The sequence below is a fragment of the Bacteroides sp. An51A genome, assembly GCF_002161565.1.
In the GTDB taxonomy this organism is placed as follows: domain Bacteria; phylum Bacteroidota; class Bacteroidia; order Bacteroidales; family Bacteroidaceae; genus Phocaeicola; species Phocaeicola intestinalis.
Genome location: NZ_NFIC01000001.1, coordinates 630,172 through 687,842, shown reverse-complemented (window position 1 = coordinate 687,842; position 57,671 = coordinate 630,172). Strand labels below are relative to the sequence as shown.

40 protein-coding genes and 3 pseudogenes (1 of these 43 running past the window's edge) are annotated in these 57,671 nt (G+C 46.5%); 22 read left to right on the top strand and 21 right to left on the bottom strand.

Features of this window, described 5'->3' with window-relative positions; all coding sequences use genetic code 11:
* Positions 1-559: the 3' end of an Nramp family divalent metal transporter gene (locus B5G04_RS02675; RefSeq protein WP_087249410.1), read on the top strand. The gene continues 695 nt to the left of window position 1, outside the view; the window shows 559 of its 1,254 coding nt (coding positions 696-1,254); its start codon lies off the left edge, out of view; the stop codon is at positions 557-559.
* An 83-nt stretch (positions 560-642) separates the two neighbouring features.
* Here the strand turns inward: B5G04_RS02675 and B5G04_RS02670 are convergent, their stop codons facing one another.
* Complete coding sequence (locus B5G04_RS02670; protein ID WP_158098051.1) at positions 643-852, bottom strand: hypothetical protein; 210 nt, start codon at positions 850-852, stop codon at positions 643-645.
* 82 nt (positions 853-934) lie between these two features.
* Positions 935-2,284, bottom strand: a complete 1,350-nt coding sequence (locus B5G04_RS02665; protein WP_013617412.1) for an MATE family efflux transporter — start codon at positions 2,282-2,284, stop codon at positions 935-937.
* A 100-nt stretch (positions 2,285-2,384) separates the two neighbouring features.
* On the opposite strand from B5G04_RS02665, the gene B5G04_RS02660 reads away from it, so the two are divergent.
* The 5 genes from B5G04_RS02660 (at position 2,385) to B5G04_RS02640 (ending at position 7,867) form a co-directional block, all read left to right on the top strand.
* A complete protein-coding gene (locus B5G04_RS02660) occupies positions 2,385-3,044 on the top strand; it encodes an HAD family phosphatase (RefSeq protein WP_022039833.1) in 660 nt (219 codons plus the stop codon).
* Between the two features lie 338 nt (positions 3,045-3,382).
* Positions 3,383-4,204, top strand: coding sequence for a 3-methyl-2-oxobutanoate hydroxymethyltransferase (gene panB / locus B5G04_RS02655; protein WP_013617409.1), 822 nt, complete (start codon positions 3,383-3,385; stop codon positions 4,202-4,204).
* A gap of 78 nt (positions 4,205-4,282) precedes the next feature.
* On the top strand, positions 4,283-5,407 hold the full coding sequence (locus B5G04_RS02650; RefSeq protein ID WP_087208731.1) for an MFS transporter: 1,125 nt from the start codon (positions 4,283-4,285) through the stop codon (positions 5,405-5,407).
* Positions 5,408-5,420: 13 nt separating this feature from the next.
* Positions 5,421-7,109: an energy-dependent translational throttle protein EttA gene (ettA, locus tag B5G04_RS02645; RefSeq protein ID WP_087395646.1), complete on the top strand. Its 1,689-nt coding sequence runs from the start codon at positions 5,421-5,423 to the stop codon at positions 7,107-7,109.
* Between the two features lie 236 nt (positions 7,110-7,345).
* Positions 7,346-7,867 carry a histidine phosphatase family protein gene (locus B5G04_RS02640; RefSeq protein ID WP_013617406.1) on the top strand — a complete coding sequence of 174 codons (522 nt, stop codon included), beginning with the start codon at positions 7,346-7,348 and terminating at the stop codon, positions 7,865-7,867.
* Positions 7,868-8,085: 218 nt separating this feature from the next.
* Here B5G04_RS02640 and pyrH read toward each other — a convergent pair whose 3' ends face one another.
* From pyrH to B5G04_RS02620, 4 genes and pseudogenes are all read right to left on the bottom strand, one after another.
* On the bottom strand, positions 8,086-8,796 hold the full coding sequence (gene pyrH, locus B5G04_RS02635) for a UMP kinase (RefSeq protein ID WP_013617405.1): 711 nt from the start codon (positions 8,794-8,796) through the stop codon (positions 8,086-8,088).
* 127 nt (positions 8,797-8,923) lie between these two features.
* Positions 8,924-9,571 carry a hypothetical protein gene (locus tag B5G04_RS02630; RefSeq protein WP_087208737.1) on the bottom strand — a complete coding sequence of 216 codons (648 nt, stop codon included), beginning with the start codon at positions 9,569-9,571 and terminating at the stop codon, positions 8,924-8,926.
* A gap of 259 nt (positions 9,572-9,830) precedes the next feature.
* Positions 9,831-11,462 (bottom strand): RagB/SusD family nutrient uptake outer membrane protein, encoded by a 1,632-nt coding sequence (locus B5G04_RS02625; protein WP_087395643.1) that lies wholly within the window; start codon positions 11,460-11,462, stop codon positions 9,831-9,833.
* Between the two features lie 33 nt (positions 11,463-11,495).
* Positions 11,496-14,489, bottom strand: a pseudogene (locus tag B5G04_RS02620) (SusC/RagA family TonB-linked outer membrane protein); the annotation flags it as partial.
* A 204-nt stretch (positions 14,490-14,693) separates the two neighbouring features.
* On the opposite strand from B5G04_RS02620, the gene B5G04_RS02615 reads away from it, so the two are divergent.
* From B5G04_RS02615 to B5G04_RS02605, 3 genes are read left to right on the top strand one after another with little or no spacing between them, the layout of a single operon-like run.
* Positions 14,694-14,912, top strand: a complete 219-nt coding sequence (locus tag B5G04_RS02615; protein ID WP_022039204.1) for a DUF3791 domain-containing protein — start codon at positions 14,694-14,696, stop codon at positions 14,910-14,912.
* Positions 14,909-15,382 (top strand): DUF3990 domain-containing protein, encoded by a 474-nt coding sequence (locus B5G04_RS02610; protein WP_087395640.1) that lies wholly within the window; start codon positions 14,909-14,911, stop codon positions 15,380-15,382. Before B5G04_RS02615 ends, B5G04_RS02610 begins: the two co-directional genes overlap by 4 nt.
* Positions 15,379-15,624 carry a hypothetical protein gene (locus B5G04_RS02605; RefSeq protein ID WP_239414013.1) on the top strand — a complete coding sequence of 82 codons (246 nt, stop codon included), beginning with the start codon at positions 15,379-15,381 and terminating at the stop codon, positions 15,622-15,624. The genes B5G04_RS02610 and B5G04_RS02605 overlap by 4 nt, the downstream gene beginning before the upstream one ends.
* Before the next feature lie 407 nt (positions 15,625-16,031).
* Here B5G04_RS02605 and B5G04_RS02600 read toward each other — a convergent pair whose 3' ends face one another.
* Together B5G04_RS02600 and B5G04_RS02595 are read right to left on the bottom strand one after the other, a co-directional pair.
* On the bottom strand, positions 16,032-17,531 hold the full coding sequence (locus B5G04_RS02600; protein ID WP_087395637.1) for a RagB/SusD family nutrient uptake outer membrane protein: 1,500 nt from the start codon (positions 17,529-17,531) through the stop codon (positions 16,032-16,034).
* Between the two features lie 23 nt (positions 17,532-17,554).
* Positions 17,555-20,845 carry a TonB-dependent receptor gene (locus tag B5G04_RS02595; protein WP_239414012.1) on the bottom strand — a complete coding sequence of 1,097 codons (3,291 nt, stop codon included), beginning with the start codon at positions 20,843-20,845 and terminating at the stop codon, positions 17,555-17,557.
* A 283-nt stretch (positions 20,846-21,128) separates the two neighbouring features.
* Between B5G04_RS02595 and B5G04_RS02590 the strand changes: the two genes are divergently transcribed.
* From B5G04_RS02590 to cdaA, 6 genes are all read left to right on the top strand, one after another.
* Positions 21,129-22,286: a site-specific integrase gene (locus tag B5G04_RS02590; protein WP_022039855.1), complete on the top strand. Its 1,158-nt coding sequence runs from the start codon at positions 21,129-21,131 to the stop codon at positions 22,284-22,286.
* Between the two features lie 680 nt (positions 22,287-22,966).
* Complete coding sequence (locus B5G04_RS02580) at positions 22,967-25,972, top strand: TonB-dependent receptor (protein ID WP_343211136.1); 3,006 nt, start codon at positions 22,967-22,969, stop codon at positions 25,970-25,972.
* A 24-nt stretch (positions 25,973-25,996) separates the two neighbouring features.
* Positions 25,997-27,622: a RagB/SusD family nutrient uptake outer membrane protein gene (locus B5G04_RS02575; protein ID WP_087395626.1), complete on the top strand. Its 1,626-nt coding sequence runs from the start codon at positions 25,997-25,999 to the stop codon at positions 27,620-27,622.
* Between the two features lie 23 nt (positions 27,623-27,645).
* Entirely contained in the window at positions 27,646-28,404 is a 759-nt protein-coding gene (locus tag B5G04_RS02570) for a hypothetical protein (RefSeq protein ID WP_087395623.1), read from the top strand.
* A gap of 862 nt (positions 28,405-29,266) precedes the next feature.
* On the top strand, positions 29,267-30,133 hold the full coding sequence (gene folP, locus B5G04_RS02565; protein WP_087250573.1) for a dihydropteroate synthase: 867 nt from the start codon (positions 29,267-29,269) through the stop codon (positions 30,131-30,133).
* 12 nt (positions 30,134-30,145) lie between these two features.
* Positions 30,146-30,925, top strand: coding sequence for a diadenylate cyclase CdaA (cdaA, locus tag B5G04_RS02560; protein WP_022040031.1), 780 nt, complete (start codon positions 30,146-30,148; stop codon positions 30,923-30,925).
* 129 nt (positions 30,926-31,054) lie between these two features.
* Here cdaA and B5G04_RS02555 read toward each other — a convergent pair whose 3' ends face one another.
* From B5G04_RS02555 to B5G04_RS02545, 3 genes are all read right to left on the bottom strand, one after another.
* Complete coding sequence (locus tag B5G04_RS02555; RefSeq protein WP_087210787.1) at positions 31,055-31,813, bottom strand: glycerophosphodiester phosphodiesterase family protein; 759 nt, start codon at positions 31,811-31,813, stop codon at positions 31,055-31,057.
* 119 nt (positions 31,814-31,932) lie between these two features.
* The gene (locus tag B5G04_RS02550; protein WP_087395620.1) at positions 31,933-35,130 is read right to left on the bottom strand and encodes a carboxypeptidase regulatory-like domain-containing protein; all 3,198 of its coding nucleotides are present in this window, start codon (positions 35,128-35,130) and stop codon (positions 31,933-31,935) included.
* Positions 35,131-35,457: 327 nt separating this feature from the next.
* Positions 35,458-36,759, bottom strand: a complete 1,302-nt coding sequence (locus B5G04_RS02545) for an O-acetylhomoserine aminocarboxypropyltransferase/cysteine synthase family protein (RefSeq protein WP_087395616.1) — start codon at positions 36,757-36,759, stop codon at positions 35,458-35,460.
* 194 nt (positions 36,760-36,953) lie between these two features.
* Between B5G04_RS02545 and B5G04_RS02540 the strand changes: the two genes are divergently transcribed.
* The gene (locus B5G04_RS02540) at positions 36,954-37,415 is read left to right on the top strand and encodes an Lrp/AsnC family transcriptional regulator (RefSeq protein WP_022040231.1); all 462 of its coding nucleotides are present in this window, start codon (positions 36,954-36,956) and stop codon (positions 37,413-37,415) included.
* 476 nt (positions 37,416-37,891) lie between these two features.
* Positions 37,892-39,127 (top strand): anaerobic sulfatase-maturation protein, encoded by a 1,236-nt coding sequence (locus tag B5G04_RS02535; RefSeq protein WP_087395614.1) that lies wholly within the window; start codon positions 37,892-37,894, stop codon positions 39,125-39,127.
* 251 nt (positions 39,128-39,378) lie between these two features.
* On the opposite strand, the gene B5G04_RS02530 is transcribed toward B5G04_RS02535, so the two are convergent.
* Both B5G04_RS02530 and B5G04_RS02525 read right to left on the bottom strand, forming a co-directional pair.
* On the bottom strand, positions 39,379-41,814 hold the full coding sequence (locus tag B5G04_RS02530) for an alpha/beta fold hydrolase (RefSeq protein WP_087395611.1): 2,436 nt from the start codon (positions 41,812-41,814) through the stop codon (positions 39,379-39,381).
* Positions 41,815-41,935: 121 nt separating this feature from the next.
* Positions 41,936-42,571: pseudogene (locus tag B5G04_RS02525) on the bottom strand (helix-turn-helix domain-containing protein); the annotation flags it as partial.
* Between the two features lie 30 nt (positions 42,572-42,601).
* Between B5G04_RS02525 and B5G04_RS02520 the strand changes: the two are divergent.
* Positions 42,602-43,465, top strand: a pseudogene (locus B5G04_RS02520) (alpha/beta hydrolase); the annotation flags it as partial.
* Position 43,466: 1 nt separating this feature from the next.
* Positions 43,467-44,006 (top strand): cyclophilin-like fold protein, encoded by a 540-nt coding sequence (locus tag B5G04_RS02515; protein ID WP_239414010.1) that lies wholly within the window; start codon positions 43,467-43,469, stop codon positions 44,004-44,006.
* A 337-nt stretch (positions 44,007-44,343) separates the two neighbouring features.
* On the opposite strand, the gene lgt is transcribed toward B5G04_RS02515, so the two are convergent.
* The 8 genes from lgt to tsaB form a co-directional block, all read right to left on the bottom strand.
* On the bottom strand, positions 44,344-45,165 hold the full coding sequence (lgt, locus tag B5G04_RS02510; protein WP_087395604.1) for a prolipoprotein diacylglyceryl transferase: 822 nt from the start codon (positions 45,163-45,165) through the stop codon (positions 44,344-44,346).
* Between the two features lie 21 nt (positions 45,166-45,186).
* Entirely contained in the window at positions 45,187-46,527 is a 1,341-nt protein-coding gene (gene rseP, locus B5G04_RS02505; protein ID WP_087395601.1) for an RIP metalloprotease RseP, read from the bottom strand.
* A gap of 109 nt (positions 46,528-46,636) precedes the next feature.
* Positions 46,637-47,797, bottom strand: coding sequence for a 1-deoxy-D-xylulose-5-phosphate reductoisomerase (locus tag B5G04_RS02500; protein ID WP_087395598.1), 1,161 nt, complete (start codon positions 47,795-47,797; stop codon positions 46,637-46,639).
* A 36-nt stretch (positions 47,798-47,833) separates the two neighbouring features.
* Positions 47,834-48,685 (bottom strand): M23 family metallopeptidase, encoded by an 852-nt coding sequence (locus tag B5G04_RS02495; RefSeq protein WP_087395596.1) that lies wholly within the window; start codon positions 48,683-48,685, stop codon positions 47,834-47,836.
* 35 nt (positions 48,686-48,720) lie between these two features.
* A complete protein-coding gene (gene rimM / locus B5G04_RS02490; RefSeq protein ID WP_087210765.1) occupies positions 48,721-49,236 on the bottom strand; it encodes a ribosome maturation factor RimM in 516 nt (171 codons plus the stop codon).
* Positions 49,237-49,241: 5 nt separating this feature from the next.
* Complete coding sequence (murA, locus tag B5G04_RS02485; RefSeq protein WP_087250543.1) at positions 49,242-50,549, bottom strand: UDP-N-acetylglucosamine 1-carboxyvinyltransferase; 1,308 nt, start codon at positions 50,547-50,549, stop codon at positions 49,242-49,244.
* Between the two features lie 15 nt (positions 50,550-50,564).
* A complete protein-coding gene (locus B5G04_RS02480) occupies positions 50,565-51,185 on the bottom strand; it encodes a DUF4290 domain-containing protein (protein WP_022040219.1) in 621 nt (206 codons plus the stop codon).
* Positions 51,186-51,264: 79 nt separating this feature from the next.
* A complete protein-coding gene (tsaB, locus tag B5G04_RS02475) occupies positions 51,265-51,954 on the bottom strand; it encodes a tRNA (adenosine(37)-N6)-threonylcarbamoyltransferase complex dimerization subunit type 1 TsaB (RefSeq protein ID WP_087395593.1) in 690 nt (229 codons plus the stop codon).
* 429 nt (positions 51,955-52,383) lie between these two features.
* Between tsaB and B5G04_RS02470 the strand changes: the two genes are divergently transcribed.
* The 3 genes from B5G04_RS02470 to B5G04_RS02460 are packed head-to-tail and all read left to right on the top strand — an operon-like array spanning position 52,384 to position 57,598.
* Positions 52,384-52,923, top strand: coding sequence for an NUDIX domain-containing protein (locus B5G04_RS02470; RefSeq protein ID WP_022040217.1), 540 nt, complete (start codon positions 52,384-52,386; stop codon positions 52,921-52,923).
* Positions 52,913-55,927 (top strand): tetratricopeptide repeat protein, encoded by a 3,015-nt coding sequence (locus B5G04_RS02465; protein ID WP_087395591.1) that lies wholly within the window; start codon positions 52,913-52,915, stop codon positions 55,925-55,927. The genes B5G04_RS02470 and B5G04_RS02465 overlap by 11 nt, the downstream gene beginning before the upstream one ends.
* Before the next feature lie 12 nt (positions 55,928-55,939).
* Positions 55,940-57,598, top strand: a complete 1,659-nt coding sequence (locus B5G04_RS02460) for a TonB-dependent receptor (RefSeq protein WP_087395588.1) — start codon at positions 55,940-55,942, stop codon at positions 57,596-57,598.
* The last annotated feature ends 73 nt before the right edge of the window (positions 57,599-57,671 follow it).

Below are 57,671 nucleotides of genomic sequence, written 5' to 3'. Positions count from 1 at the left end.
CTCCATCCGGCGGTTGCTGAAGTACGAGTTCTACGACACGCTCTTCTCGATGGGCGTGGGCTGGGCTATCAACAGTGCGATGATTCTGCTGGCGGCATCCACCTTTTTTGCCCAGGGCGTGCAGGTGGAAGAGTTGCAGCAGGCAAAATCGTTGCTCGACCCTTTGCTGGGCAATCAGGCGGGTACGATTTTCGCTTTGGCATTGCTGATGGCGGGGCTTTCATCAACGGTAACAAGCGGGATGGCGGCAGGCTCTATCTTTGCCGGGATGTTCGGCGAGCCGTATCACATTAAGGATATCCATTCGCGCTTGGGTGTGCTCCTCTCATTAGGTGTGGCGTTGCTGGTCATCTTTTTCATCAATGACCCGTTTCAGGGACTGATTATTTCGCAGATGGTGCTGAGCGTGCAGCTTCCGTTCACCGTCTTCCTGCAGGTGGGGCTTACCTCATCGCGGCGTGTGATGGGCGAGTACGCCAATTCGCGCTGGAGCACCTTCGTGCTCTACACCATCGCCGCGGTGGTTTCGGTGCTTAATCTGATGTTGTTGTTCAGTTGACAGGCGGATTTCACCACAGTGTTTTTTGAAACGCAGATTATTTTAATTTACGATTTGACAATTTACTATCTACTATTTGAGCATTAAATCGTACCTCGTAAATCGAAAAATAGTAAATCAAAATAAGAAGCTGTTTTGAATTTCTCCAAAAAGTTTTTCTTGGCTTGATGTATCCGTTTTCGTGTGTGCTTTGGGCGATTTTTTGGTCCTTTCCGCTCCTGTTCTTCGTCAGATAGCCCGCTATCTTCCTCATCACAGAAGCAAAAATGCCTCAAAAACTCATCCCAAATCATCGCACGATAAATTCAAAACAGCTTCTAATCCGCGTTAATCTGCGTTTCCCAAAATCGTTGGGAGCACTTCGGATGCCTCGGTTCAGTTGCCTACGCTCATTTTCGTGCGGTAATGGTGTCCGAGCATCAGTACTGCCACGATGAAGGCAAGAAAGTCGGACACGGGCATGCTGAGCCATACGCCGTCCAATCCGTAGGCAAGAGGCAGCAGGGCAAGTCCCGGAAGAAGGAACAGCAGCTGGCGCGAGAGGGAGAGGAAGATGGAGATTTTGGCTTTCCCGATAGACTGGAAGAACTGGGTGATGACAATCTGCGCACCCACCACGGCAAAGGCGGCTACTCCGAAGCGTACCGCTACGGTGGCTTGGCGGGTCAGCTCGTCATTGGTGGTGAACATTCCTACGAACACACGCGGAAACAGTTCGCCGATGGCAAAGCCGCAGGTGGTGATGATAACGGCGGCGGTCATTCCCAGCCTTAGTGTCTGCCGCACGCGCTGGTAATGTCCTGCCCCGTAATTGTATCCGGTGATGGGCTGCATCCCCATCGTGATACCCATTACAATCATCACAAAGAGCATCTGGATGCGGTTCAGGATGCCGAATGCGCCGATGGAGAGGTCGCCTCCGTATTTCAGCAGGCTGCTGTTGATGAAGATGGTGATGCAGCAGGCGCACACGTTCATTACGAAGGGCGACATGCCGATGCTGAACACGTTGAGGATGATTTTCTTCTTCAGCCGCAGGCGCCGTTTCTGGAACCGGATGTAGCTGGACCGGCTGCAGAAGTGGTGAAGCACCCATATCATGCCGACGAACTGCGAGAGGATGGTCGCCAGTGCGGCACCCCGCATCCCCCATTCGAGCCAGAAGATGAAGAGCGGCGCGAAGACGACGTTACACCCTACGGTGAGCATCGACGAGAGCATCGCTTTCCGCGGATAGCCCGTGGCGCGCATGATGTTGTTCAGTCCGATCATCACGTACGATACGGGCGTGCCTATCAGGATGACTTGCATAAACTGGCGTGCGTAGCCGATGGTGGCTTCGGTGGCACCGAAGAAGTATAGGATGGGGTCGAGGAAGATGAGCGAGATGCTTCCGAACACGACGGCATTGACCACGCACAGGATGGTGACATTGCCCAGGATGTCTTCGGCTCCCTGCACGTCTTTTTGCCCCAGACGGATGGATGAGAGCGTGGCGCCTCCCACGCCTACCAGTGTGCTGAAGGCTATCAGCAGGTTCATCAGCGGAAAGTTGATGGCAAGGGCGGTGATGGCAAGGGCACCCACGCCGTGGCCGATGAAAATACTGTCGATGATGTTGTACAATGAGGTCAGTGTCATGCCGATGATGGCGGGGATGGAGTATTGCCACAGCAGTTTCCCTATAGGTGCTTCTCCCAGCACGTGCGGATTGTTTGCGTTCATTTTGTGTATTCTTTCGTTAAAATTGCGGTGCAAAGTTAGGAAGATGGACGAATATTTCGGAAATTTGTGCTGTTAAATCAAACTAAATGTAAAACTGGATATGGATAAAACCAAATGTATAGCCGCTCTTTTCGATTTCGACGGGGTGGTGATGGACACCGAGCCGCAATATACCGTCTTCTGGGATGCGGTGGGGAAGAAGTATCATCCGGAGTACGAGGCTTTCGGCAAGATAATCAAGGGGCAGACCTTGAGCCAGATTTTCAGCCGTTATTTTGCCGGGATGGAGAAAGAGCAGGCGGAAATTACGGAGGATTTGAACCGCTATGAGGCAGAGATGAAGTATGAATACGTGCCGGGAGTGACCGGTTTCATGCGTGAGCTGCGTGAGCAGGGAGTGAAGACGGCGATTGTGACCAGCTCGAACGGACAGAAGATGCGGAGCGTGTATGCCGTGCATCCGGAACTGAAGGAACTGGTCGGGCGAATCCTGACGGCGGAGATGTTCACCCGCTCGAAACCAGCCCCCGACTGCTTCCTGCTGGGGGCGCAGGTGCTGGGGACGGTACCGGAGAACTGTGTGGTGTTCGAAGACTCGTTTCATGGGCTGGAAGCGGGAAATGCCGCCGGAATGGCGGTGGTAGGGCTGAGCACGACGAATCCCGCCGAGGCAATCCGTGATAAATGCCGGGTGGTAATCCCCGATTTCACCTCGTTCAGCTACGAAAAGATGAAAAGCTTGCTTAACTCGTTGAAATGATTTACTTTTGCCCGGATTTTTATTTAAGTGAGTGTACGGACTTAAATGATATTTATCAGAAACACAGATTTTCGCAGATTAACGCAGATAAAATAAAATGATAATCCGTGAAAATCTGCGTTTTATAGTAAAACAAAATTGGTTTGCGAAAAAATCTTGATGTATTGTCATCCTGAACGAACGTGAAGGATCTCGTGTACATCCACGTGGGCGCATCCGAGATGCTTCACTTCGTTCAGCATGACAAATGATTTTTCGCAATTTATTTCTGATTGACTATAAAACGGGCAGATTGTATAAACTGATTAGGATTAATTACTTAAGAAAGGAGAAAGATTATGGCTGGATATTTAGTTAGTGACACTCGGAAGGTGACCACCCACCGCTTGATGGAAATGAAAGAAAGAGGTGAGAAAATTTCAATGCTGACTTCGTACGACTATACCACGGCACGCATCGTGGACGAAGCCGGGGTGGATGCGATATTGGTTGGCGACTCGGCATCGAACGTAATGGCAGGCAATGTGACGACGTTGCCCATTACGGTCGACCAGATGATTTACCATGCCCGTTCGGTCGTCCGGGGCGTGAAGCGTGCGCTGGTGGTGGTGGATATGCCGTTCGGTTCGTATCAGGCAGACCCGTTCGACGGGGTGCGCAACGCCATGCGGATGATGAAGGAGACGGGTGCCGATGCGCTGAAGCTGGAAGGCGGAGAAGAAGTGATAGAGGCTATCCGCAAGATAATCGGGGCGGGTGTCCCGGTGATGGGTCATCTGGGCCTGATGCCGCAATCCATCAACAAGTATGGTACGTATGGTGTGCGTGCCAAGGGCGATGCCGAAGCCGATAAGCTGTTGCGCGACGCGAAATTGCTGGAAGAAGCCGGCTGCTTCGGGCTGGTATTGGAAAAGATTCCGGCTGCATTGGCACAGCAGGTGACCGAATCCTTGCATATCCCCGTCATCGGCATAGGTGCCGGAGGAGCTACAGACGGTCAGGTGCTGGTGGTGGCTGATATGTTGGGCATGACCAAAGGCTTCAGCCCGAAGTTCCTGCGCCGGTATGCCGACCTGAATGCGGTGATGACCGATGCCATCGGACAATATGTGACGGATGTGAAGTCGGGCGGTTTCCCGAACGAGTCGGAACAATATTAAACAATGGACAATTGACAATTGCCCTGCGGCGATGTGAAAGAATTGTCAATTATCATTTGTCAATTATAATAAAGGTATATGCTGTGGAATAAAAACTTTACTTTGCTTGCAGCGGCAAATGTGTTTTTTCATGCCGCCGTGTACATGCAGTTTCCTGTCCTGCACCGGTGGATGACGGATGTCTGGGGATATACAGGAGTGGAAGCAGCGTGCATGGCGGTAGTGTTCGGCTTGTCCCTGTTCATTCCGGGAGTGTTCAACAGTTATCTGGTCGATACATTCAGTCGGAAACAGGTATGCATACGGAGCATGATTGTGTTAGGCCTGGCGACGCTGGCTTATCCGTGGACCTCGGCAACATGGCAGATTGTCGCTTTGCGCGTCTTGCAGGGGAGCGCGTTCGGAATCGCTTTGATGGCTACCGGAAGCACATTGGCGATAGATGTGGCTCCCAGCCATCAGCGGGACGGAGCGAACCGGGCTTTTACATGGTCGGGCATTGCGGGCATGTTGGCGGGCGTTGTGATTGGCTTGGCGGGGATGCAGCATGTGGCTTTCACGCAGCTGGTAAGTGCTTCGGCGTGCTTGCTGGCGGTGGCTATGGTGCTAATCGGGTATGTGAAAATCAGTTTCCGCGCCCCTTTGGATTTGCCCCTGTGCTCGTCCGACCGTTTCTTGCTTTTCCGTGCGGTCCCTCCGGGCATCAATATGATGGCGGTTCCGTTGGTGATAGGCATGCTTTTTGTTTCGGTTTCCGATTTTTCCTTTTATCTTTGCACAGGGCTTGGCTTCCTGCTCTATCTGTTGGTGAGGGAGAGCGTAAGGCGGCAGGTCGACGGGCGGATTCAAGTCGGGGCGGGGCAATTGCTGATGATTGCCGGACTGATGGCATTGCATCATCCTGAGGGCGTTTATCCCCTCTATATAGGCGGATGCCTGATAGGCTTAGGCACGGGATTCTCCATCGGCCAGTTCCTCCAGATGATGATTTTGCTCCCCTTGCATTGCGAGCGCGGGACGGGTTATCACACATACCGCTTGTCGTGGGAATTGGCGTGGGCGTGCGGCATCTTCTTGGGCGTGTATCTGCAAAGCCAGGGCAAAGGCTTGTTTGGGGCGGAAATACTGATAGCCGTGGCAGGGCTTTTGCTGTATCAGGCATTCACGTACCGTTATTTCAAGAGACATTATCAGAAACATTAAAACTATAAAGAATATGGCAGACGATAAAAAAATTATCTTTTCGATGGTCGGAGTGAGCAAGTCATTCCAGAACAACAAACAGGTATTGAAAGACATCTACCTATCCTTTTTCTATGGAGCGAAAATCGGCATCATCGGTTTGAACGGAGCCGGTAAGTCTACGTTGCTGAAGATTATCGCCGGACTGGACAAGAATTATCAGGGCGAAGTGGTGTTCTCGCCGGGCTACTCGGTAGGCTATCTGGCGCAAGAACCTTATTTGGACGATACGAAAACGGTGAAGGAAGTCGTGATGGAAGGCGTGCAGGCAACCGTAGACGCGCTTGCCGAATACGAGGAAATCAACCAGAAGTTCGGCTTGCCCGAGCATTACGAGGACCCCGAGAAAATGAATGCCCTCTTTGCCCGTCAGGCGGAACTGCAGGACATCATCGACTCTACCGACGCGTGGAACCTCGACTCCAAGCTGGAGCGCGCGATGGACGCCTTGCGCTGCCCGCCCGAAGACCAGCCGGTGAAGAACCTTTCGGGAGGCGAACGCCGTCGGGTGGCGCTGTGCCGTCTGCTGCTCCAGAAGCCTGACATCCTCTTGCTGGACGAACCTACCAACCACCTGGATGCCGAAAGCATCGACTGGCTGGAACAACACCTCCAGCAATACGAAGGAACGGTGATTGCCGTGACGCACGACCGCTATTTCCTCGACCACGTGGCAGGCTGGATTCTGGAGCTGGACCGTGGCGAAGGTATCCCCTGGAAAGGAAACTATTCCAGCTGGCTGGAGCAGAAGACCAAGCGCATGGAGATGGAAGAGAAAGTGGCAAGCAAGCGCCGCAAGACCCTGGAACGCGAGTTGGAATGGGTGCGCATGGCGCCCAAGGCACGTCAGGCGAAAGGCAAGGCACGTCTCAACTCGTACGACAAGTTATTGAACGAAGACGTGAAGGAAAAAGAAGAAAAGCTCGAAATCTTCATCCCGAACGGTCCCCGTCTGGGAAATAAGGTAATCGAGGCGAAACACGTGGCAAAAGCTTACGGCGACAAGCTGCTCTTCGACGACCTCAACTTCATGCTTCCCCCCAACGGCATTGTGGGCGTCATCGGTCCCAACGGTGCCGGAAAAACCACCCTGTTCCGCCTGATTATGGGCATTGAGAAGCCCGACAAAGGCGACTTCGAAGTGGGCGAAACCGTAAAGGTTGCCTACGTGGACCAGCAGCACAAAGACATCGACCCGAACAAGACCGTATACCAGGTTATCAGCGGAGGCAACGACTTGCTCCGCATGGGCAACCGCGACGTGAACGCCCGTGCCTACCTGAGTCGGTTCAATTTCTCGGGCGCCGACCAGGAAAAGCTCTGCGGCATGCTTTCGGGAGGCGAGCGCAACCGCCTGCACCTCGCCATGGCGCTGAAGGAAGAAGGCAACGTATTGCTCCTGGACGAGCCTACCAACGACATCGACGTCAACACCCTGCGTGCGCTGGAAGAAGGTTTGGAAGACTTTGCCGGATGTGCCGTAGTAATCAGCCACGACCGCTGGTTCCTCGACCGTATCTGCACCCACATCCTGGCGTTTGAAGGAAACAGCGAGGTGTTCTTCTTCGAAGGCTCGTACACCGAATACGAGGAAAACAAGATGAAGCGCATGGGCAATGTAGAGCCGAAGCGCGTGCGTTACCGGAAACTGATGGAAGACTGATTTAAATGAAGAATGAAGAATTAAGAATGAAGAAACAGCATTCTTCATTCAAAAAAGATTCTTCATTCCTCATTCTTAATAATGAATATCCGCATTTTACCTAATTGACTGTAGGGGCGTATCGCATACGCCCTGAAGGCATCCGCGTGGATAAGTGGACGCATTCGGGCGTATGCGATACGCCCCTACATGGGATGTTTGCGGATATTCAAATTCTTAATTCTTCATTTAATAAGATGTTGACTATATACCTCGCCCGCCACGGGCAGACAGAAGAAAACCTGAGCCGGATATTCCAAGGGCATTTGCCTGGACACCTCACCGAAGAAGGGAAGCGGCAGGCCATAGCCTTGGGAAAGGCCTTGGAAAACATTCCGTTGGATGCCATTGTCAGCAGCGACCTGCAACGGGTGGCAGATACGGTCCGCCTTGCGGTAGGCAGTCGGGATTTGCCCTGGGAAAAGAATGCCCTGTTCCGCGAAGTGGACTGGGGGAGCTGGACGGGGATGTCGATAAACAGTGTCGACCGTTCCTGTTTCCCGAAAGACGCCGAAACCCCCGCCATGCTTTACGCACGCGCAGGCAAGTGCATCGACTATCTGAAGCAGCATTGCGAGGGCAAGTCGGTGCTGGTGGTTGCCCACGGGCAGATAAACCGGAACATCATTGCGCAGGCTCGGGGGATTCCCCTCGGCCGCCTGAAGGAAATACCGCTGATGAAGAACGGGACAACAATTCAATTAACAATTAATAATTAATAATTAACGCGAATCAGGAGTTAAACGTAGTTATGTTTCACAGGAGTTATCACTTCGTTCAGGAGTTATACTTCACGCGGTATTTATTTGTGCATTTTGTATATGCCACGTAGTAGAGACGATGTGCACATCGTCTTTACAGAAGCTGTGCAAAAGGCATTGGCATCTAACTCCCTTTTAACCCCTGATTGGCATTATTAATTGTTAATTATTAATTGTTAATTATGTACCAGCGTGCCGATATTTTCACCGGCAACGACCTTCTTCAGGTTGCCCACGGTATCCATGTCGAAGACGATGATGGGCAGGTTGTTTTCCTTGCACATGCAGGTGGCGGTGAGGTCCATCACCTTCAGCCCGCGTGCCAGCACTTCGTCGTACGTGATATCGTCAAACTTCTTGGCGGTCGGGTCTTTTTCGGGGTCGGCGGTATAGATGCCGTCTACGCGCGTGCCTTTCAGCATCACGTCGGCTTCTATTTCGATGCCTCTCAGCGATGAACCCGTGTCGGTGGTAAAGAACGGGTTTCCCGTGCCGGCGGACATGATGGCCACTTCACCGTTCTCCATGGCTTCGATGGCTTTCCATTTGGTGTAAAACTCGCCTATCGGCTCCATGCGGATAGCCGTCAGCACCCGTGCCTTCACCCCGTTTGCCGTCAATGCCGAGCTTAGCCCCAAGCTGTTGATTACCGTGGCGAGCATCCCCATCTGGTCGCCTTTCACGCGGTCGAATCCCTTTCCGGCACCGCTCAGCCCGCGGAAAATGTTCCCTCCGCCGATAACGATGCCTATCTGCACGCCCATGTCGTGTATTTCCTTAATCTGCAAGGCATATTCTCCCAGGCGTTTCTCGTCTATGCCGTATTTCTTTTCTCCCATCAGGCTTTCGCCGCTTAACTTTAACAAGATACGTTTAAATTTTGCCATATTCAGAATCTTTTTTGTTTGCAGGCAAAGGTAACAAGAATTTACGGGAATACACAAAAAACGTCGCGGCATTTTCAGCATGCGGCGACGTCAGAAAGAGAGAGAGAATCTGTTTGTTTATGTCTAGTTAGTCTTTGTTGATGCTTTTGATGACTTCCGAAGCTATTTTGGAGGAACTTTTACGGCTGGCTTTGCTGAGTTTGGCTCCCTTTTCCAAATTCATGCATGTGAAATAGTTGTTCCCTTTGGTCACTTCATGCTGATTGCGGTCGTAAAGTGAATAACTTACAAAGTGGAACAGGGTGCGCAGGGGGGTGTCTTGCCATTTCAAGTAATGTTTATTAAGGAAAAGCACATAGTCGGCATCCGCTTCGTTAAGTATTTTGCTGAATTCTTCTTTGTTTACATTACTTAAGTCAGCATAGGTGTCTTCATTTTCTCCGTTGACTTTAACTTCGGTCACAAGAGTATTCACATCAGGAAGATTTTCTGATGAGACGAACGTATATTTTTTGTCTTTGTTTGCCTGAATGATGTTATTGGTAATAATACGGTTGTAAGTGTCACCGATGCTGTCTTGAGGAATGCCGGTTTCTTCTGTAATCATAGGAGCTGGAAAATAGTTAGAACCCACATTGTCTAGTCCAACTACCAGTACTTTTACTTGCATGTCTTTGGTCTTGTTTTCTTTGTTGCTGTCTTCTGCATTTGCAGTTGTAATGAAAGTCATGGCAGCCAAGCCTAAAATGATGTTTTTAATCAGAGTTGTTTTCATTTCTTTCTTCCTTTTTTATTTGACATTGCAAAAATAGGGTGGTCGTGTTACATCCTTGTTTCTACATTGTGATAATCTTGTTAAATGCTTTATTTGTAGCGCTGCTTTGCGGTGTCTTGCTTAGAAGAAACTGTTTTGAATTTTATCGTAGGCTGATTGGGGATAAGTTTTAAATACGTCCTTATGATATAAAATACGACCCTCCTGCAGATGTTTTCGTGCAGAAGGGTCGCTTTACTTGTTGTCGTGTATTTGTCCGTTATTCTACGGCTGGCATGTCTAATCCACTGTTATAATCGGTTTCTCTTGACGGAAGAACCCATTTCCAGAATGAAGAGTTGGGGTCTGCTCCATAAGTACCGGCGATAGATGCATGGAAATTACCTCCTTCGGTAATGCCTTTGCGCTGAACCGGGCGTCCCCAACGCTTGCAGTCGAACCAGCTGTGACCTTCACCCCAAAGTTCGAGACGGCGGTACAGAATAATTTCGTTCCACAAATCTTCTCCTGTTTTCGTACAAGTATATTCAGGGTCACGTCCACTGGTTTGATTCAATTCAATCAAATCGTTTTGTGCACTTGTAATATCCCCTGTCTGATAAGCTGCTTCTGCCTCAATCAATAACATTTCAGAAGAACGGATAAATGGAATGCATCCAATACCCGGCATACCAAGTGCGGCAAATTTCAAAGCACCGTATGGTTCAATGGTTTGTGCCGGAGTGTAAGTGCAAACGCTGGCTGCATAGTTATTCGCTTTTTCTGCAGCAGCCACTCCTGCTTCCGTTTCTACATTGAAACTGCCATAAGTCGTTTCTATGACATCTTCTACTTTTTGCCCTTCCGACAGGAAAGTGCCTGAATGCAAGAACAATCCTTTACGTATATCCGAATCAGGAATGGCATCAATCAACTCACGGCTTGCCGCAATATTATAGCCAACTGATGCATAATATCCATTGTATGCCATTGTTGTTTGGAAACTCCAATAGTATAATGTCTCGGCTGCATCGTTGTAAGAACCCCAAATCCATTCGGACGTCGGATTGCAGAAGCCGGTTCGGTAATCGGCATTCGACATTAATGCATAACCATTCCGGGCCAATTGGGCCATTTCACTTGCCTTGCTATAATCCTCCCGATTCAGGGCAGCACGAGCGTATACGCCATAAGCCACATTCAGATTCGGAAAACATACGGCACTGCTGCTGTATACAGTGCTACGGTCTAAACCGGATGCCTGAAACAGTGAGATGGCTTCGTCAAGATCCTTGTAAATCTGTTCATAGGTCTGAGCTAAGGTAGACAACGGCATGTCACCTGTAGATTCATCCAAACGTAAAACTATACCGTCTGTAGCACCGTTGTTGCTATTCGCCCAACTGTTGCAATAGAACTGTACTACTTGTGAAAAGGCAAATGCGCGGAATGTCAATGCTGAAGCTTTCAGAAACTGAAGCTCTGCCTCATCTCCTTCGGCGATATCTACATTGGCAAGAATCGTATTAGCGTTTCCTACTATGGTATAGTAATAATACCAAGGGTACGAATCATAAATGGATGTATTGCTGTCATTCATCGTTCCATTCATCATCGGAGCCCATCCCGGAGCAAATACAGGGAAATAGAAATCCTCACCCATATATTCGGCGTACATCATCATGATGGTACCTTCGCCATTAAAACCCTGGCCATAATATGCATGCTGCATGGTCATCAGTTTGCAGATACCGTTGATGGCTTGCTTCATATTGTCTGCATTACCGTTCACTTCCCCAGCAGAAGCTGAACCAGTAGGCACCGTGTCCAGCCAGCTGTCACTACAGGAACTGAACGCCAAGGCAGCACCCAGCAATCCCATTGTCATGTATTTTGTGATAGAATGTCTCATATATTTATATGCTCTATTAATTTATGTATTGATTTAGAATTTCAAGTTTACGCCTAAAGTATAAACGCGGGCAGTGACGAATGTGTTGTCCATCGTACCGTTGAAACTGTACTGCGGGTTCATACCTTTCAGCGAGGTAATGGTAAATGCGTTTTCAATACTACCATATACGCTTATACCGCCAAGTCCGAGTTTGGTTACCCATCTCTTAGGCAAATTATAGTTCAAGTTGATATTCTTCAAGATGAAATAAGAAGAATTTTGCAGCCAACGGTCACATGAACCTTGCGAATAAGCATCTTGTGATGACAAGTCAAAACGGGGAATTCCGTTCGGATCTACACGATTGGGCGAATCCTCTGTCATTCCAGCAGGTACACTCTGCCAGGCATTCAACACATCTGTATGCAGTGCATTCGGACTGGCTACGCTCGAACTCATCAAAGAAGCATAGGTGGTATCGTATGTCTTTCCACCCAATGAGTAAGTCCCTAAGATAGAAAGAGTTAAATCCTTATAACTTACCGAAGTCGAGATGCTTCCATAAACAGTAGGCAATGCAGTGCCGCTCCAGTCCTTTCTAGCATACGTGGTGTTATACGTATAGTCTGTACCGTTGATATTCACATGATAACCAGCTGCTTTTGCCGATTCAACTTTTGTCGGGTCAATTTCATAAAGAGCACGACCGTTCATCTGGTCTACACCGGCATACTGGTACATATAGAACTCGTAAATACTATGTCCTTCCGAGAACATCTGTACACCGTTTAGGATATCTTCTCCGTCAGGCAATTCGATAATCTCGTTTTTCAGCCATGTCAGGTTCATGCCGATATTCCAGTTCCAGTCTTTGGTACGGATAACATCCACATCAGTAGCGATTTCGATACCTCTATTAGATACAGAACCGATGTTTTTTGCCATACTTGACATAGCTGTTGCGTCAGCACTACCGATTCCCCACAAGTCTGTAGCACCAGCCGACAACGGATTATACACATTGAACAGCAGGTCGCGCGAACGTTTATCGAAATAATCGAATGAAATGTTCCACCGGTCGAACAGGCGTGCTTCTACAGCGATGTCAAACGAAGTGGTAGTTTCCCATTTCAAGTCCTCGTTCATCAGCTGGTTCTTATAATAAGCACCCAATCCGGCATTGGTGTCCGAATTATACAAAGCCATGTAGGCATAATAATCCACGCCGGCATCATTACCTACTTCGCCGTACGAAGCGCGCAATTTCAAATCATCTACCCAAGTCACATCTTCCATGAACTTTTCTTTCGAAATCATCCAGCTTCCGCCTACCGACCAAAAGTTCCCCCAACGATGGTCTGGATGGAAGCGGGAAGAGCCGTCCCGACGGAAAGAAGCATCGAAATAATACTTGTCATCGTAGTTGTAACGGGCACGTGCCAAATAACTTTCTGTGTTATACTCAATCGTAGAACCTTCACTGTAAGTAGTTTCTGAGAAGTTTGACAACTCAGTGTTGTCACCTGTCATTTTCATATTAGCCTTTGCAGTATAGTCCAGTGACTCATAATAACTACGTGCTTCATGAGCCAACAGCACATCTACCGTATGCTTGTTGAAGTGGTGAGCCCAAAATAATTCTTGTGAAAGTGTGTAATCTTTCACACGTTGATAATATTGGGTCAGACGGCCGTTGTTGCCTGCACCGTCACCACAGACAGGGTTATTGTAATTTTTCTGTTTCATATTCGAATTGAACAGATTTCCCTTTGCCGTAAACTGGAAATCATTCAAGAACGAAATCGTGGCATAAATCTGTCCTTGCATCGTGTTGGTGTACATACGGTTGATGTCGTTTTCCAATTCATATACTACATGGCGGTTTGACAGATATTGTTGCCCTAGGTTGTAGGTAGGATTTCCATTCTCGTCCATCACCACATTGCCTTCTGCATCATGTGCATAATACGGATAAACCGGAGCCATCATACGTGCGGAATAGAATGGGTTGATATAATAGGTGCCATTGGCTTCATTGGCATAATTGCCTTCCGAAGAACTTGCTGATAAATTAATACCGCTCTTAAACCATTTGTTCGGAGTAAAGTTGGCTTTCAAGCGACCGGAGAAACGTTCAAAATCAGAACTGATAACATATCCTTTTTCGTTCAAATAAGAACCAGATGCAAACAAATCATATTTTTCACCCGCAGCTGCACCGCTCAAATTATATTCTTGGCGGTAGCCTGTACGCTCCAAAGCATCATTCCAATCCAAGTCATTATATCCTGGCAAAACATTTCCTAAGAACTTTCCATCTTCTGTGAAAAGTTCAGTGTTTCCCTTATCGAAAATATTCGATTTGATAACATTGCTCATCAAAGTCTGGTTAACGGCTGCGGCGGCTGAAGCAGCATCCATACCTTCGTCTATCATATAATAGCGTTGGTATCCTTTCCACATTGTTTCCATCCAGTCGTTGATGCCCAGACGGTCGTATTCGGGAATACCACGGGTATACATACCTTGGCGTATATCCAGATTCAGGCTCGGTTTGCTTCCTTTTCCATTACGTGTCGTAATCAAAATAACACCATTAGCGGCTTTATTACCATAAAGAGCAGCCGAAGAAGCATCCTTCAAGACAGACATTGATTCAATATCATTGGTATTGATTTCGTTCAGGCTGCCTTCATAGGGTACACCATCTACTACAATCAAGGGTTCGTTTGTTCCATTAATAGAACCAAAACCGCGGATACGGATGCTATTACTACCATTACCCGGTTCACCGTATGTACTGTTTACCTGCACACCGGTAGTAGTACCTTCCAATGCGCTGGTCACATTTGTTACCGGTCGTTTTTCAATCTGACCTGCACTTACAGATGATACCGCACCCGTAATGGAGGCACGTTTCTGGGTACCGTAAGCAACGACAACAACTTCATCCAACACCTCTTCATCCGACTTCAGTACAACTTTCATAACCGGTCGGATGTCGAGCTCTTGCGTCTGCAAGCCGATGAAAGAAACCACCAAAGTTCCCGCCGAACTTGATGATGCCTATAAATGACTGTTTATAAACGAATTACAGAATTTATAATTATGCTTTGTTCTTTCTCATGATTGGTTCATATAGAGTATAACAGGGTTTCGTCTGAAATTTTTCTACCCGAGATATATCTGAAAATGATGAGATAATAGAATTTTTGATTACCTTTGTGTGAAACTCAAACACCTTTAGTTATGGATGATAAGTATAAGATACCTTATATAAATGCATGCATACGTGCTTTTGCCAAGCGTTTCAGCCTTTCGGTCAAGAATGCTTTTTTATACCTATATCGGTTTAAAGGCGTGGATTTTCTGAATGACTTTTACGGCGTAGAGCATTTGCAATCCATTGATGATGCCGTGGATGACTTGATTGTCATCTGCAAAAAAAACGGAGGACAACTGATATGATACTTTATCATGGGACTAATGTTGATTTTCAGCAGATAGACATTCGAAAATCCAATCCGTACAAGGACTTTGGTCAAGGCTTTTATCTGACTGATATTCTTGTGCAGGCTGAAAATATGGCAGCCAAGAAAGCACGGATTCTTGGCGGAAGTCCGATTGTACAGAAATATCAATTTGATGAAACGTATCTCTCGGCTCCGTTTCTGAACGTCCTGCTTTTTGAAAAGCCAAGCAAAGAGTGGGCAGAATTCATTTACCGGAATAGAACAAGGAGTATCCCTGCCTTTTCACATCATTACGATATTGTGATGGGTCCGATAGCTGATGACGGGGTAGCTTACCTTTTAAGCCGTTACGAAGAAGGTTTCTGTACTCTGGAGGAATTGGCAAAGGAATTGGAATACAAACAATTGAACAGACAATTCTTTTTCGGGACTTTACGAAGCATTAACTTATTGGAAAGAATATGATGACACCAATCCAACAGGACTATCTGATTTCACACATAGTCGATAAGATAACAGATTTTTTGATTGCGGATTTTCAATTAGACATACCTTCCGCACTGAACATAGTCTATACATCTGATACGTTCAGAGTACTTTCTGACAAAGAAACTGGCTTATACAGCCAAAGCCCTTCCTATATATATGAATGGCTTAAAAGAGAATTTCTGACGGGGAAATTGGACGGTGCTGCCGATGGGCATTAACAATGCGTCATCTAATTAATGTAAAAAACGAGATTGCACCAAAAAATAGGAATCTACTTTCACTTTGATAGATGTAAATAAATTATCTCCACTTACAGTAAAAAAGAAGACTATATTCATCAAAACGCATTCTCGAATGTAAGCAGTCACGTTGAATCGTATATTTCGTGATATATAATGTACATATGGATTTATACATCTTGCACCGTTTCTGTAGAGGCATGACATCCACGATATGCATCAATAAATGCCGTAAGAAATATAGAAAGGTCGTATCAATCTCTGTTCTGAGTAATGATACGACCTTTTGTTTTTAGAGCGTTAAATATCAAATTAAAAATTCCTATTTCAGAATTGAGTTTTATCTATCTCTTTCTTATAATTGCTATTTAAGTTAACTTAATCATTTAATCAGCCAAATTGGGATTATTGATAATCTCATTTTCTGGAATACTGAATGTCAAACGCGTATCTGTATAATCATAAGTTTGCCCAGGAAGCATCGCATCTTCGGTACAACGTGTGACTGATTTTTGGAAGCGTTTCAAGGTCAACAGTCCACGACCTTCTGCCCATAATTCCAAACGCCAATTGAAATAAATTTCATCCAACAACTCAGATTGGCTCATATTAGTCAAAGTCTCAGCCGTTTCCACATCACGCTCATTCAAGAATGATTTTAATGATGCTTTTGCCGCAGGAAGATTATTATTCCGCGTATTGGCTTCTGCATTGATCAAGTACATTTCTTCCACACGCATGTAAACTTCGTCATCATACCATTCACGATTCCCCATGATGCGTTTACTGTCATAGAATTTCCACCATGTAGTCAATTCCAATTGATTGCCATCCTCATCATATTCAGTGAACCATTTCTTACGCTCGTCTGATTCAGGAATAGAATTATACAAGTTGGTGTCAATCAGTTTTTCACCGCCAGCATAAGCATAGCTATAAGTGAATAAGTCTACGTGTCCCCAAAAAGTAGGCAATGCAGGTGAGTTGCTTACAGTAAGGTCAATGGCCCACATCCAAGAAGGAATGGTGACAGAATTGAAACCGGAATTGATGATTTCATTTTTCGACATTAAAGGATATTCTCCAGAATCTATGACTTCTTGCGAAATCTTGGCAGCATTGGCATAATCTCCCATAGTCAAATAAACATACGCCAAAATACCTTTGGCTACATTAGCATCAATTTGGTCTTTCTGACCAGAAGGACGGACATATCCTTCCAAAAGGGGTATGGCATCAGTTAAATCTTTTATGATCAGCTTATAAACATCTTCCACACTTGATTTTGGAGCAGCTTCAGCAGTCAATTGAGTCCGATAAAGTGGAATAGACAAAGCTGTCTTGTCTTCTAAATAAGGACGCGCATAAAGATTCACCAAGTTAAAATAAGAATGTGCTCTTAATGCTTTGGCTTGTGCATAATACACTCCATTATCTCCTGAAGGAGTAGCTTCATCTCCTCCTGCCGCATCAATGATTTCATTGGCAGCTTTTATCAAGCGATAATAATACCGCCAAAATTGATAAGAGAATGCTGCAGCCGTGCGGGTGGAACAAGTTAAATTACCTGCATATTCAAACCAGCCATACCCTTGAGCAGCAATAACCATATCCCCACTCATCAAATCGGTTGCAATATCTACAGCTTTTTGTCCAAAATCATCATGACCTCCTACACCTCCGGTACTCATAGCAAATGTTGTAGAATAGGTACCAAGAGCTTGTCCCATCAAAATATTTGTATTCCATTTGGCAACCTCTTCCAAATCATCCGAGGTTATGTAATCAGTAGGGCTTTTCTCCAAAAACGAATCTTTACATCCGCTACTTAACAGTATCAGCCCTATTGACAAAATAGATATGTGTTTTTGTATCTTCATTTTCATAAGAATTCTTTGTTATGTTTTGTTTAGAATTGAACCTGAATGCCTCCCATGATTGTGCTCAGCGGAGTATATTGACTTCTTCCCGATTCACCGGAGTCATTATTGTTGTCGTTGTTGACTGTATCGCTGTTGCCAGAAGATGCCGTTGGCACATATCCTTTACGTGAAGATAAATAGAACAGATTATCTCCCGATACATACACGCTCAGCCCACCGATTTTCAACTTGGATGTTATGCTGCGTGGAAATGTATATCCAAGTCGGATATTCGACAAATTCAAATATGAACGGCTTGTCAAGAAACGAGTGGATGTGGCATTGGCATAGTTCGTAGCATCAGCACCACCACCATAATCCATTGACAGTCTGGGAACATCGGTGATATCACCCGGATTCTGCCAACGCTTTTCGATATCTTTATGCCAGTTGTATGAACCTGCAGTTCCATTATGCATCAATGCTAAATAGTTATAATCGAACCCATAACCGCCAATGCCGTAAGAGAATGTTGCGTTCAATGTAAATCCTTTCGCATACAAATCAAAGCCGAAACCACCTTGCAGGGCAGGAATAGCTGATTTCCCTACAAATTTCTTTGTCGCTTGGCTCCAATCACTGGTTTGTTCAACTTCCAGTTTATTGATAGCGTTTGTTGATTTGTATGTTTCCATATCGGTAATCAGCTCACGATCTCCATTCGGTTTGACATTATAATATTGATTGTATAATGCATAACCTGTTTGTGGGTCTACACCTGCATATTCACGCATATAAAAGTCATAGAGCGAATGACCTTTTGCCCAGCCATAATAAGTAGACAATTCAATGGCTTTTTCCTTTCCGGTTGTTTCGTCAATCGGCATCTTCGTCATTTCATTCTTGTAATATCCACCGTTTACCCGGAAGTCGAACTTATAATCTTTCTTGTTCAACAAATGAGCAGTCAAAGAAAATTCAACACCTTGATTGACCAACGCACCATCATTTACCGGATACGATGCATAGCCAAGTGAAGGAGCCACTTGTTTCATAAACAACATATTGGTAGTTTTCTTATGGAAATATTCCACTTCACCTTCCAAAATGTCTGCTATGTTGAACTCGATACCAGTATTGAATGTCGAACTTCTTTCCCAAGTCAAATTCGGATTACCCTTAAATACAAAACTGAATGTATAATTATCATTCAGGTTATTGATCTGGTAAAGGTCGGCATAAGGATAGTAACCGGCGATTACCGGAGAGGTGATGAAATCCTGATTACCCAATACACCCCAGCTTATTTTGTATTTCAGATTTTTCAACCACTTCACATTCTTCATAAACTCTTCGTTTGTAATGGCCCAGGCAGCTCCTACAGAACCAAAAGTTCCCCATTTGTTTCCTTTTGAGAAGCGTGAACTTCCGTCTGCGCGAATAGTGCCATGAAGGAAGTATTTATTATCCCAGTCGTAACGCAATTGTCCGAAATAACTTTCAATAGCGTAGCCGTATGTATACGACTCCATGTAATCCATTACGACTCCGTTACTCCATTCCGTATTGTCTGGACGTACAATCTTGGATTTACTTCCATAAGAAACGGCTGTGGTACTGTTCGTTGACTCATGAGCTACGAATGCATCAAAGTTGTTTTTTCCGAAGCTTTGGCTCCACGACAAAATTTGATTGGCTGTGAAGTTCAAATAGTTGGTCTGATATTTGATAATCTGTCCCTTTCCCGCACTGTCACCATAGTACGGATTGGTCAATTCATTCTCTGCTTGCCCTAAATATTGCAAACCCAAATTAGCGGTCAATTTGAAATACTTCAAGAACCGTGCTTCAAAAGAAGCGTTTCCATTGAACTGGTGCGATTTGATTTCATCCTCATCCAACAGCAAGGCTCCTGCAGGGTTGATTCCGGCACCGAACGGACGCTGATAGCCTGCGTTCATTCCATAATCATACTTGTTGCCGCCAATGTTGGTGTCTTGCACGATATTGCCTTCTTCATCACGTTCGAACACAGGGAAAATTGAAGGCATACCATTTACAAACTGGAAACCGTTATTCATATTGCTATCTGATTGCCCCGGGCGGTTTGTAATCATATAAGCATATGAAAGCGAAGTGGTAGCCTTCAGCCATGGAGCAATCTGATTGCTCATGTTGTTACGAACATTGAAACGTTCGTAATCAGATGAAATGTAATAACCTTCATCTTTCAAATAGCTGAAAGAGGTGTAATGCGTCATTTTGTCTGTACCACCTGAGATCTTCACACTTGCATCAAATTTTTGTCCTGTACGGAAAAGGTAATCATCCCATTTTTCAGGTGTATATTTGCGTGTTATTCCGCTATTAAAACGTCCGGTAGAAGGGTCTATCAGCTGATCGCCGGCTGCTTTCCACATATTGTATATAGGAGCTATTCCGGCTTGTCCTCCACCAAACAAGTTTTGTGATGCCCACGCTGCAGCTTGCTGAGCGTCATACCCTCCAGCCACTTGAGCGTAACCTTTCATGCTTTCCCAAGTCAACTCCGTGAAGCGTTCCGGGCTATCAATGACATCATATTGAGGAATCAGACGCATATTGGCACCATATTTTACTTCCGCATCAACACGAGTCTTGCCTGCTTCACCTTTCTTTGTCGTAATCAATACAACACCATTAGCAGCGCGAGAACCATACAATGCAGTTGCCGTAGCATCTTTCAATATAGTCATGGAAGCAATATCACTCGGGTCAATACCACTTAAGTCCGCCTCAAAAGGAATGCCATCTACTACATACAAAGGAGAACGACTGGAATAAGCAGAACCAAGACCGCGGATACGGATGCTAGCATTAGTACCCGGCTGACCTGATGTTGACATAACCTGTACGCCTGCTACTTCTCCTGCCAAAGCTTTCGATAATTCTGTAGGATTTTTCAATGCAATCTGTTCCCCATCGATTTCAGTTGCTGAACCAGTAAATGAACGTTTGGTTGCACCTCCATAAGCGACCACCATTACCTCATCCAGCTCGTGTGCATTAGACTGCATCATAATTTTCATAACAGGTTGAATCTTAACCTCTTGCGTCTGCAAGCCGATGAAAGAAACCACCAAAGTTCCCGCCGAACTTGGCACGTTACTAATCGTAAAATTACCATCTATATCAGTAACCGTACCTACTGTGGTACCTTTTACCAATACAGATGCTCCCACTACAGGTAAACCGTCTTCTTCAGATGTAACCGTACCGGTCACTTTCCGTACTTGCGCGTTTACCAGACCAATGCCTATCATCAGGCAGGTCATTAACAGCATCAATTTTCTTTTCATAAAAATTCTCTCTTAATTTTAACCTTAAATAAACACTTTTATCTAATCCAGTTTAGGCGCAAAGGTAATCATTAATCTAATAACTTGTATACTTTTGGAAACAAAATACAAAAGATACGTCGCTTTTTAACACTTCAAGATTGAAATTCTGTATAAAAAGCAAACAAATATGCAGGATTTCCGGTGTTGTCTTTGCTTAAAAAATAGCCAAAAACAAGCTCAGAACCTTGTATAGGACATCTTTGTGATAGTTTTTAAGACTCCTGATAAAAAGTGTAGTGAAATGAAAAAAATTAGTTACCGATTGGTTTATAATCGTAAAAAACGTCTCAATGCAAGCGGAAAGGCATTGATACAAGTGGAAGCTTATTTAACAAAGCAGAAAGCCTATTTTTCCACTCACATTTATGTACGTCCCGAAGAATGGGATGCCAAAAAAGCAAGGATTGTACTTCATCCGCAGGAAGAGGCGCTGAACCGGATGCTTGACGAGTTTCTCCTAAAGCTCCAGTATGCGGAATTGGAAGGGTGGAAGCGAGGAAAAGAAATATCCTTGTCAATGCTGAAAACAGACAATGAGGCAGAAGAAAGAACAGATGTTTTTGCATTCGGTAGAAAATGGGTAGAACACTCAAAAAGCAAAGAAAGTACAAAAAACAACTTGAGCACTACATTTGCTCTTTTACATGAATTCCGCCCGGCACTATGTTTTGCGGAGATGGATTATTCGCTGCTGCTCCAGTTCGAACATTTTCTGGAAAAGAAAAAACTGAAGATAAACACAATTGCCAAACACATGCGTCATTTACGCACGCTTTGCAATGAAGCCATCAGACAAGGCGTAATGTTATCATCGGCTTCACCTTTCATTAAATACCGGATAAAGACCACTGAAAGTAAACATGTATTCCTGCTTCCAGAAGAACTGAGAAAACTGGAAGAACTGCCGCTCGGACAGACAGGAAAAGCATTGCGCCACACACTGGATGCGTTTCTGTTTTGTTGCTACACCGGCATCCGTTATTCTGATTTTATAGAATTGCGTGAGGAAAATATCGTTTATCCAGACAAGCAACATGCCTGGCTGACGTTCAAGTCGCAAAAGACAGGAACGGAAACTCAAGTCCCCCTTTATCTTTTGTTTCAGGGGAAAGCTCTGAAGATATTAAAGCGATACCCCGACAAAGAGTGCTTTTTCCGTCTTCGCCCGAACCCTGACATTAACAAGGAATTGGTCAGGCTGGGCAAGCTGGCTGGTATTGACAAGCATTTCTCTTTCCACTCGGCGCGGCACACCAATGCTACCTTATTAATATATAATGGAGCAAAACTGACTACGGTGCAAAAACTATTAGGGCACCGCAGCATCAAAACCACGCAAATTTACGGTGAAGTGTTTTCGCAAACGTTAGTAAATGACCTGAAGAAATGTAAGTTCTAATGTCGCTTTTCTACAAAGCTGCAATGATTTGCCAAGGCAGTTAACTGTTTCAGCAGTTTCAATGCACTGAAACTAGAGTTTCAGTGCATTGAAACTACGGTAAAACTGCATTGCATAAGCTTACCTGACTTTATGCATGTTTTGAAAAAGCCTAGTGCATGGACAAAACGTCATTCTTATCACGGAGCAGAATCGGATTGCAAAAGTTGTAGAAACGTAAAACTCTGTGTCTCCCTGCCTGCAGGACGAACCATGCGTGAAGACTTGCCTGGGGATGATTTTGCTCATCGGAAAGTGCAGTTTGTACGTTAAATTGCACTTTCGAAAGTGCAAATACGCCTAATCCATGCTTATTTATTGCATACATTCATATCTTTACCGAAAAGGAATGCTTTATGGATAAACATAATCTTTTCCTGCAAGAGGCCCGTAGCACAATATGCATCTAGAAATCGGCTACATGCATGTCGTTCCTTTGTGGCAATTCGAGTTGGAGTATTAAGCGTTCCTTCTATATCAAAAGGTATGGCTATTCAGTAAAAAGCAGGTAGAAAGCTTCCGGTTGAAACGCATTAATACGTACCACGACACCATTTTTTGAAAGAAACCATTTTAAAAGAAGTCCTTATAGTTTCCTCATACTCAATACGTTAATAGTCATCTTTAGTTCGGCGGGAACTTTGGTGGTTTCTTTCATCGGCTTGCAGACGCAAGAACTTGATATTAAGCCGGTTATGAAAGTAGTGCTGAAGTCGGATGCAGAAGTGTTGGATGAGGTTTTGGTGGTGGCTTATGGTACTGCGAAGAAGTCGGCATTTACAGGATCGGCATCGGTGATGAAGGCTGACGAGATAGGCAAAATCCAGACTTCGAATGCTGTTTCCGCTTTGACCGGAAAGGTGTCGGGTGTGCAGATCTCTTCTCCTACTGGACAACCGGGTAGCGATGATCTGAAAATCAAAATCCGTGGTATCAGTTCTATTTTCGCAGAAAACGACCCGTTGATTATCTTGGACGGTATGCCTTATGACGGTGATTTGAACAACATCAGTACGCAGGATATCGAGTCGATGACTGTATTGAAGGATGCAGCTTCGAACGCTTTGTATGGTGCGCGTGGTGCCAACGGTGTCATTATGATTACTACAAAGAAAGGACAAGCGGGTACGGCTCAGGTGACCGTAGACGCTAAATGGGGTTCGAACTCACGTGCTACTCAAGACTATAATTATATCAAAGACCCTGCACAATATTATGAAATGTACTTCGGCGCGCTGAAGAATTATTTTGCCAATCCGACGGAAATGGGAGGCTTGGGCTATTCGCAAGCACAAGCCATTCAGTTGGCAAACCAGAATATGTTCGGTAACGGTGACTATGGCTTGGGATATAACGTATATACGGTTCCAGAAGGCCAGTATGTGATTGGAGCGAACGGAAAATTGAATCCGAACGCTACGTTGGGTCGTGTAGTTAACTATAACGGACAATCATTCTTGTTACGTCCGGATAACTGGTTGGATGAAATCTACAAGCATAGCTTGCGGCAGGAATATAATGTCGGCATATCGGGAGGTACAGACAAGTCTTCATTTTATGCATCTGTCAATTACCTGAGCAACGATGGTATTGTGGACAATTCGGATTACGAGCGTCTGACCGGACGTTTGAGAGCGGAATTCCAAGTGAAACCGTGGTTGAGAGTAGGTGCCAATATGGCTTATACGCATTTTAACGCAAATTCATTGTCTTCAGATGAAGATGGAAATTCAGCTTCATCCGGAAATATTTTTGCCATTGCTACACGGGTTGCCCCGATTTATCCGATGTATATGCGTGACGGTAACGGAAATATCATGACCGATGCTAACGGCATCATGCGTTATGACTATGGTGACGGCCAGAATGCAGGTGCCATACGTCCGATATTGGGTAATTCGAATGCTGCTTCCGATTTGTTGCTGAATACTTATCAGCGTGAAGGTAATGCCATGAGTGCCAACGGATTCTTTGAAGTGCGTTTCTTGAGAGATTTCAAGTTTACTTTCAATGGGGGTGTCAATGTGGACGAAACCCGTCAGACAATTGTTACCAACCCGTATTATGGCCAGTATGCTACCGAAAACGGTATTTCTTATAAATATCACCTGCGTGACATGTCGTACAACCACCAGCAGATTTTGAACTGGCAGCGGATGTTCGGCCATCACAATATCGCCGTGATGTTGGGACATGAATCTTACCGTCATAAATATTACTATTTGATGGGTTCGAAATCGAATATGTTCGACCCGACCAACTCCGAGCTGATTGGTGCCGTAACCGATAAAAGTGCAACTTCTTATACGACCGATTATAATACCGAAGGTTACTTTGGCCGTATTCAATACGATTTCAACGAAAAATATTTCTTGTCGGGTTCTTACCGCCGCGATGCATCTTCGCGTTTCCATCCCGATAACCGTTGGGGTAACTTCTGGTCGGCTGGTGCAGCATGGATGATTTCGAAAGAAGACTTCTTCCATGCCGACTGGGTGGATATGTTGAAGTTCAAGATTTCATACGGTTCGCAGGGTAACGACAATATCGGTGATTACCGTTATACGAATACATATACGATTGTCAACTCATCGGGTTATCCGGCTGCCGTTCCCGAAACTTACGGAAACAAGGACATTACTTGGGAAACGAACAGTAACTTCAATATGGGATTCGATTTCGAGTTCTTCAAAGGACGTTTGACCGGTACGGCGGAATTCTTCATGCGCAAGACGACGGATATGCTGTTCTCATTCCCGCTTCCTCCTTCGTTCGGTTACTCTTCGTATTATGCCAATGTAGGCGATATGCGCAACCTGGGCGTGGAAGTCGAACTGAACGGTACGGTTATCCAGACGAAAGATTTCCAGTGGGATTTGAACCTGAACCTGACCCATTATAAGAATAAGGTGACTTCTTTGCCCGACGAACGTAAGACCATGGTGGTAGACGGCGTAGGCGGATTCTCAAGCGGCAACTATATGTATGGCGAGGGCATTCCTTTGTATACGTTCTATATGCCTAAGTATGCGGGTGTAAACGAAAACGGTGACGCGCTGTATTATCAGGATGTGACCGCTAAAGACGGTACGGTGACTCAGACCACTACAACAAAGTATTCGGATGCGACCATGCACTTGTGCGGTACAGCTCTTCCGGATGTGTACGGTGGTTTCGGTACCTCATTGGCTTATAAAGGATTTGATTTGAGTGTGGCTTTTTCTTACCAGATTGGTGGTCAGGTATACGATGGCGATTACGCTAACATGATGACTTCTCCTACAGCTAACGGACGAGGAAGCGCGTTTCATGCAGACTTGCTGGACGCTTGGACTCCGGAAAATCCGAGTAGCACGATACCGAGATTCCAATACGGTGACTTGTATACGGCAAGTACATCCGACCGTTTCCTGACCAGTGCTTCTTACCTGAGCTTGCAGAACATCAACTTCGGCTATACGCTTCCGAAGAACCTGACACGCAAGGCAAGCATCGAAAAGGTACGTGTTTACCTCAGTGCCGACAACGTTTGGTTGTGGTCGAAACGCCAAGGTATGGACCCGCGTCAAAGCATCTCCGGTGAAATAACTTCATCTTATTACGCTCCAATCCGTACGATTTCGGGCGGTATTACATTGACATTCTAATAACTTGTAACGATTAAAAGAAAAATGAGAAATATATCTAAATTCATAATAGGAATCGGCTGCTTGGCATCTGTGTCCGTATCGATGACCGGATGTATCGATGAAACTTTTCCTACCGATGTGGCGACAGATGAGCAATTGACTTCCTCTTCGAAAGCTACCGAAGCCTTATTGTGGGCAATGCCCGCTTTCTTGAACAAATATGATGTATTAGGACAAGACCCGAGTGCTCCCGGTTATGACTGGGGATATGGGTCTATCATGCACATCCGTGATGTGATGACCGAAGACATGCCGGTTGTTAGTAGCGGATACGACCATTATTCGGCATGGGAAGGAAACCAGCACATCGGTCCCCGTTATATGTCTACGCAGTTTATTTGGAACTATTTCTGGAAATATGTCCAGACTTCCAATAACATCATCAAGGCGTTGGATCCGGAAACAGCCGATGCTACCCAGTTAGGTTACTTGGGTGTGGGTTATACTTTCCGTGCCCATGCCTATTTGGATATGGCCCAGATGTTCGAGTTCTTGGAAAACGATGGCACCGATGCGGTAAATCCCAGCGGAAACAATGTGCTGAACCTGACTGTGCCTATCGTAAAAGAAGACGTAACGGAGGAAGCCGCGCGCAACAATCCCCGTGTGCCCCGTCAGGAAATGTTCGACTTCATTCTTTCCGACTTGGATAAGGCTGAAGAATACATCGTCAACTTGGATCGCAGTGCCAAGACTTTGCCCGACCTCAGCGTGGTATACGGCTTGAAAGCCCGCCTGTATATGTGGGTGGCGGATTATCCGAAAGCGCAAGAATATGCGCGCAAGGCTATCGACACGAGTGGAGCTGTTCCGATGACTGAAGACCAATGGCTGAGCACCACCAACGGATTCAATGACATCAGCGTTTCTTCTTGGTTGTGGGGCTCGCAGATGCAGTCGGAAGACGATGTCGTAAAGACCGGTATCCTGAACTGGACTTCATGGTCGTCCAATGAAGCTGTATTCGGTTACGCTGCGGCAGGCCCGTATAATATGATTAACGTGGCATTGTATAACAAAATAGCCGATACCGATTTCCGTAAGCTGGCATGGAAAGCTCCTGCCGGAAGCGCGTTGGAAGGTCAGAACACTTATTGCGGCACAAGCGGAGCCAGCCTGCCCGATTATGCTTCATTGAAATTCCGTCCTGCACAAGGCAATGGCGATGTTTCCACTACCGGTGCGGCTTCGGCATATCCGTTGATGCGTGTAGAAGAAATGTATCTGATAGAAGCGGAAGCTGCCGCACATCAGAACGCAACGCAAGGTAGAGACTTGCTGAACTCGTTCATGCAGACCTATCGCGATGCCAATTACCGTTGCACGGCTTCTTCTGCCGATGCGGTTGTGAATGAAGTAGTATTGCAGAAACGCATCGAATTGTGGGGCGAAGGCTTGACATTCTTCGATGTAAAACGTCTGGATATGTCGGTAACCCGTGGCTATAGTGGTACGAACTTCAGTGATGAGCGTCGGTTTAACACCAACGGTCGTCCGGCATGGATGAACATCTGTATCGTACAAACAGAAGAAAACAATAACGCGGCGTTGATAGGTTATGAAAACCCTGACCCGAGTGGCGTTTATTCTCCATGGACAGGTCAATAATTAATGTATAAAACAAGTATAAAATGATGATTAAGAAATTATTTACATACAGCCAAGCCATCGTTTGCATGGCATTAGCGTTGAGCTTCAACGCATGTACGGATGAGGTAGACAGAGACCCGTCGCCCGTACAGACGGAGGGCGTGCAGGCTTATTTCTACCAAGACGCGCAGACAAGTTTTGATTTGATTCCAGATGATGCCCAGGTAGTACAGGTTACTATCGGCAGAAATAGTACGGGTGCGGAATCAGTGCAATTGACTGGAGATAACGACATTTTTACTTTTCCGTCTACCGTTGATTTTCAAGAGGGAGAAACGAGCAAGACAATTGATGTTGCCTTTGATATTCCGGTTGGTGAAAGTGCATCGTTGACTCTTAGTATAGCTGAAGGTGATACATATATTTATGCTCCTTCTTCTACTACGATTACTATTGCACGTAATTATAAATATAATTCGATAGGAGTTGGCATGATAGAATCCAGTTTCTATGGAGGTGCGGGTAATGCAACTTTTCAGAAGGCTGAAGGGGCTGAATGGTATAAAGTCGTAGCTCCGTATGAAAATGGATATGACATCATCCTTAAATTGCAAGAAGACGGCAGTACTGTTGTGGTTGACAGACAAGCGGCTGCCAGTGATTACGGAGGTTATGGTACTTTGTACGTCGAAGGTCAGGGAACATTAGAAAACGGTGTGGTAACTCTGACATTGGAATTTACTGTCAGTGCCGGAAGTTTCGGACCTTTTGATGAAACTTTCATATTCCCTGGTGAGTAATATTCATATAATAAAATAGGCAAAGGCTGCGCCATCGGTGCAGCCTTTGTTGTAGTAGTACGCTCGGCATGAGCATTGTCTAACGGGTGTAAGTCCCGAGTGAGCCCTAATAGCGGGAATCACATAGCCCAAGGCAAGGGTGTCCATCGCGAGGTGGAATCTGAAGGAAGCCGGCGGCAAACATCTGGTCTAACGAACAGAAACTTCATACAAGGCATTTGACCGTGGGTAAGGTTTCTACACAAACCAAAGCCCGATAGCTATTCGGAACGGTCGGTGTAAATGAAGTAGGCATAAGATGGAAAGACAATGCCCTTATCCGAGGAGGTCTCACGGACGCATGGCGAAGACGTACCCATTCGATGTGCCCTGACGGAGTAAAGCTTGCCGTGAGAAGTCAGCAGAGGTTATAGTACCTAAGACACGTGTGTCTATGGGGAAGGACCGAATCGCGCAGTGCAATAGTAAATGACTGCTACCCTTGAGACTCTTTTGTAGTCAGATGTCCGAAAGGAGCTTCCCTACTCACCACGATAGGACGGAATCCGACAATAGAGTAGGAGTGACGCTAGTCCGAGGGATGGCTGAAAACAACTTGCCACACATCGTGAGATGAGAAAGCGCGAAACCGCCGTATGCGGAACCGCTTGTACGGTGGTGTGGGAGGTCGGTAAATGTGAAAGTAGGAGGCAAATGCCTTTCTATGATTAGCATTTACCTCCTACCCGATTTATATTATATAATGTACGCGCGTACATTATATAATTAAGACCTTTCTAAAAAAGCATAGAAAAAATCTGAAGCCATCGCTATCAAATCCGGATTATTGTGTACATTTGCACTGTCTTTATACCAAGCCGAAATGAACAGAAACATCAAGACCCAAATAAATGTAAACGGACAACTGATGGACTTGTCGCATCCGCAAGTAATGGGTATTCTGAACGTAACACCCGATTCTTTCTTTGCCGGAAGCCGCAAGCAGAGTGAAACAGAGATAGCAGAGCGTGTGCGTCAAATCGTAGAAGAAGGAGGGAGCATGATTGATATCGGTGCATATTCTTCACGTCCGAATGCCGGAGACGTTCCTGCCGAAGAAGAAATGCGCCGTTTGCGTTATGGGCTTGCCGTTATCCGGCGTGAATGTCCCGAAGCGGTTGTTTCGGTAGATACTTTCCGTGCCGATGTGGCAAAGATGTGTGTGGAAGAATATGGTGCGGCTATTATCAATGATATTTCTGCAGGCGAGATGGATGCGAATATGTTTCCGGTGATTGCCCGCTTGGGAGTCCCTTATATTCTTATGCATATGCAGGGTACTCCGCAGACCATGCAGGCTTGCCCGCATTACGGCAATGTGGTGAAAGAGGTAATGTGTTATTTCTCTGAGAAAGTGCAACGTTTGCGCGACTTAGGAGCAAAAGATATTATCCTCGACCCGGGTTTCGGTTTCGGAAAGACGCTGGAGCATAACTATGCTTTGCTGGACCAGCTGGAAGAATTCAGCATTTTCGAACTTCCTTTGTTGGTAGGTGTATCGCGCAAGTCGATGATATATAAACTGTTGGGCGGAGGACCGGAAGATGCGTTAAACGGTACTACCGCCATTCATGCCCTTGCTTTGATGAAGGGAGCTTGTATTCTCCGTGTTCACGATGTAAAAGCTGCCGTTGAAGTTGTGAAAATTGTTTCTGCCATGCAACACCCCACTTTCATCACTCCATCTTAACCAGTTATTGCCATGCCTTTCAGTTTTACCATCCTAACCATTAAAGATGTCATTGACATCCTGCTTGTAGCTTTTTTGCTTTACAAGACTTACAAATTGATGAAGTCGTCAGGCTCTATCAATGTGTTTACCGGTATTCTGGTGTTTATCGTGATTTGGGTCATCGTGTCGCAAGTGTTACAGATGCGTCTGCTTGGTTCTATCTTTGATAAACTGGTCAGTGTGGGAGTGATTGCCATCATTGTTCTGTTTCAAGATGAAATTCGTCACTTCCTGCTTTCATTAGGTTCTCGTCACAGTACGAATAGTCTGCTCCGTTTTTTCAAAGGCAAGCAGAAAAGCGATGGAGGAAAGGAAGACATCATGCCCATTGTCATGGCGTGTCTTAATATGAGCAAAGGAAAGGTAGGTGCCCTTATTGTGATGGAACGTGACTTTCCGTTAGACGATATCGCCCGAACAGGTGATATCATCGATGCCAGTATCAATCAACGGCTGATAGAAAATATTTTCTTCAAGAATAGTCCTTTACACGACGGAGCTATGATTATCAGCCACAAACGTATTGAGGCTGCCGGTTGTATCCTGCCCGTATCGCATAATCTGAACATACCGAAAGAACTTGGGTTAAGACACCGTGCTGCTTTGGGTATCTCGCAGGAAACCGATGCCATGGCTATCATTGTGTCGGAAGAGACGGGAGGAATTTCCATCGCTTATCAAGGGGAGTTTCATTTGCGCCTCAGCGCAGAGGAACTGGAACGGATGCTTACGGAGGCAACAATGCAATGACGGGCGACCTAATCTCGTTCCTGCATTGGCGGAATGCGGAATTCATAAAAAAAGTGTCAGATGCATGTTGCGAAGATACACAACTTATGCATGTCTGACACGATGCTGTGGAGAAGATAATGGATTATCTTATTTAACGAGTTCTTTCGCTTCCAGCGGTTGGTCGGTGGTGAGGTAGTCCACTTTCAAGTCGATAAGTTTCTGCATATCGGCCGTTTCGTCCACCGTCCATGCGTTGACCTTCATGCCCAGGTCGTGCGCTTCCTTCACCCATTCGGGGTGCTTGTCGAATACCTTATAATAATAGTCAATGCCGGTCATGCCTTTCGCCTTGATGTCTTTGGGGGCGATGTCGCTTTTCAGGTAGGCGATTTCCGAACCCGGAGTCAGTTTGACCAGCTGTTCGCATACATGCATGCTGAATGAAATGTATTCCACTTGTTTTTCCATACCCATTTCTTTCACCATTTTGACGCAATCGGCAGAAATCCGATTTTCTTGTGCTTCTGTCTTATGAGGTTTTATTTCGAGGATGAGTTGGATGTCGGGCAATTGCTTGCCGGCTTTCAGGTAGTCTTCCAGCGTGGGAAGAGTTTCGCCGTTCTTCAGTTTCAGGTCTTTCAGTGTGGCATAGTCGGTTTCGGCAATCGTATAGCCTCCGATGGTGTCATCATGATTCACAACAACGATGCCGTCTTTGGTCAGTTGCACGTCGAATTCTGAACCGTATACTTGGGCTTCAGCGGCTTTCTTCAGTGCTGTGATAGAGTTTTGTGCAGAGCCTTCTGCCTTCCAGAATCCGCGGTGTGCGATGACTTGGGTCTGTGCTTGTGCCGCCAATGCGAAAAGTGCGCAGGCGCAAGCGAGGAAAAGTTTTCTTGTTTTCATGTTTGTTTTATGGTTTTTATTGTTAGGTGACTAGGTGTTAGGTGACTAGGTACTAGGTACCATTGTCACGACTATTTAAGCCTAGTCACCTGGTACCTGATACCTAGTCAACTCTTAAATCAGAATGCGTATCTCAAGCCTATCTGGAACTGGTACGGTGTACCGTTCAGGCTCGACACGCCGGTGTTCGGGTTCACGTTATATACAAACTGTTTGGTATCTTGGTCGAAGCTCTTGATAGAGTAGATGTTCTGCTTGCCCAAGGTGTGTCCGGCACCCCAGTCTTTGTTCAGCAGGTTTGCCACATTGAAGATGTCGACCGACAATTCCAGACTGTGTTTTTTGTAGAGATTGAACTTCTTGGTAAGACGCAAATCAAGTGTGCCGTAGAAACCGTTTACACCACCGTTGCGTTCAGCCACCTTGCCAAAGCTCTTACGGATATAGTCCTTGGTGCTTTGTTCTACTTCCGGATTGTTCAAGATGTCATTGATGCCGTCGCGCAAGTATTGTGGGGTGGCAGGGTCGTTCGGGTCGTAAATGTAAGCCAAATCATTCGAATCTACAAAGTCTCCGTTCAGGTTTCCGCTTACGGCAAGCGAATAACGTGTTCCGCCGATGCCCGAGAAGCGTGCGCCGATGCTGATGCCCCAGAAAGTGGGAGCTGTTCCGTAAACCACTACTTTGTGGCGGAACTGGTTGTTGGAGTAAGTCATTTTGCTCAAGTCGCGTGGGTCGTCTACCACCATTTGCGAGAGGGTTGCCGAGTTTGCCACGTTTCCGTTGTACGAGGTATTGTCTTTTGTATCGTTCCAGGTATAGCTTACCGAGAGCTGTCCATCCTTGAAGTATCTCCACGTTCCTTCTACCACGAAGGCGAACTGGTTGACTTTGCCTTCGCTCACCATTTCCAACACACGACCCACATTTTTGGTCTTACGGCTTTCTCTCCAGTCCACTTCACCATTGTCTTTAATGGTCTCTGCTGGCACATAAATGCCTCGGTTGCCTTCGGCTGCAAGGCGGAAGTAAGGCTGGTCTACCATGTTGCGGTCTACGTACATGTAGTTGTTCCGTCCCAAGGTCATATATCCGCCTACGGTTACTTTCAGGCGGTCGTTGAAGAAATGGGTGTACGAAAGGTTCGCCTTGTAGATGACCGGTACCTTGCAATCTGCTCCGTTTAGGTTAATGGTGGAGAGCTTTTCTATGTTCGGATTGTTGAACAGTTCTGTTCCCGGAGCCTTCGATGGATCTTGGCGATAGGCAGGGAAGTCGGGACGTAGCAGGTTAAGCAATTCATTATAGTTGGCGTTTCTCGGGTCAAGCGTTACATCGATAGATGCCGTGCGGGTTCCGTCGAACACCATGTTGTTAATCATCGCATAGTTGTTGATGTCCGAGGCAAAGATACCGCCGCCCAAACGGATGATGTCGCGGTGCTTGTCATTGATGTCCCAGGTGATTTGCACACGGGGCTGTACTTGGAAAGTAGAGAGACCGTTGTCGGTGCGTAAGCCTAAGTCATCGTACACGGTCTGGTTGAATGTTCCTTTATTGAAATAGGTAGCGTTGTCCAAGCGGAGTCCGGCTATCAGCTCGAAACCGGGGAACAGCTTGGTCTGCAATTGCGCGTAAGCACCGGCGTTCATGATGTTCTGTTTCACGCGGTCGTCTGCCGTAAGGTAGAGTTCGCGTACATAACGGGAAGGGGTAAGGCTTTCAAAAGCGTCCAGTCCGTTAAAGTAGAAGCGTCCGTTGGTCTCGCTTCCGTAGCGCGAATTCATGTGGGTGTACATCAGGTCTACACCGAAGGTATAATTGATTCGTTTTGTGTTGTAATAGAAGTTATCCACAACTTGCAACACATGGTTGTAGAAGTTTTCGGGGCAATAACGTTGGCCGCCTAACTGGATGTTGGTCTGTACGTTGTCACCATTTACTACCGATGATACGTTTTGTACAATGGCACGCGGGATGTTGGCGGAAGGAAGTTCATCGCCCGGCATGGATTTCTCCAATGTATAAAGGTGTTGCACCTTCAATTCGTTCGTTCCGCGCGGACCTACTACCGAACGCAGCGTTGCCATGGCACTGTTGTTCAGCGAGTGTACATCGCCGTAAGTTTCATACAGGTTTATGGTGGTGTTGTCGCTCAGTCCCAGGTTGTTCATGTCGTTCACGAAGTTGTCGGTGAAGGTCAAGAGGTTGGTGGCGTTAATCTGCCAGTCTATACGGGCAAATACGGCATCGGTACTTTGCTTCTTATCGAAAGCTCCGAATTGCGGATTGTTTGACACGCCGTATTTGTCGCGTGCGATTTGCAGGAAGCGGTCGCGCGTCTCCAAGCTGAGGTTATAGCGTTGTTCGTCGGTAGCGTTTTGGATATCGGCGATATAGAGTGGGCGAGAGTCTGCCTGATGGTCCCACGTAATGAAGAAGTGGGCACGGTCTTTCACAATAGCTCCTCCCAGCGAGGCACCGAACTGGTAGGTGGAGAAGTCGTTGCTCCGCTTGTTGCCACGGATGTCATACGGGCTGGAGAGCCAGTTGGCACGTCCGTATACGAACGCACTACCGGTCAAGGTATTCGTACCCGACTTGGTTACAGTGCTTACCGTACCTCCTCCGGCACGTCCGTTAGTCACATCGTATTGGTTGGTCACTACCTTAAACTCACGGATAGCCTCCATGGAGATGGCGTAAGGCACTCCGTTACGGCTCGTTGTACTACCTCCCGAAGTCGGATTCTTTGCCGTCATACCATCGATGGTATAGTTGGTAGAAGAAGCCAACTGGCCCGAAAGGCTGGAGCCGGTGCTGAGCGGGGATAGGTCGACCAGCGAAGTAAAGTTACGTCCGTTTACCGGAAGTTTTTCCAGGTCTTGTTCGGTGACTGAAGTTGCCGAACCGGTAGTGGCAATGGTATTTTTCAATGAGTTGGCAACCACTTCCACGGCTTCCATGGTAATGGATTCTTCTTTCATCTGGAAATCGATACGCACCTGGTCGCCTTGGTTCAGCGTATATCCGCTTTTCGTCTGGTCACCATATCCGATGTAGGACACCTTAATTGTGTACGGACCTCCCAACGGAAGCTGTTTGATGGTATATTCACCATTCTCGTTCGTGATAGAGCCTGTGCTGAAGCCCGTTGACTCGTTTCTTACTTGCACAGTGGCACCGATGACTCCCAGATTGGTTTCGTCGGTCACAATACCCGTAATAACGGCACGGTCATCTTGGGCAAACAAGTATCCCGGCAGGATGAACAGGATACAGAGAAGCAATAACGCTTGCTTGATTTTTGTTGTCATAATCTTTAGTTAAGTGTTTGTTAAATTGATGCAACAAAAGTAAAGCAGGCGTATTACATCTCCATGACCGATGTGTAAAGAAACCGTGTGATTTGTGTTACGTGGATATTACATGGTACGAAAAGAAATTTGCCAAAAGACACTCTCAAACGAACATAAGTGATAAGACCGACTTACTTATGTGGGATGACTGAGTTACTTATGTGAGACTGCCAATTCACTTATGTTCATCAAAAAGCATGCTTGAGTGCTGTCTTTAAAGTATAAAAGCCAATGCTATATAGCTGCGAGAAGTATAAAAGCTATTCTATCATGTAATGTTTTCTATTAATCGGGTATATTGCAAGCTTCAAATGCTTGTGCCAGATCTTCCAACAGGTCATCAATATGCTCAGTACCGATGGAAAGCCGGATGGTAGCTGGCGTGATGTGTTGCGTTTTCAGCTCTTCAGGCGAAAGCTGCGAATGGGTGGTAGTGGCAGGATGAATCACCAGGCTTTTCACATCCGCTACATTTGCCAAAAGTGAAAAGATTTTCAGTGAATCGATGAAACGCCATGCTTCATTTTGTCCGCCTTTTATCTCGAAAGTAAAGATACTTCCACCACCTTGTGGAAAATAGCGAAGATACAGTGCATGGTTGGGATGTGAAGGTAGGGAAGGGTGATTGACTTTTGCCACCATGGGGTGTGTTGCAAGGTATTTTACTACTTTTAGGGCATTGGTCACATGACGCTCTACGCGCAGTGACAAGGTTTCAAGTCCCTGCAACAGCAGGAAAGCATTGAAAGGTGAGATGGTTGCTCCCGTATCTCGGAGCAGGACAGCCCGAATGCGGGTGACAAATGCTGCTTCTTTTGCCACATCGGTAAAAATGTTTCCGTGATAGTTCGGGTCGGGAAGAGTCATTGTAGGAAAGCGGTTCGGATAGGCTTTCCAGTCGAAACGTCCGCTGTCTACAATGATTCCGCCCAGCGAAGTACCATGGCCACCGATAAACTTGGTAGCGGAGTGAACCACTATGTCTGCTCCATGCTCGATGGGACGGATAAGAAAAGGAGTACCAAAGGTATTATCTACAATCAAAGGTATTCCGTGACGGTGTGCTACTTCTGCCACAGCTTCTATGTGGGTAATATCCGAATGAGGATTGCCGAATGTTTCTGCATACACCGCTTTTGTTTCGGGACGAATGGCAGCTTCCAGCGCATGCAGGTCGTTGATGCGGACAATGGTATGTGTAATTCCCTGTTCAGCAAGCGTGTGTGTAATCAGGTTGTACGAGCCTCCATAGAGGTTATCGGCTGCTACCAAATGGTCGCCTGCATGTAAAATGTTCTGCAAGGCGTAAGTTACTGCTGCAGCTCCAGAGGCTACAGCCAAAGCTGCCACTCCTTCTTCAAGGGTAGCCATGCGTTCTTCCAATACTCGCTGGGTGTCGTTGGTGAGACGTCCGTAGATATTTCCGGCATCGCGCAAAGCGAAGCGGTCTGCAGCATGTCGGCAATCGTGGAACACATACGAAGCGGTCTGGTAAATAGGAACGGCACGTGCACCAGTTGTGGGATCGGGCAATTCTTGTCCGGCATGCAATTGCAACGTTTCGAAATGAAGTTTAGTCTTGTCCATTGTTTTTTTATAAAGATTATTGAGAAACTGTTTTGAATTTCTTCTAAATATTTTTCTGCAAAATAAGTAATTCTGGAAATAACAATCAATGTTTGTTCTTTATTTGGAAAATCTATCTATATTTGTATCCTAAAATAGAATAACTGCACAATGTAATATTCCAAAAGGGATATAAAACAGAATAGAATTCTTTTATGGAAACATTAGATAAAATAGATTTGCAGATTCTTCGTGTTTTGCAAGAAAATGCCCGGCTTACGACTAAAGAACTTGCCGCACGGGTCAGCCTGTCATCTACTCCAGTGTTCGAACGTCTGAAGCGGCTGGAAGCAAATGGATACATTAAGAAATATATGGCGATAGTAGATGCTGAAAAACTTCACCAGGGGTTTATTGTTTTTTGTAAAGTGAAGATGACTCGTCTTAACCGTGACATTGCCCAAGATTTCAGTCGCATTGTGCAAGGGATTCCAGAAGTGACCGAATGTTACAACATTTCTGGAAGCTATGATTATTTGCTAAAAATCCATGCCAAGGATATGAAACATTATCAAGCATTCATACTCAATGTCTTAGGTACTATTGAACATCTAAGTTCGCTGGAAAGTGTCTTTGTGATGGATGAGTTGAAACATACATACGGTATTCATTTTTAAAAATAGGGGAAAGGCTGTTTTTTAATGGAGAGTTGCAAAAATCCGTCATGAGTCAAAAAACGAAACCGTTTCTAAGAAACTCTAATTTTTACAAATGAATACTGCAAACAGTCAATACATCTCCCTAAAAATGAATAGAGACTTTATCGGAAAATGCAGTACTACTGCATTTTTATACGGTCAGATTGGCAAATTGCGGACATTTAATGTGTATGCAAAATTAAGAGCCTGTCGTTTAAATTTTCCAATAAAGTAATATTCTATCAGGTTCTTTTTCGTTTGTTTCCGGTCTGTTTTCCCGATTTTATTCGTCAGATAGCCCGCTATCCTCCTCATAAAATCAGAAAAACATCCTCGAAAACAATTCGCAAAATTAACCTGAGCAAAATTTAAACAGGCTCTTAATGATATTTATCAGAAACGCAGATTTTATACAAACTGATTTTCAACATCTACTTAATTTTATATACCATAACATGAGTAATACATTAGCCCCTTTTGCACGTCCGCTTTACATTATGTTAAAAGCTGGAGGTGCTTTATGTAATCTGAGATGCGATTATTGCTACTATTTGGAAAAGCAAAACTTATATCCTCAAAAAAATGTTTCTATTATGAGCGATGAATTGCTGGAAAAATTCATTAAAGAATATATCCAGTCGCAAACCACGTCTCAGATACTATTTACTTGGCATGGTGGAGAACCTTTGATGCGTCCATTGAGTTTTTATCGGAAAGCTTTGGAGTTGCAACGTAAATATGCACAGGGTCGCATAATAGACAATTGTATTCAAACCAATGGCACGTTATTAAATGAAGAATGGTGTCGTTTTTTTCACGAGAACGGCTGGCTGGTAGGCGTTTCGATTGACGGTCCTCAAAAATTTCACGATGCTTATCGGAAAACACGAGGGGGAAATCCTTCTTTTTCCAAAGTAATGAACGGCATTCATTTACTGAATAAACGGGGTGTAGAATGGAATGCTATGGCTGTCGTAAACAACCTCAATGGAGATTATCCATTGGAATTTTATCATTTCTTCAAGCAGATAGGATGCCATTATATTCAATTTGCTCCTGTTGTAGAACGTATCACACATCATAGTGACGGACGTTATTTGGCTTCTGTGGATAAGACTGGCAAAGAAAATTTGGCAGCTTTTTCCGTATCGCCTCTGCAATGGGGAAACTTTCTTTGTGCCATTTTCGATGAATGGGTGCAAAATGATGTAGGAAAGTACTTCATTCAGTTATTTGATGCGACCCTTGCTAATTGGGTGGGAACCAGTCCGGGAATATGCACACTGGCTCCGATATGTGGACATGCGGGAGTAATGGAATTTAACGGTGATGTCTATTCGTGCGACCATTTTGTTTTCCCACAATACAAATTGGGAAACATTCGTGAAAAGACGCTTGTAGAAATGATGTATGGAGAACAACAACGGCAATTTGGCTTGGCTAAACGTTCAAGACTGCCACATCAATGCAAGGAATGTCCTTATCTTTTCGCCTGTAACGGAGAATGTCCCAAAAACCGTTTTTGCTTGACTTCGGACGGAGAATATGGATTGAATTATCTTTGTCCCGGATTTTACAAATATTTTGCCCACGTGGCACCTTATATGGACTTTATGGCACGTGAATTGACAGCACAACGTCCTCCTGTCAATATAATGGAAATCCTTCGAACCAAGCCTTCGATATTCTGATTACTGGTTAATTTTGGAGGAGTGCCAGTTTGACACCTCTCCAAAAAACAGTAAGAAGCTGTTTTGAATTTATCGTGCGATGATTTGGGATGAGTTTTTGAGGCATTTTTGCTTCTGTGATGAGGAAGATAGCGGGCTATCTGACGAAGAACAGGAGCGGAAAGGACCCAAAAATCGCCCAAAGCACACACGAAAACGGATACATCAAGCCAAGAAAAACTTTTTGGAGAAATTCAAAACAGCTTCTAAATTCACCTTCGGGGAATATCTACCGAATCTTCGGCTTTTCCGTTCAGCCAGCGCGAGAAGAAGTCTACCATGCGCCAGTAGAAATACTCGTCCATATCGCCGAAGCCGTGACGCTGGCCGGGGAGGATAAGCATCTCAAAGCGTTTGTTGGCACGAATCAACGCGTCTACTACGCGGATGGTGTTTGCCGGATGTACGTTGTTGTCGATGTCGCCGTGTACCAGCATCAGGTGTCCTTTCAGCTGTTTGGCTATTTCGGGATTTGTCGCTATCTTGTACACAAAGGTTGTGTCTCCCTTTTCGGTAATCTCTTCTTTTACGCCGTGATGGGTCTCGCTCCACCAGCGGTTGTAGATGCGGTTATCATGATTCCCGGCACACGACACGGCGGCTTTGTAGAAATCAGGATACTGAAGGATAGCGGCGGTAGACATGAATCCGCCTCCCGAGTGCCCGTGAATGCCTACGCGGTCGATGTCGATGTATTTGTAGCGTGCCGCCAGTTGCTCTACCGCTGCTTTATGGTCGGCAAGGGGATAGTCGCGCATGTTTCCGTATCCGTAGTTGTGATACCATTTCGAGCGGCTGGGGTGTCCTCCGCGCTGCCCTACCGAAATCACGATAAAGCCGGCCTGCGCCAGGCGGTCGGTGCGTACGCTCATGCGGGTAAACGGATAATAGACCGCTTCTACCTGCGGACCGGGATATACGTAGTCGACTATCGGATAGACTTTGGTCGAATCGAAATTATAGGGCTTGTACATCACGCCATAGAGGTCGGTCACACCATCGGCAGCTTTTACCGTAAAGAGTTCGGGGAACTGGTAGCCTGCGGCAAAAAGCTGGGAGAAATCGCTTTCCTGCAAATCCATCACCTTATTTCCGTTGCGGTCTATCAGGACAGCATTCGGAACGGTATTTACCCGCGAATAATTGTCTACGATGAAACGCGCATCGTCATCCATGTCTGTCTCGTGGAAGTATTCGCCTTCGGTCAGCCGTTTCAAGCCGCTTCCGTCGGCATTCACTTTATACAAGTGTTCGTAATAAGGATTCTCGTTCGCTTCGCGTCCGTTGGCAGTGAAGTAGATGGTGCGGGTGGCAGGGTCTACCTTCACGACACGCTCTACGTGCCACGGTCCTTTGGTGATGCGGTTTTTCAGGTTTCCTTGGTCATCATATAAATAAAGGTGTGCCCAGCCGTCTCGCTCGCTCCATTGGATAAACTCTTTCCCACCGTTGAATACCTGAATGGGGCGTGTTTCCTGATAGGTGTTCATCCGTTCTTTTACGATGGGGACGATGGAGTCTTGTCCGATGGTGTACGTACATACATCGATGCGGTGCAGGTCGCGGCTGCTGCGGGTCAGGAAGAAGCGGTTGTTGTCACCCTGCCATACAACGGGGATCAGCTCCGCGTCACGTTCTTTCATCTGGAGCGGGCGGTTTTCAATTGCCAAAGTCTGGTTCTTCCATGCTGCCGTACGGATTTCTTTCCGGGTGTTCGTGGTCATGTCGAAGATGTACAGGTGGTCTTCGGGAGCATCCATCTCGCCCGGCATCTGGTAGCGGTAAGTCTCCAGTGTGGGACGGGGAGAAGCCGTGGAGTTGATGACCCACAGGTCTTTCACCTTGCGCTCGTCGGTCACTACGGTCACGAAATGTTTCGAGTCGGGCGACCAGTATCCCCATACGCCCCGGCGTTTGCCGTTGCACAGGGTATCGGTATTCAATATGCTGTAAGGAATGCCATAGCCGAAGTGCTCGCTTCCGTCTTTCGTCAACTGGATTTCTACAATCGTACTGTCCTTTTCGTCCTTTTGCGCCTTGCGGTAATCGGCGATGCTCATGCGGTAGAGGTTGCAGTCCTTGGCATATACCACCGTTTGTCCGTCGGGAGAGACCGATGCCCAGTCCAGCCGTTTCGGTTCCTTGGCTTCTTCGGTCAGCAGGGTCAACTTGCGTGTCGGATAATCGTAGGAGAAATAAAATACTTCCTTTTCGGGGGTGTCTGCCTTTTTCTTGTCATCCTTCTTCGGCTTCTTGTCTTGCGAAGAGGTTACTTCGAAGGTAAAGGTACGTCCGTCTTCTTTCACTTTCAGGTTTTGGATGGGCAAATGGCGTGCCTCGAACGGGTCGTGAACGATTTCGGTAAGTTGGGATGCCAATTCATCGCGGTCGAATAGCGGAGTCTTCCGGCGTGCGTCGGGGTCGACTACATACCACGATGTGCCTTCGCTGGTTTTGTATTCGAACCAAAAATCGTTTCCGGTCGGGAACCAATGCGGGTCGACTTTGGTAGAGAACAGCATCGTGTTCAGTTTTTCTCGTGTGAATTTCTCTGCCTGAAGGTATTCGGGCAGACGCTCTTGGGCAACGGAAGGCATTGCCTGAAGGGCAAGTCCCAAGAGCATAAGGGATAAAATGCGTATTTTCATAAACTCTGCTTGTATTAAAATTTATTTCAAGCCCCAAAGATACGAAAAATGCAAGTAAGTGTATCGGTTTTGCGGATATTCAAATAAAGAATCACACTGATTTTTCGCAATCCATTTCTGATTAACTACATACAGCCAAGTTGTTTTGAGTACGATATTCCTTTGGGGTACATCCTACTTTTTTCTTGAAGAAGCGCAGGAAGTGTTGCGGATATTGGAATCCCAACATGTCCGCTACCTGTTTCGTGTTCATCTTGGGGTCAAGAAGAGCACTCTTTGCGATTTCCGTTATTTTGGATTGGATAAGTTCATGCGGGCTCTTGCCTGTTTCTGATTTTACCAAATCGCCAAAATAGTTGGGAGAAAGGCAAACTTTTTCAGCAAAATATTTCACGGTGGGAAGCCCTTGCAGGTGTGCCGTGCCGGAATCCCAATACTCGTCCAGCAATTGCTCGAAACGGATAAGGACATCGTTGTTCAGCACTTCGCGCGTGACGAACTGACGTTCATAAAAGCGCATGCAATAATTGAGCAGCACTTCAATGTTGGAGATTATCAGCGGTTTGGAAAACCTGTCGATGGGGTGCTCCAGTTCATGGGCTATCTTGTTCATATAGTCCTGCACGATGACACGTTCGTCCGCAGACAAGTGCAACGCCTCATTGGAAGCATACGAAAAGAAACTATATTGCTTCATTTTCTGTGCCAATGGGGTACGGAACAGAAAATCGGGATGAAACAACAGTGCATCGGCTTCAGGCACAGGTCCCTCTTCGATACGGTGGATGCTGCCGACTTGTATAAACCCAAGAACGCGGCAGGCAAGCTCCCAGCCATCGCGGTCAGTGGACCGTTCGGGGCAGTGAAAGAGCAGGCATCGGGACTGTATGCGCAGACATTGGCAGAGCACGGTTTCCTGACCATTGCTTTCGACCCCTCTTTTACTGGAGAAAGCGGCGGGCAACCCCGTAGTGTGGCATCGCCGGACATCAACACGGAAGACTTCAGTGCGGCGGTGGACTATCTGTCCACCCGTGACGATGTAGACCCGGAGCGCATCGGCATACTCGGCATCTGTGGCTTTGGAGGTTTTGCCATCAACGCGGCGGCTATGGATACGCGCATCAAAGCGACGGTGGCTTCCACGATGTATGACATCTGTCGGGGGACGGCAAACGGCTACTTCGATGCCAATGACAATGCGGGCGCCCGCTATGAAATGCGCAAGCAACTGAATGCCCAACGGACGGAAGACTATCGCAACGGCACGTACAAGCGCACGGTGATGAATCCCCAGCCTGCCGATGACGCGCCACAATTTATGAAGGATTATTATGACTATTATAAAACGAAGCGTGGCTATCACTCCCGTTCCATCAATTCAGGTCTGGGGTGGAACGTCACTTCCTCGCTTTCACTTCTCAATATGCCCATTTTGGCTTACAGCGATGAAATCCGCAGTGCCGTATTGGTGGTGCATGGCGAAAAGGCACATTCGCGCTATTTCGGTGAGGATGCCTTCAAGAAACTGAAAGGTGACAACAAGGAATTGTATATCGTGCTGGGAGCCAGCCACACCGACCTGTACGACAACCTGGAAAAGATACCGTTCGGCAAGATAGTCGAGTTTTACAACCAATACCTGAAGTGATATGAAACGGTTGATTTACTGCTGTGGAGTGGCTATTTTCCTCCTTTTTACGGCAAATGCCCTTATTGCCTGCTCGGACGATGACCCGATGGAGGAAAGGACGGAAGTTCCCGCTCCGCCATCTGATGAAAATGAGGGCGATTATGAAGGAAACAACGATAACAATAACGGTGATGACAATGCATCCATGGAAAGAAATATTACAATTTCAGTAAACGGAACATCGTTTGCCGCTACGCTGGCAGACAATGAGGCTGCACGGGTTTTTGCAGCCATGCTCCCCCTTAGGCTGGATATGAGCGAGATGAACGGCAACGAGAAATACCATTACTTATCGGAAAATCTGCCTACGGACAGCTATCGTCCGGGGACAATCCAGACAGGCGACCTGATGCTTTACGGCTCGTCTTGCGTCGTCTTGTTTTACGAAACTTTTTCGTCCGGCTATAGTTACACACGCTTGGGGCAGATAGACAATCCCGAGGGGCTTGCCGCAGCCTTGGGAGGTGGAGATGTAAGTATAAGGTTTGAAGTCCGGTAATACCTGTCGATGATTTGTGTATTCTTTGTTACACCGGATTTGTGTTCCGGCGTAACAAAGAAAAGAATATTATCAACCTTTCTCATCCGTTTTTTTTATTTCTCCCCCGAAACCGTTGCTTCCGTATTTGATTTAGAAACTATTTTGAATTTATCGTGTAATGATTTGGGATGAGTTTTTGAGGCATTTCCGCTTCTGTGATGAGGAAGATAGCGGGCTATCTGACAAAGAACAGAAGCGGAAAGAACCAAAAAATCGCCCAAAGCACACACGAAAACGAATACATCAAGACGAGAAAAACTTTTTGGAGAAATTCAAAACAGTTTCTTACATTTGCTCATGCTTTGACCGTTTTCCGGCGCAACACGAAATAAAGCCCCAGTGCGATGAAGGGAATGCTCAATACCTGCCCCATGTCGATGGGCATGGCATTCTCGAAATCCATCTGACGTTCTTTGAGGAACTCGATGAAAAAGCGGAACGTAAATATCAGGGTGATGCAGAGCCCGAAGTAGAACCCTTTGCGTACGTTGTCTTTTCGCTTCCGGAATATCCAGACCATGATGCCGAAGAACACGAAATAGGCAAGGGCTTCGTATAGCTGGGCAGGATGGCAGGGCTGGAGGTCGACCTGCTCGAAGACAAACGCCCAAGGAAGATTGGCCGGCATGCCGATGATTTCGGAATTCATCAGGTTGGCAAGGCGGATGAAGCCTGAAGCTACCGGTGCGGCGATGCCCAACATATCGAGTATGTCCAAGTAGTGCATCTTGGTTTTCCGGCAAAAGAAATACAGGGCGATAATCAAGCCCAACGTCCCTCCGTGGCTGGCAAGTCCGGCATAACCCGTAAATATCCAGTCTCCGTTGGGAAGAAAGCGGACTGGAAGTACGATTTCCAAGGGATGTGCCAGGAAGTAGGAAGGGTCATAGAATAGGCAATGACCCAACCTGGCACCCACAAATGTACCTACCATGCAATATACGAACAGCGACTGGTAAGTATCTATCGGAAATTTCCTCACTTGATAGAGCTTGTACACTACTTGGCAAGCTGCCAGAATGGCAATCATCCAGAAGATGCTATACCACCGAAGTCCGAAATTTCCGATGTGGAACAGTACGGGGTCGGGATTCCAATGAATGTAAAGCAGGTTCATCTATTTTCCTTTATATTTATATTAGAAAATAAACCGCATCACATCGTTGAAGTTCGCCCAAATGAGGAGGGCAAGGAGCAGGAACATGCCTACCATCTGCGCATATTCCATAAACTTGTCGCTCGGCTTGCGGCGGGCGATGATTTCGTAGAGCAGGAACAATACGTGTCCGCCATCGAGCGCCGGAATAGGCAAGATGTTCATAAAGGCGAGGATGATGGAGAGGAACGCGGTCATTTCCCAAAAACGTTGCCAGTCCCATACCTTTGGGAAGATGCTTCCGATGGTACCGAAACCTCCCAGACTCTTGGCTCCTTCGGCGGTAAAGACATACTTCATGTCGTTGGCATATCCTTTCAATGTATTGATTCCTAACATAACACCTGCTGGGAAAGACTGGAAAAAGCCATACGACACATCGGTCACTTTATAATCGATCAAGCCTCCGTAGGCGTTTACCTTGAAGCTGGCATCCGTCTGTACATTGACTGTATCCCGTATTCCGGCACGTGAATAAACCAATGTGAACTCGCCCGAAGTCTTTTCCTGCAATTCGGCGTTCAGTTGAAGGCGGTTCATCTGGTCTAAGAACTCGTTCCAAGAATTGATTTCCGTACCGTTGAATGCTACAAGTGAGTCTCCCTTTTGGATGCCTGCCTGTGCAAATCCTCCTCCGGCTATGACCGAATCCACTACATTCGGCTGGAATACGGATACGAACATCGGACTCTGTTGGGCTACATCGAGCAGGCTCAGTTCGGGCATCAGGATTTGTTTCTCTTCTCCATCGCGAAGCACGGTCACTTCGCGCGCTTCGACGATGCTCCGAATCATGTCTCCGTTGAAGCGGGTTAATTCCTCACCGTCGGCACTTAGGAGAATATCCCCGTCACGAAAACCTATCTCTTTTGCCTGTTCATTAAATTTCATTCCATACGTCATGTCCTTCAGGGCAATGTACGAATCGCCCCATGTAAAAAGAATCATGGAATAAATAAACAAGGCAAGGATGAAGTTCATCAGCACTCCGCCCACCATTACCAGAAGCCGTTGGCCTGCAGGCTTCGAGCGGAATTCCCATGGCTGAGGCGGCTTTTTCATCTGTTCGGTATCCATTGATTCGTCAATCATACCGGAAATTTTGCAATACCCTCCCAAGGGTAGCCAGCCTATACCATACTCCGTATCGCTATGTTTGGGCTTGTATTTGAACAAGGCAAACCACGGGTCGAAGAAAATATAAAACTTCTCTACCCGTATCTTAAAGAGGCGGGCAAAGAAAAAGTGTCCTCCTTCGTGCACAATTACCAGCAGCGAAAGGCTGAGAATGAGTTGGAGAGCACGAATCAAAAATGTTTCCATATCGTTTTCTTGTTTTTAATTTTTTAGTTGGCAAGGTGAAAAGGACGAGTTGACAAGGTTTTGGAATGTTCTCCCAAGGTATTTTAAGCCTTGTCACCTTGTTGTCTTGTCACCTTGTCATCTTGTTTATCACTAATTCTGCGGCAATGCGCCGTGTTTCGGCATCGGTAGCCACATAGTCTTCATACCTCGGGCGCTGGATAAACGGCACGCGTGTCATGGTTTTCTCGATGACCTCACTCATGCCGAGGAACGAAATCTTGTCTTCCAGGAATGCCGCAACCACCACTTCATTGGCGGCATTTACGATGCAGGGCATGTTGCCTCCCTGATGCAGTGCCTCGTATGCCAAAGCCAAGTTGCGGAAACGTTCCGTGTCGGGCTTCTCGAAAGTCAGCGTATTGTATTTGGCAAAGTCCAGCCGCTCTCCCGAAAGGGAAACCCGCTTGGGGTAGGAGAAAGCGTATTGGATGGGCAGACGCATATCGGGCACGCCTAACTGGGCTTTTACCGCTCCGTCCTCGAACTCCACCATCGAGTGGATGACCGACTGGGGATGTACTACTACCTCAATCTGTTCGGGGCGCACGCCGAAGAGCCATTTGGCTTCGATTACTTCGAAGCCCTTGTTCATCATCGAAGCCGAGTCGATGGTTATTTTGGCTCCCATGTGCCAGTTGGGATGATGCAAAGCCTGCGCCTTGGTGACCGTGCGGAGCTGGTCGATGGTGTACGTGCGGAACGGGCCACCCGACGCGGTAAGAATCACCTTCGATACAGGATTGTTCACCTCCAGGCATTGGAAAATTGCCGAGTGTTCCGAGTCTACCGGAAGAATAGGGGTATGATATTCTTGTGCCAGAGCATTGATAATCTCACCCGCTACGACCATGGTTTCCTTATTGGCAAGGGCGATGGTCTTTCCCGCACGGATGGCATTCATTGTAGGCAGCAGACCGGCATAGCCCACCATAGCGGTTAAAACGATGTCAATCGGTTGGGATTCTACAATCTGAGCCAGTGCGTCTTTTCCGGCATACACTTTTACGGGCAAGTCGGAGAGTGCTTCTTTCAGTGCCGGATATTTGTCTTCATTGGCTATCACAACGGCTTCGGGCTGGAATTCGCGTGCCTGTCGGGCAAGCAAATCCACCTGATTGTTTGCCGTAAGAGCATACACTTCGTACAGGTCGGGATGCTCCTTGATGACTTGCAAGGCTTGTGTCCCGATAGAACCTGTAGAACCTAATATCGCTATTTGTCTTTTCATGAGCCTATTCTTAATTCTTCATTCTTAATTCTTCATTTAAAACACAACGTATTGTTCGGGATTGACCGGATTCCCTTTATGCCATAACTCGAAGTGCAAGTGGGGCTTGTCGTCCTTGTCTATGGCATCACCTACCAAGGCGATGCCTTCTCCTCCTTTTACCTTGTCGCCTTCGCGTTTCATCAACGAATTGCAGTGTTTGTACACCGAGATGAAGTTCTGCGGATGCTGTATCTGGATGACGTATCCCCACGTGGGTGTATAACCGGCGAAGATGATTGTGCCTTCCAGTACGGACAGTATCGTTTCATTCGGGCTTGCGGTCAAATCAACTCCATAATGGCGGCTGTCCGGATTGAAGTTCGTAGACATCACGCCCCGCACCGGACGGTAGAAAATCAGTCCGGCAGCTCCCTCTTCAGTAATTGCCGTCAGATTATAACGTTCTTTTTCTTCGTATTGTTTTACAAACTCTTCTTCTTCCTTCGAGCGTGCTATCAGTTCTTCCTCGCGCAAGTCGGTCAGCGAATCGATAGACTGCACCGTATCTGCCTTTACCTGTCCGCTTAAAATGTCGCGGATATTCATCACATAGCGGTTTTGACGTTCGAGCGCAGCCTGTAGCGAATCGGCACGCAGGGCATTTGCCACTACCTGTGCACGCACTTCACTGTTCATGTAGCCGGGCAGATAGTTGCGTAAAGGCGTAAAGACGATTATGGCTGCAGCTATGCAGAATATCACCGCACACGACACCAGCAATACCGACAATCCGTTCAATTTCGAGACGTGAATCCCCACGATCTCCTCCAACGTGTTCTCGTTGACGATACTCAGCTTGTACTTGAACCGGATGTTATGCCAAAATGCCTTGCGCGTTTTTTTCATACCTTACTCCTTATTTATTTTATACCTTATATATATTAAGGTTCGATTAATCCGTCGGGCACGTTTACTTTCATTACCTTCTTCTCCCGGTCTAAACCGATGATAAACTCTTCGTGGGCAGGCAATAAAAGTTCTTCTCCGTCTTTCTCGATGGCGAACAAGACATTGAGGGTAGTATCGTCTACATTCGTTATCTCTCCCAGATAGCCGTGATGCACATCTTCTACCCGGAAACCGATAAAGAAGTTCCAGGAAGTCACGTCCTCTTGCTCGTCCATGAATTTCTTGGGGAAATACACTTCTACGTTGGTGAACCTGCGTGCCTGCTCGGCGGTATCAATGCCTTCGAATTTCACCAGTGCCACCGTATCGGAACGGAAACGGTATTCCTCCATGAAGAACGGAACCAGGATGCCGTCCATGAGCAAGATAAGGTAATCGCAATCCACACGGTCGAATATATCATCGGTAAAGGTGAAAGACACTTCTCCTTTTATGCCGTGCGGCTTGTTGATGACACCGATTTTAAAAACTTCTTCCTTTCTTATCATACGCTTTATTCAATACGGGTGATACGTGCGCCCAAAGCCGACAGGCGTTGTTCGATATATTGGTATCCGCGGTCTATCTGTTCGATGTTATGGATACGGCTGATGCCTTCCGCATCGAGTGCGGCTATCAACAGGGCGATGCCTGCGCGTATATCGGGCGATGTCATGTTGCCTCCGCGAAGCCGGAACGTACGGTCATGTCCGATAACTACCGCGCGGTGCGGGTCGCAAAGGATAATCTGGGCACCCATGTCGATAAGCTTGTCCACGAAGAACAGGCGGCTCTCGAACATCTTCTGATGAATCAGGACACTCCCTTTGGCTTGGGTGGCAACTACCAGCATGACGCTTAGCAGGTCGGGGGTCAGTCCGGGCCAAGGCGCATCGGCTATGGTCATAATCGACCCGTCGATGAACGATTCGATTTCGTAGTGTTCTTGGCAAGGTACGAAAATGTCATCGCCATGTTGTTGCAGGCGGATGCCCAACCGGCGGAAACTGTCTGGGATGATTCCCAGATTCTCGTACGATACGTTTTTAATGGTAATTTCACTTCCTGTCATTGCTGCCATACCGATAAAACTGCCTACTTCAATCATGTCTGGCAAGACACGGTGTGTACATCCTTTCAATGTCTTTACCCCTTCGATAGTCAACAAGTTCGAAGCTATGCCTTCGATATGTGCTCCCATGCGGTTCAGCATCCGGCAAAGCTGCTGAATGTATGGCTCGCAGGCAGCATTGTAGATGGTGGTCTTCCCTTCGGCAAGCACTGCTGCCATTACGATGTTGGCGGTACCTGTTACCGATGCTTCGTCAAGCAACATATAGGTGCCTTTCAATCGCTTTGCCAGAATGCGGAACGTACCCCTTTGATTATCATATTGAAAATCAGCTCCCAGTTTCTGGATTCCCAAGAAGTGTGTATCCAGCCTGCGTCGTCCGATTTTATCTCCTCCCGGCTTGGAAATGACCGCACGTCCGAAACGTGCTACAAGCGGTCCTACCAGCATCACCGAGCCACGCAAGCGCGAACACCGCGCCAGGAAATCGTCGCTTTCCAGATAATCGAAGTTGACAGCATCGGCACGGAACGCATATGTATCCGCATTCTGCTTTTTTACCTTTACCCCCATATCTCGAAGCAGCTGGATAAGGTTGTTTACGTCCAATATATTCGGAATGTTGCTGATAATCACTTCTTCATCGGTCAGCAATGTGGCACAAATAACCTCCAGCACTTCGTTTTTCGCTCCTTGCGGGATAATTTCGCCGTGCAGTTTATGTCCTCCTTCAATTACAAATGATGCCATATAGTCTTCTGGTTTTCAATACTTCCTTTTTTGCTGGTTATTGTTTCTCTGTTGGTTGTTATTGTTCATTTGGCGTCTGCGGGGCATCGTGCGTTGTTCTACCAATTGCACATCATCAATGGTCAATTTGATTTTTTCTCCTGAAAGTTCATACAAATCATCCAGTATTTTCTGGTTTTCCATACCATCCTTGTTGTTCCAGTTCTGGTAATCTTTTTTCATGTGATTGGCAATCATTTGCAAAAGACGCTTACGCTCTTCCCCTTCCGGATAATCGACAGCTATGCGAATCAGGTTCTGTATATAGCTGCCATAGTGCCGGTAACGGATACGATGTTGTGGGTAAGGAATGCGGTCGGGTTTGATTTCCAGGCTTTCCTTTTTTACTACCTCCACCGGATAATCGATATCTAGCTTGAAATCGGACATAATGGCAAGGTGGTCCCACAATTTATGATTGTTGTCATTTGCATCACGCAAGTAAGGAAACATGCCTCCCATGATGTTTATAATCGTATTGGCACAGCGTTGCCGCTCTTTGCGGTCTTCTATCGTCAAAGCATAGTCTACCATGTTTTGTACGCTCCGGCCATATTCCGGTAGCGGCAATCTTCGTTGTTGGGTATTATATTCCATATTTTTTAAGTTAGGGACTAGGGTTCATGTTCTAGTTGGCTCGACTCTTAATATACTTATAAGCATCGGACCGACTCATTTATAATAATTTTTTGGGCTTTGAAGCCACAAATTCCTTCAGGTAAAAAGGTTCAAAATAGGCTACATCCTTAAAATCTTCGATAGCCATTGCCTTTTCAGCCAAAGGGAACATCCATTTGGCTAACGGATAGATCTTTTCGATGAAATGTGCATTGGGGTGTGTTAGCTTTGTCCGGCACTTTTCCGCACCGTTTCCAAAGAAATATACGGGATGATCGGCAAGCAATTCTGCATATGAATGCTCGTCAATCACATCTGCTTCTGTAGGACGTACGACTCGCAACGCACGGTCATAAATAGTAGCATATACCTCCATACGACGCGCATCAATCATCGGGCAAAGCAATGCATCGTCTGGCAATTCGTGGCGAAGTAATACCGGTACACACATCACTTCCAGTGTAGGAAGTCCGATAAGAGGTACTCCACGTCCGTAACACACTCCTTTGGCCATCGACACACCTATACGGAGACCTGTGTACGAACCTGGCCCGCAGCTTACTGCTACCGCATCTAACGGTATGGCATGGCTTTCAACAAATGATAACGCCCGGTCTACATATACGCCCAAAGTCACGGCATGTGAAGGCCCGTTGAAGTCTTCTTCCGAATAAATACATGCTCCGTCCTGGCTGACGGCAACCGAACAGACCTCTGTAGAGGTCTCAATATGTAAAATGCACGACATAAATCTATTATTAAGTACGAGTGTGCAAATATACAATTATTTTTTGAGTTTGTAAGTTTTTGAGTTTGTAAGTTTTTGAGTTTGTGTCAGGGGAGTGGCAATTATGGATGTTCTTTTAGCTAAAATAAATGATATGCGAAATGAAGATATATTTAAAGCCTGTTTCAGTTAGCTTCGTGGCCTATAGCAGTTAGTTGGATTGGCTTATGAATATATCTTCGTTTTTCCGGTTGGGTTGATTGTGTCTTGCAAACTTGGGAATTCTCTCTTAGGGCTGGAAATGCCTCAAAAGCTCATTCCCAATCATCGCACGTAAATTCAAAATAGTTTCTAAAAAAATGAAGAAATGTGGCAAATGTTCGGGAAATGACGGGAGATATACAGCTTTTTCTTTTATCTTTGCCCTTATTATCAAAAAGAATTATGGTTATGCATCCATTAGAGTTATTCAAATATTGTCCGAAATGCGGGTCGCCTCGTTTCGAGATTCGCAATGCAAAGGCAAAGAAGTGTGCCGATTGCGGCTTTGTGTATTATTTTAATCCCAGTGCGGCGACGGTTGCCTTTATCTTGAACCGTCGGAATGAATTGTTGGTGTGCCGGCGTGGGAAGGAGCCTGCCAAAGGGACATTGGACCTTTCGGGCGGTTTCCTTGACATGTACGAAACCGGTGAGGAGGGAGTGGCACGCGAAGTGCTCGAAGAAACCGGTTTGAAAGTGACTGAAGCGATTTATCAGTTCTCGTTGCCCAACACGTATCTGTATTCGGGTTTCTTGGTACATACACTCGACCAGTTTTTCTTGTGTCGGGTAGAAGACGATAGCCGTCTGGAAGCAAAGGACGATGTGGCGGATTCGTTTTGGATGCCTCTTGAGAAAGTCAACCCGGGCGATTTCGGACTCGACTCGGTACGGGAGGGAGTAGCTCGTTTTTTAGCCTCACATAAATCGGAAGGATATGAAGAATAGGAAAAAGAAGGTGTGGATGGCAGGAGCCTTGTGTGTGTTGCCGTGGATGGCATTTGCCCAGCAGACCGAACCGCTCACCGGGCCGTCACGCTTGTACGACGAAGCGAAGGAGTTGTTCCTTCGGCACGATTATGCCGCCGCGCGGCAGGCACTGACACATTATTTGCGGCAAGAGCCTCAGACAACTTTTGACGAAGAGGTGGCTTATATGCTGGCTTGTACTTCGTATGAACTTGGCAAACCCGACCGTATCAGTCAGTTGGAGACATACATTGCCCGTTATCCGGATTCACGCTATTTGAATCGTGTGTATGCTTTATTAGGCTCTGCCTGTTTCTTCGACGGGAATTACCGGAAAGCCATTGCTTGTTTCAAGAAATGCGATATCCATTTGCTTGCCGATTCCGAACGTGATGAATCTTTGATGCGTTTGGGAACGGCTTGCCTGAAAGAGGGGGACTTGAAAGAAGCGGCACTCTGGTTTGCCGTATTGAAAGACGTGAGCAGCGAGTATCGCACGGATGCGGTTTACCAGCTTGCTTATATCGACTATGCACGGGGGCAATACGATACGGCACTGGAGGGCTTTCGTATTGCCGGAACCAGTGAGAAATATGCTCCTTATACTCCTTATTATATAGCCGACATTTATTTGCAACGGAATGATTATGGAAGGGCTGGGAAAATGGCAGATATGTACCTGGAGGCTTATCCCCGTCACGAATATGCCCGGTTGATGCAACGTGTCAAAGGGGAGGCTTGTTATGGGATGGAACGTTATGCCGAGGCTGTAAAGCCTTTGGAAATATATAGTCAGAGCCAGGAAGGGGAGTACGACAGGAAAGCCTGGTATGAACTGGGTATGAGTTATTACCAGACGGGGGTGTATTCGAAAGCGGTAGAAGCCCTTGGGAAAACAGTCGGCACTGCAGATGCACTGGCACAAAACGCCTATTTACACAGTGGGCTATCGTTTCTTCAATTGAAAGACCGGACGCGTGCCCGTATGGCTTTCGAACAAGCTTCGGCAATGACGTTCAATCGTAATGTGCAGGAACAGGCTTTGTATAATTACGCGCTTTGCATCCACGAGACTTCTTATTCGCCTTTTGCCGAGTCGGTGACGGTGTTCGAGCGGTTCTTGAACGAGTTTCCCAATTCTGTTTATACGGACAAGGTGAACGATTATCTGATAGAAGTGTATATGAACACTCGCAGCTATCAGGCAGCTTTGCAATCCATTGCCAAAATCAGTCATCCGGGTGCCCGCATTCTCGAAGCCAAGCAGAAACTGCTGTTCCGTGTCGGGACACAGGCGTTTGCCCAGGCTGCTTTCGAAAATGCCATCGAATATTTTAGCCGTTCCATTGAGTTGGGACGTTATAACCAGCAGACGCTGGCAGATGCCTATTATTGGCGGGGCGAATCGAAATACCGGATGGAGAATTACGGGCAGGCTGCTGCCGATTACCGGCTTTATCTGGAATACACTCCTGACCGTACGGGTGATGAGTACGCGCTTGCTTTATACAATCTGGGCTATGTCGCTTTCAAACAGAAACAATACGAGCAGGCACTCGGATGGTTTACCCGCTGCTCGCAAGTGCAGGCAAAGGACCGCAAGGTAGCGGCTGACGTGTATAACCGGATGGGAGATTGTAATTTCCATTCCCGGCGTTTCGAAGAGGCGGAAGCTCTTTATGCGCAAGCCTTGGCGACTGACCCCGGCCTGGGTGATTATTCGCTTTTCCAGGAGGCTTTCGTAAAAGGTCTGCAACGGGACTATAGTGGGAAAGTACAAACCCTGAACCGCTTGCTGACCGACTATCCGGCTTCGACGTACATCGATGATGCCTTGTACGAGCAGGGACGGGCTTTCGTGCAGCAAGAGAGTAACGCTGCCGCCATCGAACGTTATCAGGTGTTGCTTCAACGTTTTCCCGACAGTCCTCTTTCGCGCAAAGCTGCCAACGAAATCGGATTGCTCTATTATCAGGAAGACAAGTATCCCGAAGCCATCGCCGCCTACAAGAAAGTGATAGCTGACTATCCGGGAAGCGAGGAGGCACGTTTGGCGCAACGTGACTTGAAATCGATTTATATTGATCTGAATAAGGTGGACGATTACTTGAACTTTGTGGCTACCCTTCCGGGAGGGGGGGACTTCGATGTGAACGAGCGTGATTCGCTCACCTACACTGCTGCCGAACGAGTCTATATGCGTGGCGAGACGGCTGAGGCGAAAGTCAGTTTCACCCGCTATCTCCAGTCGTTTCCACAAGGAGCATTCAGTGTCAATGCAGTGTATTATCTGGGCGTGATAGCTTATGGCGAGAAGAATTATGCCGAAGCGTCCACGTATTTGGATAAGGTACTTGATTACCCCGATAATCCATTCTCGGGTGAGGCTATGAAACTTTCTGCCGGCATTGCTTTCCAAAACAAGGATTACGGAAAGGCGCTTGGCTTGTACAAGCGGATGGCAGACCGTGTCGTTTCGCAAGAAGAACGGATGGAAGCTTTGCAACACGCGTTGGAATGTGCCCGTTTGAGTGGAGACGCAGAGGAGACTATCGGGATGGCATCGGTGTTGCTTGCACAGAGCAAGCTGACTCCCGAATTGACTAACGAAGCTCGCTATGCGCGTGCAAAGGCACGGTTGGGTAAAGGCGAATCCCGTGAGGCTGTGGATGACCTTGCAGAACTGGCTAAAGATACGCGTAACGTTTATGGAGCCGAAGCCAAGTATCTGCTTGCGCAGTTGTATTTTGATGCCGGTGAAACCGAAAAGGCAGAAAAAGAAGTGCTCGGATATATAGAGGTGAGTACGCCTCATACGTATTGGCTGGCCCGAAGCTTTGTGCTCTTATCAGACATTTATGTGAAGATGGGGCGTAATCTGGATGCAAAGCAGTATCTTTTATCTTTGAAACAGAACTATCAGGAGCAAGATGATATCCAGGAGATGATAGAAACCCGTTTGGCACAACTGAATAAAAAATGAGAAGTTAAGGTGATGAAATCAATGATAGCAACAATCGGGCTGAGCTGTCTGTGTATGGCGGCCAATGCCCAACAACACGCTGCTGATTCGGCACTGAATCGCACGGTAGTGGTGGAAAACCAATACAATCCCGAAGTGATGGATGCATTTAAGGTTAATGTCTTGCCCAAAGTGGAAGAGCCGGCTCTTCCCAAACAGCATATCGATTATGCCACTGCGCTCCATCCTTTCTCCAACTGGAATTTTACCCCTTTGCAGGCGATGACCAGTGAAGAGAAGCAGCGTGAAGTACCACGCGGATACTTGCGTGCAAGCTATGGCTCACGCAATAATGTTGATGCACGTTTTTCGTATTTGTGGGATATTTCCCGCCGTGATTTCCTGCATGTGGATGCATCGCTTTATGGAATGAACGGTGATGTGCCTTCTGTTATAACCGAAGCAGACGACTGGAAATCACGTTTCTATCGCACGGATGCTTCGTTGGGGTACCGTCACGATTTCCGTAAGGTTTCTTTGGCATTGGGCGGTTCTTTTGCTTCGCAAGTGTTCAACTATATGCCTGTTTGGGGAATAGAGGATGTTGATTATTCGCTTTCCTCTCATCAACGCTATACGTTGGGTGAAGGGTATCTGCGTGTGGCATCAGTTGAAGGAAAACTTCCAGTGGAATTTTCGTTTCAGACAGGACTACGCAGTTTTAGTCGGGCGTACGACTCGCCATGGATGGGAAGCGGCTCGGAAAACATTTTCCATACCGAAGGTCTCGTGTCGGGCAATATCGATGAAAGGCAGCGTGTCGGCATCGGTTTTGCAATGGATAACCTGATTCACGATGTGGACCAGACCGATTATACCTTGCTTTGCATCAATCCGCATTATACGTTCGGGAGCAAACACATACAGCTTCGTGCAGGGATGCATGTAGATATGCAGTTCGGTCATGACGGTCGGCTGATGCTATCGCCCGATGTGAAATTCGACTTTCTCTTCGCCCGTTCTTATCGCTTCTACCTGCAAGCCACAGGGGGTACACGTCTGAATGATTTCCGCAGCTTGAACGAACAGTCACCCTACTGGATACAGGCTGAGCAGATGCAGACTTCTTACACGCCAGTTGATGTGCAGGCAGGTGTGCAAGGAGCACCCATGCCGGGGTTGGGATTCCGCCTCTTCGGAGGTTATCGTGTGGTGAAGGACGAGATATTCAGGTTGCCGGGTATGTTGGAGGAACCTTATCCCTATGTCTATACGTTTTTGGCACAAGATAAGGCGAAGGTAGGCTATGGTGGTGCATGGCTGGCGTACCAGTATAAGGATTGGCTGGACATTTCGGCACAGGGCACGTATTATGGATGGGACGTGAAGGAAGACAGAGAGGTATTGCTTTATCTCAAGCCGAAATTTGCCTTTGATGCTTCTGTACGTGCAAAATTGTACAAAGACTTGTGGATCAAGGCACATTACCGTTTCGAGCAACGTGCCGACATGAAGGAGATGGAAACAGCCGATGATGTGAACAGTTTGTCATTGGGGGCAGGTTATGCATTCTTCGGCAGGCTGAATGTGTTCGTTTCTCTCAATAATCTGTTGAACCGTACTTATCTTGCTGAAACGGGTTATCCCGTACAGGGCTTTTATGCCACAGCAGGATTGAGCGTGCGCTTCTGATAGGGTTGCGTTATCAATCCAGACAGCTTCCTTTTATGGTTTCCATCTCAAAACCGTACGTTCTTGATATGGA

What these genes read in the sequence shown, in the direction of transcription:
- B5G04_RS02670 (WP_158098051.1), bottom strand. Translation starts at nt 852, where the DNA reads ATGATTTGGGATGAGTTTTTGAGGCATTTTTGCTTCTGTGATGAGGAA.
- B5G04_RS02665 (WP_013617412.1), bottom strand. Translation starts at nt 2,284, where the DNA reads ATGAACGCAAACAATCCGCACGTGCTGGGAGAAGCACCTATAGGGAAA.
- B5G04_RS02660 (WP_022039833.1), top strand. Translation starts at nt 2,385, where the DNA reads ATGGATAAAACCAAATGTATAGCCGCTCTTTTCGATTTCGACGGGGTG.
- panB (WP_013617409.1), top strand. Translation starts at nt 3,383, where the DNA reads ATGGCTGGATATTTAGTTAGTGACACTCGGAAGGTGACCACCCACCGC.
- B5G04_RS02650 (WP_087208731.1), top strand. Translation starts at nt 4,283, where the DNA reads ATGCTGTGGAATAAAAACTTTACTTTGCTTGCAGCGGCAAATGTGTTT.
- ettA (WP_087395646.1), top strand. Translation starts at nt 5,421, where the DNA reads ATGGCAGACGATAAAAAAATTATCTTTTCGATGGTCGGAGTGAGCAAG.
- B5G04_RS02640 (WP_013617406.1), top strand. Translation starts at nt 7,346, where the DNA reads ATGTTGACTATATACCTCGCCCGCCACGGGCAGACAGAAGAAAACCTG.
- pyrH (WP_013617405.1), bottom strand. Translation starts at nt 8,796, where the DNA reads ATGGCAAAATTTAAACGTATCTTGTTAAAGTTAAGCGGCGAAAGCCTG.
- B5G04_RS02630 (WP_087208737.1), bottom strand. Translation starts at nt 9,571, where the DNA reads ATGAAAACAACTCTGATTAAAAACATCATTTTAGGCTTGGCTGCCATG.
- B5G04_RS02625 (WP_087395643.1), bottom strand. Translation starts at nt 11,462, where the DNA reads ATGAGACATTCTATCACAAAATACATGACAATGGGATTGCTGGGTGCT.
- B5G04_RS02615 (WP_022039204.1), top strand. Translation starts at nt 14,694, where the DNA reads ATGGATGATAAGTATAAGATACCTTATATAAATGCATGCATACGTGCT.
- B5G04_RS02610 (WP_087395640.1), top strand. Translation starts at nt 14,909, where the DNA reads ATGATACTTTATCATGGGACTAATGTTGATTTTCAGCAGATAGACATT.
- B5G04_RS02605 (WP_239414013.1), top strand. Translation starts at nt 15,379, where the DNA reads ATGATGACACCAATCCAACAGGACTATCTGATTTCACACATAGTCGAT.
- B5G04_RS02600 (WP_087395637.1), bottom strand. Translation starts at nt 17,531, where the DNA reads ATGAAAATGAAGATACAAAAACACATATCTATTTTGTCAATAGGGCTG.
- B5G04_RS02595 (WP_239414012.1), bottom strand. Translation starts at nt 20,845, where the DNA reads ATGAAAAGAAAATTGATGCTGTTAATGACCTGCCTGATGATAGGCATT.
- B5G04_RS02590 (WP_022039855.1), top strand. Translation starts at nt 21,129, where the DNA reads ATGAAAAAAATTAGTTACCGATTGGTTTATAATCGTAAAAAACGTCTC.
- B5G04_RS02575 (WP_087395626.1), top strand. Translation starts at nt 25,997, where the DNA reads ATGAGAAATATATCTAAATTCATAATAGGAATCGGCTGCTTGGCATCT.
- B5G04_RS02570 (WP_087395623.1), top strand. Translation starts at nt 27,646, where the DNA reads ATGATGATTAAGAAATTATTTACATACAGCCAAGCCATCGTTTGCATG.
- folP (WP_087250573.1), top strand. Translation starts at nt 29,267, where the DNA reads ATGAACAGAAACATCAAGACCCAAATAAATGTAAACGGACAACTGATG.
- cdaA (WP_022040031.1), top strand. Translation starts at nt 30,146, where the DNA reads ATGCCTTTCAGTTTTACCATCCTAACCATTAAAGATGTCATTGACATC.
- B5G04_RS02555 (WP_087210787.1), bottom strand. Translation starts at nt 31,813, where the DNA reads ATGAAAACAAGAAAACTTTTCCTCGCTTGCGCCTGCGCACTTTTCGCA.
- B5G04_RS02550 (WP_087395620.1), bottom strand. Translation starts at nt 35,130, where the DNA reads ATGACAACAAAAATCAAGCAAGCGTTATTGCTTCTCTGTATCCTGTTC.
- B5G04_RS02545 (WP_087395616.1), bottom strand. Translation starts at nt 36,759, where the DNA reads ATGGACAAGACTAAACTTCATTTCGAAACGTTGCAATTGCATGCCGGA.
- B5G04_RS02540 (WP_022040231.1), top strand. Translation starts at nt 36,954, where the DNA reads ATGGAAACATTAGATAAAATAGATTTGCAGATTCTTCGTGTTTTGCAA.
- B5G04_RS02535 (WP_087395614.1), top strand. Translation starts at nt 37,892, where the DNA reads ATGAGTAATACATTAGCCCCTTTTGCACGTCCGCTTTACATTATGTTA.
- B5G04_RS02530 (WP_087395611.1), bottom strand. Translation starts at nt 41,814, where the DNA reads ATGAAAATACGCATTTTATCCCTTATGCTCTTGGGACTTGCCCTTCAG.
- B5G04_RS02515 (WP_239414010.1), top strand. Translation starts at nt 43,467, where the DNA reads ATGAAACGGTTGATTTACTGCTGTGGAGTGGCTATTTTCCTCCTTTTT.
- lgt (WP_087395604.1), bottom strand. Translation starts at nt 45,165, where the DNA reads ATGAACCTGCTTTACATTCATTGGAATCCCGACCCCGTACTGTTCCAC.
- rseP (WP_087395601.1), bottom strand. Translation starts at nt 46,527, where the DNA reads ATGGAAACATTTTTGATTCGTGCTCTCCAACTCATTCTCAGCCTTTCG.
- B5G04_RS02500 (WP_087395598.1), bottom strand. Translation starts at nt 47,797, where the DNA reads ATGAAAAGACAAATAGCGATATTAGGTTCTACAGGTTCTATCGGGACA.
- B5G04_RS02495 (WP_087395596.1), bottom strand. Translation starts at nt 48,685, where the DNA reads ATGAAAAAAACGCGCAAGGCATTTTGGCATAACATCCGGTTCAAGTAC.
- rimM (WP_087210765.1), bottom strand. Translation starts at nt 49,236, where the DNA reads ATGATAAGAAAGGAAGAAGTTTTTAAAATCGGTGTCATCAACAAGCCG.
- murA (WP_087250543.1), bottom strand. Translation starts at nt 50,549, where the DNA reads ATGGCATCATTTGTAATTGAAGGAGGACATAAACTGCACGGCGAAATT.
- B5G04_RS02480 (WP_022040219.1), bottom strand. Translation starts at nt 51,185, where the DNA reads ATGGAATATAATACCCAACAACGAAGATTGCCGCTACCGGAATATGGC.
- tsaB (WP_087395593.1), bottom strand. Translation starts at nt 51,954, where the DNA reads ATGTCGTGCATTTTACATATTGAGACCTCTACAGAGGTCTGTTCGGTT.
- B5G04_RS02470 (WP_022040217.1), top strand. Translation starts at nt 52,384, where the DNA reads ATGCATCCATTAGAGTTATTCAAATATTGTCCGAAATGCGGGTCGCCT.
- B5G04_RS02465 (WP_087395591.1), top strand. Translation starts at nt 52,913, where the DNA reads ATGAAGAATAGGAAAAAGAAGGTGTGGATGGCAGGAGCCTTGTGTGTG.
- B5G04_RS02460 (WP_087395588.1), top strand. Translation starts at nt 55,940, where the DNA reads ATGAAATCAATGATAGCAACAATCGGGCTGAGCTGTCTGTGTATGGCG.